The sequence below is a fragment of the Micromonospora desertarenae genome, assembly GCF_056150265.1.
In genome coordinates, this window is the sequence record NZ_JAXCFQ010000002.1 from 172508 (window position 1) to 228416 (window position 55909).

57 protein-coding genes (1 of these 57 only partly in view) are annotated in these 55909 nt (G+C 74.2%); 39 read left to right on the top strand and 18 right to left on the bottom strand.

The genetic code is table 11. The annotated features are described in order from the left end of the window. Positions 1 to 39: 39 nt before the first annotated feature. The 6 genes from SM577_RS03745 to nadC all read left to right on the top strand — a co-directional run bounded on the left by SM577_RS03745 (position 40) and on the right by nadC (position 6041). Entirely contained in the window at positions 40 to 1005 is a 966-nt protein-coding gene (locus SM577_RS03745) for a Rossmann-like and DUF2520 domain-containing protein (RefSeq protein ID WP_302920643.1), read from the top strand. 31 nt (positions 1006 to 1036) lie between these two features. Beyond that, on the top strand, positions 1037 to 1885 hold the full coding sequence (panC, locus tag SM577_RS03750) for a pantoate--beta-alanine ligase (protein WP_302920644.1): 849 nt from the start codon (positions 1037 to 1039) through the stop codon (positions 1883 to 1885). 31 nt (positions 1886 to 1916) lie between these two features. Beyond that, complete coding sequence (panD, locus tag SM577_RS03755; RefSeq protein ID WP_302921013.1) at positions 1917 to 2339, top strand: aspartate 1-decarboxylase; 423 nt, start codon at positions 1917 to 1919, stop codon at positions 2337 to 2339. Between the two features lie 143 nt (positions 2340 to 2482). Continuing rightward, positions 2483 to 3379, top strand: a complete 897-nt coding sequence (locus SM577_RS03760; protein ID WP_474586296.1) for a septum formation family protein — start codon at positions 2483 to 2485, stop codon at positions 3377 to 3379. 74 nt (positions 3380 to 3453) lie between these two features. Further along, a complete protein-coding gene (locus tag SM577_RS03765; RefSeq protein ID WP_474580833.1) occupies positions 3454 to 5148 on the top strand; it encodes an L-aspartate oxidase in 1695 nt (564 codons plus the stop codon). Beyond that, positions 5145 to 6041: a carboxylating nicotinate-nucleotide diphosphorylase gene (gene nadC / locus SM577_RS03770; RefSeq protein ID WP_302920647.1), complete on the top strand. Its 897-nt coding sequence runs from the start codon at positions 5145 to 5147 to the stop codon at positions 6039 to 6041. The genes SM577_RS03765 and nadC overlap by 4 nt, the downstream gene beginning before the upstream one ends. A gap of 85 nt (positions 6042 to 6126) precedes the next feature. Here the strand turns inward: nadC and SM577_RS03775 are convergent, their stop codons facing one another. Continuing rightward, entirely contained in the window at positions 6127 to 7218 is a 1092-nt protein-coding gene (locus SM577_RS03775; RefSeq protein ID WP_302920648.1) for an acyl-CoA synthetase family protein, read from the bottom strand. 118 nt (positions 7219 to 7336) lie between these two features. On the opposite strand from SM577_RS03775, the gene SM577_RS03780 reads away from it, so the two are divergent. Continuing rightward, positions 7337 to 8095, top strand: a complete 759-nt coding sequence (locus tag SM577_RS03780; protein WP_302920649.1) for a type III pantothenate kinase — start codon at positions 7337 to 7339, stop codon at positions 8093 to 8095. 7 nt (positions 8096 to 8102) lie between these two features. On the opposite strand, the gene SM577_RS03785 is transcribed toward SM577_RS03780, so the two are convergent. Continuing rightward, complete coding sequence (locus SM577_RS03785; protein WP_474586297.1) at positions 8103 to 8843, bottom strand: class I SAM-dependent methyltransferase; 741 nt, start codon at positions 8841 to 8843, stop codon at positions 8103 to 8105. Positions 8844 to 8991: 148 nt separating this feature from the next. Here SM577_RS03785 and lysS point away from each other — a divergent pair, with 148 nt between their 5' ends. From lysS to SM577_RS03800, 3 genes are all read left to right on the top strand, one after another. Continuing rightward, on the top strand, positions 8992 to 10446 hold the full coding sequence (gene lysS / locus SM577_RS03790; RefSeq protein ID WP_474586447.1) for a lysine--tRNA ligase: 1455 nt from the start codon (positions 8992 to 8994) through the stop codon (positions 10444 to 10446). A gap of 112 nt (positions 10447 to 10558) precedes the next feature. Further along, positions 10559 to 10903 (top strand): histone-like nucleoid-structuring protein Lsr2, encoded by a 345-nt coding sequence (locus SM577_RS03795; protein WP_197700191.1) that lies wholly within the window; start codon positions 10559 to 10561, stop codon positions 10901 to 10903. A 524-nt stretch (positions 10904 to 11427) separates the two neighbouring features. After that, the gene (locus tag SM577_RS03800; RefSeq protein ID WP_088996392.1) at positions 11428 to 13959 is read left to right on the top strand and encodes an ATP-dependent Clp protease ATP-binding subunit; all 2532 of its coding nucleotides are present in this window, start codon (positions 11428 to 11430) and stop codon (positions 13957 to 13959) included. Between the two features lie 460 nt (positions 13960 to 14419). On the opposite strand, the gene SM577_RS03805 is transcribed toward SM577_RS03800, so the two are convergent. Then, positions 14420 to 15316: an HhH-GPD family protein gene (locus SM577_RS03805; protein ID WP_302920651.1), complete on the bottom strand. Its 897-nt coding sequence runs from the start codon at positions 15314 to 15316 to the stop codon at positions 14420 to 14422. A gap of 96 nt (positions 15317 to 15412) precedes the next feature. Between SM577_RS03805 and SM577_RS03810 the strand changes: the two genes are divergently transcribed. The 3 genes from SM577_RS03810 (at position 15413) to SM577_RS03820 (ending at position 17376) form a co-directional block, all read left to right on the top strand. Next, positions 15413 to 15925: a glycine cleavage system transcriptional repressor gene (locus SM577_RS03810; protein ID WP_302920652.1), complete on the top strand. Its 513-nt coding sequence runs from the start codon at positions 15413 to 15415 to the stop codon at positions 15923 to 15925. Next, positions 15922 to 16506, top strand: coding sequence for a peptide deformylase (locus SM577_RS03815; RefSeq protein ID WP_474586298.1), 585 nt, complete (start codon positions 15922 to 15924; stop codon positions 16504 to 16506). The genes SM577_RS03810 and SM577_RS03815 overlap by 4 nt, the downstream gene beginning before the upstream one ends. Positions 16507 to 16668: 162 nt before the next feature. After that, on the top strand, positions 16669 to 17376 hold the full coding sequence (locus SM577_RS03820) for a hypothetical protein (protein WP_302920654.1): 708 nt from the start codon (positions 16669 to 16671) through the stop codon (positions 17374 to 17376). A gap of 46 nt (positions 17377 to 17422) precedes the next feature. On the opposite strand, the gene disA is transcribed toward SM577_RS03820, so the two are convergent. From disA to SM577_RS03840, 4 genes are all read right to left on the bottom strand, one after another. After that, positions 17423 to 18604, bottom strand: a complete 1182-nt coding sequence (gene disA / locus SM577_RS03825; protein ID WP_088997993.1) for a DNA integrity scanning diadenylate cyclase DisA — start codon at positions 18602 to 18604, stop codon at positions 17423 to 17425. Between the two features lie 142 nt (positions 18605 to 18746). Next, a complete protein-coding gene (gene radA, locus SM577_RS03830; protein WP_474586299.1) occupies positions 18747 to 20198 on the bottom strand; it encodes a DNA repair protein RadA in 1452 nt (483 codons plus the stop codon). Positions 20199 to 20287: 89 nt separating this feature from the next. Further along, a complete protein-coding gene (locus SM577_RS03835; protein WP_474586300.1) occupies positions 20288 to 21034 on the bottom strand; it encodes a hypothetical protein in 747 nt (248 codons plus the stop codon). 138 nt (positions 21035 to 21172) lie between these two features. After that, complete coding sequence (locus SM577_RS03840; protein WP_474586301.1) at positions 21173 to 22012, bottom strand: UbiA family prenyltransferase; 840 nt, start codon at positions 22010 to 22012, stop codon at positions 21173 to 21175. Between the two features lie 46 nt (positions 22013 to 22058). On the opposite strand from SM577_RS03840, the gene SM577_RS03845 reads away from it, so the two are divergent. From SM577_RS03845 to SM577_RS03860, 4 genes are all read left to right on the top strand, one after another. Further along, on the top strand, positions 22059 to 22808 hold the full coding sequence (locus tag SM577_RS03845) for a methyltransferase domain-containing protein (RefSeq protein WP_302920658.1): 750 nt from the start codon (positions 22059 to 22061) through the stop codon (positions 22806 to 22808). 45 nt (positions 22809 to 22853) lie between these two features. Beyond that, a complete protein-coding gene (locus tag SM577_RS03850; RefSeq protein ID WP_302920659.1) occupies positions 22854 to 24020 on the top strand; it encodes an acyl-CoA dehydrogenase family protein in 1167 nt (388 codons plus the stop codon). Between the two features lie 85 nt (positions 24021 to 24105). Further along, entirely contained in the window at positions 24106 to 25158 is a 1053-nt protein-coding gene (locus SM577_RS03855) for a type III polyketide synthase (protein ID WP_302920660.1), read from the top strand. Between the two features lie 38 nt (positions 25159 to 25196). Next, positions 25197 to 25820: a hypothetical protein gene (locus SM577_RS03860; protein ID WP_302920661.1), complete on the top strand. Its 624-nt coding sequence runs from the start codon at positions 25197 to 25199 to the stop codon at positions 25818 to 25820. 66 nt (positions 25821 to 25886) lie between these two features. On the opposite strand, the gene SM577_RS03865 is transcribed toward SM577_RS03860, so the two are convergent. Next, positions 25887 to 26555, bottom strand: a complete 669-nt coding sequence (locus SM577_RS03865; protein ID WP_474580839.1) for a hypothetical protein — start codon at positions 26553 to 26555, stop codon at positions 25887 to 25889. A gap of 326 nt (positions 26556 to 26881) precedes the next feature. On the opposite strand from SM577_RS03865, the gene SM577_RS03870 reads away from it, so the two are divergent. From SM577_RS03870 to SM577_RS03885, 4 genes are read left to right on the top strand one after another with little or no spacing between them, the layout of a single operon-like run. Further along, positions 26882 to 27367 (top strand): CarD family transcriptional regulator, encoded by a 486-nt coding sequence (locus SM577_RS03870; RefSeq protein WP_007073334.1) that lies wholly within the window; start codon positions 26882 to 26884, stop codon positions 27365 to 27367. Between the two features lie 56 nt (positions 27368 to 27423). Continuing rightward, positions 27424 to 28119: a 2-C-methyl-D-erythritol 4-phosphate cytidylyltransferase gene (ispD, locus tag SM577_RS03875; RefSeq protein ID WP_302920665.1), complete on the top strand. Its 696-nt coding sequence runs from the start codon at positions 27424 to 27426 to the stop codon at positions 28117 to 28119. 16 nt (positions 28120 to 28135) lie between these two features. Further along, entirely contained in the window at positions 28136 to 28618 is a 483-nt protein-coding gene (ispF, locus tag SM577_RS03880; protein ID WP_474580840.1) for a 2-C-methyl-D-erythritol 2,4-cyclodiphosphate synthase, read from the top strand. A 10-nt stretch (positions 28619 to 28628) separates the two neighbouring features. Further along, complete coding sequence (locus SM577_RS03885) at positions 28629 to 29654, top strand: tetratricopeptide repeat protein (RefSeq protein WP_474586302.1); 1026 nt, start codon at positions 28629 to 28631, stop codon at positions 29652 to 29654. Positions 29655 to 29661: 7 nt separating this feature from the next. Here the strand turns inward: SM577_RS03885 and SM577_RS03890 are convergent, their stop codons facing one another. Beyond that, positions 29662 to 30306, bottom strand: coding sequence for a TetR/AcrR family transcriptional regulator (locus SM577_RS03890; RefSeq protein ID WP_474586303.1), 645 nt, complete (start codon positions 30304 to 30306; stop codon positions 29662 to 29664). A gap of 118 nt (positions 30307 to 30424) precedes the next feature. Here SM577_RS03890 and SM577_RS03895 point away from each other — a divergent pair, with 118 nt between their 5' ends. The 3 genes from SM577_RS03895 (at position 30425) to SM577_RS03905 (ending at position 31657) form a co-directional block, all read left to right on the top strand. Further along, the gene (locus tag SM577_RS03895) at positions 30425 to 30583 is read left to right on the top strand and encodes a sigma-70 factor domain-containing protein (protein WP_474586304.1); all 159 of its coding nucleotides are present in this window, start codon (positions 30425 to 30427) and stop codon (positions 30581 to 30583) included. Between the two features lie 51 nt (positions 30584 to 30634). Continuing rightward, positions 30635 to 31339 (top strand): sigma-70 family RNA polymerase sigma factor, encoded by a 705-nt coding sequence (locus SM577_RS03900; protein WP_474586305.1) that lies wholly within the window; start codon positions 30635 to 30637, stop codon positions 31337 to 31339. Between the two features lie 90 nt (positions 31340 to 31429). Further along, a complete protein-coding gene (locus SM577_RS03905; RefSeq protein WP_302920670.1) occupies positions 31430 to 31657 on the top strand; it encodes a hypothetical protein in 228 nt (75 codons plus the stop codon). Positions 31658 to 31781: 124 nt separating this feature from the next. On the opposite strand, the gene SM577_RS03910 is transcribed toward SM577_RS03905, so the two are convergent. Beyond that, positions 31782 to 32948, bottom strand: coding sequence for a homogentisate 1,2-dioxygenase domain-containing protein (locus SM577_RS03910; protein ID WP_474586306.1), 1167 nt, complete (start codon positions 32946 to 32948; stop codon positions 31782 to 31784). A gap of 95 nt (positions 32949 to 33043) precedes the next feature. Between SM577_RS03910 and SM577_RS03915 the strand changes: the two genes are divergently transcribed. The 8 genes from SM577_RS03915 to SM577_RS03950 all read left to right on the top strand — a co-directional run bounded on the left by SM577_RS03915 (position 33044) and on the right by SM577_RS03950 (position 39850). Beyond that, entirely contained in the window at positions 33044 to 33946 is a 903-nt protein-coding gene (locus SM577_RS03915) for a hypothetical protein (RefSeq protein ID WP_474586307.1), read from the top strand. Next, positions 33943 to 35142: a fumarylacetoacetase gene (gene fahA, locus SM577_RS03920; RefSeq protein ID WP_474586308.1), complete on the top strand. Its 1200-nt coding sequence runs from the start codon at positions 33943 to 33945 to the stop codon at positions 35140 to 35142. Before SM577_RS03915 ends, fahA begins: the two co-directional genes overlap by 4 nt. 178 nt (positions 35143 to 35320) lie before the next feature. Then, the gene (locus SM577_RS03925) at positions 35321 to 35530 is read left to right on the top strand and encodes a DUF397 domain-containing protein (RefSeq protein WP_109903188.1); all 210 of its coding nucleotides are present in this window, start codon (positions 35321 to 35323) and stop codon (positions 35528 to 35530) included. A 218-nt stretch (positions 35531 to 35748) separates the two neighbouring features. After that, the gene (locus SM577_RS03930) at positions 35749 to 36234 is read left to right on the top strand and encodes an SRPBCC family protein (RefSeq protein WP_474586309.1); all 486 of its coding nucleotides are present in this window, start codon (positions 35749 to 35751) and stop codon (positions 36232 to 36234) included. A gap of 97 nt (positions 36235 to 36331) precedes the next feature. Beyond that, a complete protein-coding gene (locus SM577_RS03935) occupies positions 36332 to 37585 on the top strand; it encodes an outer membrane protein assembly factor BamB family protein (protein ID WP_474586310.1) in 1254 nt (417 codons plus the stop codon). A gap of 58 nt (positions 37586 to 37643) precedes the next feature. Continuing rightward, positions 37644 to 38180 (top strand): hypothetical protein, encoded by a 537-nt coding sequence (locus tag SM577_RS03940; RefSeq protein ID WP_302920676.1) that lies wholly within the window; start codon positions 37644 to 37646, stop codon positions 38178 to 38180. Positions 38181 to 38238: 58 nt separating this feature from the next. Further along, positions 38239 to 38781: a hypothetical protein gene (locus tag SM577_RS03945; RefSeq protein WP_302920677.1), complete on the top strand. Its 543-nt coding sequence runs from the start codon at positions 38239 to 38241 to the stop codon at positions 38779 to 38781. 25 nt (positions 38782 to 38806) lie between these two features. After that, entirely contained in the window at positions 38807 to 39850 is a 1044-nt protein-coding gene (locus SM577_RS03950) for a hypothetical protein (protein WP_474586311.1), read from the top strand. A gap of 50 nt (positions 39851 to 39900) precedes the next feature. Here SM577_RS03950 and hisC read toward each other — a convergent pair whose 3' ends face one another. Genes hisC through hppD form a run of 4 tightly spaced genes read right to left on the bottom strand, consistent with a single transcriptional unit; the run spans position 39901 to position 43898 of the window. Then, a complete protein-coding gene (gene hisC / locus SM577_RS03955) occupies positions 39901 to 41004 on the bottom strand; it encodes a histidinol-phosphate transaminase (RefSeq protein WP_302920679.1) in 1104 nt (367 codons plus the stop codon). Then, the gene (locus SM577_RS03960) at positions 41001 to 41918 is read right to left on the bottom strand and encodes an RDD family protein (protein ID WP_302920680.1); all 918 of its coding nucleotides are present in this window, start codon (positions 41916 to 41918) and stop codon (positions 41001 to 41003) included. The genes hisC and SM577_RS03960 overlap by 4 nt, the downstream gene beginning before the upstream one ends. A gap of 55 nt (positions 41919 to 41973) precedes the next feature. After that, complete coding sequence (locus SM577_RS03965; protein WP_474586312.1) at positions 41974 to 42681, bottom strand: RDD family protein; 708 nt, start codon at positions 42679 to 42681, stop codon at positions 41974 to 41976. A gap of 11 nt (positions 42682 to 42692) precedes the next feature. Further along, positions 42693 to 43898, bottom strand: a complete 1206-nt coding sequence (gene hppD / locus SM577_RS03970; RefSeq protein WP_474586313.1) for a 4-hydroxyphenylpyruvate dioxygenase — start codon at positions 43896 to 43898, stop codon at positions 42693 to 42695. Positions 43899 to 44041: 143 nt separating this feature from the next. Between hppD and SM577_RS03975 the strand changes: the two genes are divergently transcribed. From SM577_RS03975 to SM577_RS03985, 3 genes are all read left to right on the top strand, one after another. Further along, a complete protein-coding gene (locus SM577_RS03975) occupies positions 44042 to 44530 on the top strand; it encodes an Lrp/AsnC family transcriptional regulator (RefSeq protein WP_302920683.1) in 489 nt (162 codons plus the stop codon). Positions 44531 to 44608: 78 nt separating this feature from the next. After that, positions 44609 to 46048 carry an outer membrane protein assembly factor BamB family protein gene (locus SM577_RS03980; RefSeq protein WP_302920684.1) on the top strand — a complete coding sequence of 480 codons (1440 nt, stop codon included), beginning with the start codon at positions 44609 to 44611 and terminating at the stop codon, positions 46046 to 46048. A gap of 67 nt (positions 46049 to 46115) precedes the next feature. Beyond that, a complete protein-coding gene (locus SM577_RS03985; RefSeq protein ID WP_474586314.1) occupies positions 46116 to 47783 on the top strand; it encodes a fumarate hydratase in 1668 nt (555 codons plus the stop codon). 51 nt (positions 47784 to 47834) lie between these two features. On the opposite strand, the gene SM577_RS03990 is transcribed toward SM577_RS03985, so the two are convergent. Then, a complete protein-coding gene (locus tag SM577_RS03990) occupies positions 47835 to 49289 on the bottom strand; it encodes a hypothetical protein (RefSeq protein ID WP_474586315.1) in 1455 nt (484 codons plus the stop codon). A gap of 361 nt (positions 49290 to 49650) precedes the next feature. Here SM577_RS03990 and SM577_RS03995 point away from each other — a divergent pair, with 361 nt between their 5' ends. Then, positions 49651 to 51060, top strand: a complete 1410-nt coding sequence (locus SM577_RS03995; RefSeq protein WP_474586316.1) for a class II fumarate hydratase — start codon at positions 49651 to 49653, stop codon at positions 51058 to 51060. Between the two features lie 40 nt (positions 51061 to 51100). On the opposite strand, the gene SM577_RS04000 is transcribed toward SM577_RS03995, so the two are convergent. Next, the gene (locus tag SM577_RS04000; protein WP_302920688.1) at positions 51101 to 51649 is read right to left on the bottom strand and encodes a CGNR zinc finger domain-containing protein; all 549 of its coding nucleotides are present in this window, start codon (positions 51647 to 51649) and stop codon (positions 51101 to 51103) included. A gap of 85 nt (positions 51650 to 51734) precedes the next feature. On the opposite strand from SM577_RS04000, the gene SM577_RS04005 reads away from it, so the two are divergent. After that, entirely contained in the window at positions 51735 to 52709 is a 975-nt protein-coding gene (locus tag SM577_RS04005; protein ID WP_474586317.1) for an EamA family transporter, read from the top strand. 70 nt (positions 52710 to 52779) lie between these two features. Then, positions 52780 to 53499: an HAD family hydrolase gene (locus SM577_RS04010; RefSeq protein WP_474586318.1), complete on the top strand. Its 720-nt coding sequence runs from the start codon at positions 52780 to 52782 to the stop codon at positions 53497 to 53499. 157 nt (positions 53500 to 53656) lie between these two features. Here SM577_RS04010 and SM577_RS04015 read toward each other — a convergent pair whose 3' ends face one another. Then, positions 53657 to 54175, bottom strand: a complete 519-nt coding sequence (locus SM577_RS04015; protein WP_474586319.1) for a hypothetical protein — start codon at positions 54173 to 54175, stop codon at positions 53657 to 53659. Positions 54176 to 54380: 205 nt separating this feature from the next. Beyond that, a complete protein-coding gene (locus tag SM577_RS04020; protein ID WP_474580859.1) occupies positions 54381 to 55148 on the bottom strand; it encodes an IclR family transcriptional regulator in 768 nt (255 codons plus the stop codon). A gap of 64 nt (positions 55149 to 55212) precedes the next feature. On the opposite strand from SM577_RS04020, the gene cysS reads away from it, so the two are divergent. Beyond that, positions 55213 to 55909: the beginning of a cysteine--tRNA ligase gene (cysS, locus tag SM577_RS04025; RefSeq protein WP_474580860.1), read on the top strand. Its footprint extends 719 nt past the window's final position; the window shows 697 of its 1416 coding nt (coding positions 1-697); the start codon lies at positions 55213 to 55215; its stop codon lies beyond the right edge, outside the window.

Consider the following 55909-nt stretch of genomic DNA (forward strand, 5'->3'; position numbering starts at 1 on the left):
CGGCGACCGGTACCCCTTCTCGAGGACTGGATCGTTGCCATGAGCGCACCGCTGCGCCCGCGTCCGGGCGCCCCGCGCAGGGCCGCCGCACAGTCGGCCGGCGCCCCGGCCGCCACCCCCCGCTTCCTCACCGTCGGCGTCATCGGCGCCGGTCGGGTCGGCGCCGTGCTCGGCGCGGCGCTGGCCGCCGCCGGTCACCGGGTGGTCGCCGCGGCCGGTGTCTCCGGCGCCAGCCGCGCCCGGCTGGCCCTGCTGCTCCCCGGCGTGCCCCGCCGCTCCGCCACCTCGGTGGCCCGGGCGGCCACCGACCTGCTGCTGCTCGCCGTCCCGGACGACGCGCTGGCCGGGGTGGTCGCCGGCCTGGCCGAGAGCGGCGCGCTCCGCCCCGGCCAGGTGGTCGCGCACACCTCCGGCGCGCACGGGCTGGCCGTGCTGGCCCCGGCCGCGGCCGTCGGTGCCCGGCCGCTGGCCCTGCACCCCGCGATGACCTTCACCGGTACGCCGGACGACCTCGGCCGGCTGGCCGGCATCTCGTACGGGGTGACCGCGCCGGCCGAACTGCGCCCGCTGGCCGCCCGGCTGGTCGCCGACCTCGGCGGGGTGCCCGAGTGGGTGGGCGAGGCGGACCGGCCGCTCTACCACGCGGCGCTGGCGCACGGCGCCAACCACCTGGTGACCCTGGTCAACGAGGCGGCCGACCGGCTGCGCGACGCCGGGGTGGCCCAGCCGGAGAAGGTGCTCGCCCCGCTGCTGCGGGCCGCCCTGGAGAACGCGCTGCGGCTCGGCGACGACGCGCTGACCGGCCCGGTGTCCCGGGGCGACGCCGGCACCGTGGAGCGGCACCTGGCCCGGCTGGCGGCCACCGCGCCGGAGTCGGTCGCACCGTACCTGGCGCTGGCCCGGCGCACCGCGGACCGGGCCATCGCGGCCGGCCGGTTGCGCCCGGTCGACGCGGAGTCGCTGCTCGGCGTGCTGGCCGGCACGGCGCGGGAGGTGGCCGCGTGAGCGAGCAGGTGACGACCGGCGGAGGTGCCGCGTGACGGAACTGGTGCACACCCGCGCCGAGTTGGCCGCGGCGCGCGGCGGGCTCAAGGGCACCGTGGGCGTGGTGATGACCATGGGCGCCCTGCACTCGGGGCACGAGGAGCTGCTGCGGGCCGCCCGGGAGCGGGCCGACCACGTGCTGGTCACCATCTTCGTGAACCCGTTGCAGTTCGGGCCGAACGAGGACTTCGACCGCTACCCGCGCACCCTCGACGCCGATCTGGAGATCTGTCGGCGGGCCGGCGCCGACCTGGTCTTCGCCCCCTCGGTGGCGGAGATGTACCCGGACGGCCAGCCCCGGGTCCGGGTCAACCCGGGCCAGCTCGGCGAGGACCTGGAGGGGCACAGCCGGCCCGGCTTCTTCCACGGGGTGCTCACCGTGGTGCTGAAGCTGTTCCAGCTGACCCGGCCCGACCTGGCGTTCTTCGGCGAGAAGGACTACCAGCAGCTGACCCTGGTGCGGCGGATGGCCCGGGACCTCGACGTGCCGGTCGAGGTGGTCGGCGTGCCGACCGTCCGGGAGCCGGACGGGCTGGCGCTGTCCAGCCGCAACCGCTACCTCTCGCCGAGTGAGCGGCAGGCCGCGCTGAGCCTCTCGGCGGCGCTGCGGGCCGGTGCGGAGGCCGCCGACCGCGGACTGGACGCGGGCGCCGTGCTGGCCGCCGCGCACGCCGGGTTCGGCGCCGGTACGCCCGGCGCGCGGCTGGACTACCTGGTGCTCACCGACCCGGACCTGGAGCCGGGACCGGTCGCCGGCCCGGCCCGGCTGCTCATCGCGGCCTGGGTCGGCGACACCCGGCTCATCGACAACACGGCGATCCGGCTCGCCCCGCGATCCTGAACCCCACCACGTACGCGTGAAAGGCACCCCGATGCTGCGGACCATGCTCAAGTCGAAGATCCACCGGGCCACGGTGACCCAGGCCGACCTGCACTACGTCGGCTCGGTGACGGTGGACCAGGATCTGCTGGACGCCGCGGACCTGCTCCCCGGCGAGCAGGTGGCGATCGTGGACATCACCAACGGCGCCCGGCTGGAGACGTACGTCATCCCCGGCGAGCGGGGCAGCGGGGTGATCGGCATCAACGGCGCCGCCGCGCACCTGGTCCACCCCGGTGACCTGGTCATCCTGATCTCGTACGGGCAGATGGACGACGCGGAGGCCCGCGCGTACCAGCCGCGGGTGGTGCACGTGGACGCCGACAACCGGGTGATCGAGCTGGGCGCCGACCCGGCCGGGGTGGCCCCGGGCATGGTCGGCGACCCGGTGCCCAGCCCGTTCGCCGCCGTCTGAGCCGTTCCGGCCCGGCGGTCCGGCCGCCGCCGTCCCGCCGCCGGGCGGTTTCCGGCCCCGCCTCCGGTCTGTCACCGGAAGGTCATTTCTGGTTACCCTGAGCACATCGTCGGAAGACGGTCGGTGGTTGGGGGAGGCCGCGGATGCGCCGTGCGATGACCACCCGGCTCGCGGCGGTCGTCACGGCCGCCCTGCTGTCCGGCTGCGCCGGCGCCGGTGGGCTCGACGGCGACCTGGTCGACGACTGGGCCGCCCTGCCCGCGCCGGGGCCGTTCACCCCGGCCGCCGGGCTCTGCCACGAGGCGGACTTCACCGACGTGGTGCCGTTGTCGGCGTACCAGCCGGTGGACTGCGCCGCCCCGCACCGGGTGGAGACCGTGCACGTCGGCGCGTTCCCGGCCGCCCGGACGACCCCGCCGGCCAGCGGCTCGACCGAGCTGCGCGGCGCGTTCGCCGAGTGCGACGGGAAGGCCAGCGAGTACGTCGGCGACGAGTGGCGGGCCGGTCGGCTGCGGCTGGCGGTGGCGATCCCGTCCGGGCCCGGCTGGGCGGCCGGCTCCCGCTGGTTCCGCTGCGACCTGACCGAACTGACCACTGTCGAGGCGGCGGCCCGCGTGGTGACCCGCACCGGCAGCCTGCGCGACGCGCTGCGCGGGGTCTCCCCGCTGCGGCTGGGCTGCCAGCAGACCCGCGGCGGCCGGGGCGGCGCCGTGCAGACGTTGCTCCCGGTGGAGTGCGCCACCCGGCACGACGCCGAGTTCGTCGGGGTGTGGCGGGCGCCGGACGTGCCGTACCCGAGCCGGGACGCCGACTGGGTGCCGCTCTACACCGGCTGCCGCTCCGTCCTCGCCCGGTACGTCGGCGTGCCGGACGACGCGGACCTGCGCTTCCGCAGCGGGGTGGTGGTCCGCCCGCCGGGCCCCGGGCGCTGGCGGGTGGGCGACCGGGGGGTCCGCTGCCACCTCTGGCTCAGCGACCGTACGGTGACCGGCTCCCTCAAGGGCGCCGGTCCGGCCGGCCTGCCGGTGCGCATCCGGTAGCGGGACGGGGTAGCTCAAACCACTCGTCCCGCCCCCGCCGCCCGGCGCGAGGGGCGTTCGGGTTGACTGGGGGCATGGACCTTCCGACGCTCGACCTGCCGGCCCTGCCGTCGTTGCTGGTCGCGCCCGCCCCCGGCTGGGTGGAGACCACCGACGTGATCGTGGTCGGCTCCGGGGTGGCCGGGCTCACCGCCGCGCTGCACCTGCGCGAGGCCGGGCTGCACGTCACCGTGGTCACGAAGGTCAACATCGACGACGGGTCGACCCGCTGGGCGCAGGGCGGCATCGCCGCGGTGCTCGACCCGCACGACACCCCCGCCGCGCACGCCTCCGACACCGAGGTCGCCGGCGTCGGCCTCTGCGACCCGGCAGCGGTGCGGGTACTGGTCGAGGAGGGGCCGACCCGGCTGCGCGAGCTGATGCGGATCGGCGCCGAGTTCGACCGCAACCCGGACGGCTCGCTGATGCTGACCCGCGAGGGCGGGCACCGGGCCAACCGGATCGTGCACGCCGGCGGCGACGCGACCGGGGCCGAGGTGCAGCGGGCGCTGCACGCGGCGGTGCGCCGCGACCCGTGGATCCGGCTTGTCGAGCACGCCCTGGTGCTGGACCTGCTCCGGGCGCCCGGCGACGGCCCGGGCGGGCTCGGCGCGGCCTGCGGGATCACCCTGCACGTGCTCGGCGAGGGCAGCGAGGACGGCGTGGGCGCCATCCTGGCCCGGGCGGTGGTGCTGGCCACCGGCGGGATGGGGCAGGTCTTCGCGGCCACCACCAACCCCGCGGTGTCCACCGGCGACGGGGTGGCGCTGGCCATGCGGGCCGGCGCGGCGGTGACCGACGTGGAGTTCGTCCAGTTCCACCCGACCGCGCTGATCGTGCCGGAGCACGCCCGGGTGCCCGGCGCCGGGCACGCCCAGCAGCCGCTGGTCTCCGAGGCGCTGCGCGGCGAGGGCGCCCACCTGGTCGACGCGGACGGCAAGCGGTTCATGGTCGGCCAGCACGAGCTGGCCGAGCTGGCCCCCCGGGACGTGGTGGCCAAGGGTATCCACCGGGTGCTGCTGGCCACCGGCGCCGACCACGTCTTCCTGGACGCCCGGCACCTCGGTGGCGACTGGCTGGCCCGGCGGTTCCCCACCATCGTGGCGTCCTGCCTTGCCATCGGGGTAGACCCCGGGGTCGACCTGATCCCGGTCGCCCCGGCCGCCCACTACGCCTCCGGCGGCGTCCGCACCGACCTGCACGGCCGCACCTCGATCCCCGGCCTGTACGCCTGCGGCGAGGTGGCCTGCACCGGGGTGCACGGCGCGAACCGGCTGGCCAGCAACTCGCTGCTGGAGGGGCTGGTCTTCTCCCGGCGGATCGCCGAGCACATCGCCACCGGCCTGCCCGAGCAGGCGCAGCCGGCGCCGACCGGCGCCTGGGTCGGCGGTGCGGGGTGGGTGGTGCCGGCGGCGGCGACCCCGGTGCTGCAACGGGCGATGACCCGGGGCGCCGGCGTGCTCCGCTCGGCGGCGACGCTGGCGCAGACCGCGGCGGCCCTGGGCGAGGTCGGCTCCGGTCGGGGCACCCCACGCACCGCCGACTGGGAGGCGACGAACCTGGTCACCGTGGCGTCGACCCTGGTCGCCGCCGCGTACGCCCGCCGGGAGACCCGGGGCTGCCACTGGCGGGAGGACTTCCCGACGGCCGACGAGCGGTGGCTCGGCCACCTGGTCGGCGCGATCGGGGCGCAGGGCCGGTTGGCGCAGCAGTGGGAGGAGACGCGATGACGGAGTCGACCGAGCGGTCGTTGCGGGCGGCCGGCCTGGACCCGGCCCGGGTACGCCGGGTGGTCGAGGACGCCCTGGTCGAGGACCTGGGCCCGGACTACCTCGACGTCACCAGCGTCGCCACCATCCCGGCCGAGCAGACGGACACGGCCGACCTGGTGGCCCGCGCCGACGGCGTGGTGGCCGGGCTGGCCGTGGCGGCGGCGGTGTTCGAGCTGGTCGGCGAGGTGACCGGCGGCGCGCGTACGGTCGAGGTGTCGCTGGTCGCCCGGGACGGCGAGCGGGTGGCCCGCGGCGACGTGCTGGCCACGGTGACCGGGCCGACCCGGCTGCTGCTCACCGCCGAGCGCACCGCGCTCAACCTGCTCTGCCGGATGTCCGGGGTGGCCACCCACACCCGGGCCTGGGCGGACGCGCTGGCCGGCACGAAGGCGATGGTGCTCGACACCCGCAAGACCACCCCGGGCCTGCGCGCCCTGGAGAAGTACGCGGTCCGGGCCGGTGGCGGCACCAACAAGCGGATGGGGCTGCACGACGTCGCCATGATCAAGGACAACCACAAGCTGGCGGCCGGCGGCATCACCCCGGCGTACCGGCGGGTCCGGGACGCGTTCCCGGACGTGCCGGTGCAGGTGGAGGTGACCACGCTGGCCGAGGCGGTGGAGGCGGTCGAGGCCGGCGCGAACTTCCTGCTCTGCGACAACATGACGCCGGAGGCGCTGACCGAGGTGGTGGCCGCGGTCGGCGACCGGGCCGAGCTGGAGGCGACCGGCGGGCTGACCCTGGAGGTGGCCGCCCGGTACGCGGCGACCGGCGTCGACTTCCTCTCGGTCGGCGCGCTCACCCACTCCTCGCCGATCCTCGACATCGCCATGGACCTGCGCACCGAGTGACGGTGCGGCGCGCGGCCACGGCGGCGCCGGTCGGGAGTCGTGCGGGGTGGCCGGGGCGAGGGCTCGGGTGGTCGGGCCGGCCGGCTCAGGCCGCGGCCCGGGTGGTGAGGGCGGCCGGCCCCACCAGGTTGAAGATCACCTGACTCTCGGTGTCGTCCCGGTGGTCCAGGCCGTACTTGGCCCGGAAGAGCTGGAGCGCGCGGTGGTAGATTCCGGGCTCCAGCTCGTCGGCCTCGCCCAGGGCGAAGGTCTGGCCGGCGGCCTCCGGCCGCTGGAGCACCACGCTCAACCCGGTCAGCCCGTGCCGGGCCACGTTCCGGACCAGGTCGCTGCCGGCGATGTACCAGGTGCCGTCGACCCGCACGTAGCGCGCCTCGCAGGTCTCCAGGTCCCGCCCGTCCTGGCGCAGGCAGAGTTGCAGGCTCAGGCAGGAGTCGAGGTCGCGCACCGGGGCGGTCTCCCACAGCTCGGTGAACCGGTCGTCGACGAACTCGCCGAGCGGGGTGTTGACGAACGCCTCGATCTGCTGGGCGTCGAAGGTCTTGCCGCTGACCGGGAAGAACGAGATGTACGCCTTGTCGTCCCAGCGGTACATCTGCACCGACGGCGCGGTGCTGTAGAGGCGTACCCGCAGCCGGGACCGGGAGGCCGGCGGCAGCTGCTGCTGGAGCCGGCCGAAGTGGTAGAGATTGTTCATGATCGCGATGGCCGCGTCGGAGCGGCGCAGCTCCTCGGCCCGCAGCCGGACCGCCGGCGAGTCCGGGTCCAGCAGCAGCACCCGGACCGTCGCGCCGTTGGCCAGCGCGACCCGCAGGGCGGAGAGGAACCGGTTGGTGTACGGGCCCTCCAGCATGCTGGTGAACGTCTCCAGGATGGCGACGGCCTCCCGGCAGTTCGCCACCCGCTCGATCAGCGCGTCCCGGTCCAGCCGGGGGTGCTCGATGATGCTCACCGTCTGGAGCTCGCGGAAGAGCGGGTTGAGCACCACGTAGGTCAGCAGCGTCATGATCAGGGCGGCGCCGATGTTGAGGTAGAGGTCGCCGCGGAAGGTCTGCCCCGAACGCCAGGACTGCACGATCATCCAGAGCGCGCCACCGGTCAGCGCGGCCAGCACCAGCACGTGCCGACGGCGCCGGCGCAGGGTGTTGCGCCCGCGGGCCCACCACATCCCCGACATGTCCGCTCCCCGTCCGGCCCCGCCGTGGATAGACCTATGTTCATGTCACGATCCGTCCAGGATACGGTTCGTCGGCCGCTGCGCGCCCGCCCGTACCGGCGTTGTCTAGGCTTCGGGCGTGCTGCTCTGCATCGACATCGGAAACACCAACACCGTGCTGGCGACCTTCGACGGCGACAAGCTGGTGCACTCCTGGCGGATCAAGACCGATGCGCGCTCGACGGCGGACGAGCTGGGGCTGAAGTTCCGGGGCCTGCTCGCCGGGGACGCCGTCGAGATCACCGGGGTGGCCGCCTGCTCCACGGTGCCGGCCGCGCTGCGCTCGCTGCGCACCATGCTGTCCCGCTACTACGCGGACCTGCCGAGCGTGATCGTCGAGCCCGGGGTGCGTACCGGGGTGCAGCTCGCCATCGACAACCCGAAGGAGGTGGGCGCCGACCGGGTGGTCAACACCCTGGCCGCCTACACCCTCTACGGCGGGCCGTCGATCGTGGTGGACTTCGGCACCACCACCAACTTCGACGTGATCAGCGGCCGGGGCGAGTTCCTCGGCGGCGCCTTCGCGCCCGGCATCGAGATCTCCTTCGACGCGCTCGCCGCCCGCGCGGCCCAGCTGCGCAAGGTCGAGGCCACCCGGCCCCGGTCGGTGATCGGCAAGAACACCGTGGAGTGCCTCCAGTCCGGCCTCTACTTCGGCTTCGCCGGCCAGGTGGACCGGATCGTCGAGCGGATGACCGAGGAACTGGGCGAGGTGCGGGCCGTCATCGCCACCGGCGGGCTGGCCTCGCTGGTGATCAACGAGTGCCGGACCATCACCCACCACGAGCCGATGATCACGCTGATCGGCCTGCGGATGGTCTACGAGCGCAACGTCTGAGCGCGGTTCAGCGCCGTCGGGACCGGAACACCAGCGTCTGGTACGGCAGCCCGACGGTGTCCCGCCCGGCCAGGTCGGGGTGGGTGGCGAAGAGGTCGCGCAGCTCCCGGTCGACCTTCCGGCGTTCCTTCGCCGTCGCGGTGAGCCAGTACGAGCGGGTGTGCAGCAGCTCGATCACCTCGTCCGGGGTGAGCGTGCTCGTGTGGGCGAACCGGCCCAGCTCGATCGGGTCGAAGTCGGGGCCGAAGTCGGCGTACTTGTCGATCACGTTCCCCGCGCTGTCCCCGATGTGGGCGATCCGGCTCAGCTCGGCGACCCAGGAGACCTCCTCGTCCCGGACGTTCCAGATCGGCGCGAAGACGCCACCGGGCCGGACCACCCGGGCGATCTCGGCGTGCGCCCGCTCCCGGTCGAACCAGTGGTACGCCTGGCCGACGACCACCGCGTCGGCCGCCGCGTCCGGCAGCGGCACGGACTCCGCGCTGCCGGCCAGCGCGACAGTGCCCGGGGTCCCGGCGTCGAGCTGGGCCCGCATCCCGGGGTCGGGCTCGACCGGCACCGCCCGGTGGCCGAGGGCCAGCACCGCGCGGGTGAGGATGCCGGTGCCGGCGCCCAGGTCCACCACCCGGGCGGACGGGGCCAGACCGTCGAGCGCCCAGCGGACCGCCTCCTGCGGATAGCGGGGCCGGAACCGGTCGTAGTCGGCGGCCACCGCCCCGAACGAGAGCGCCTGAGTGGGGTCGGTCATGACGGGCAGGTTATCCGGTAACCGGCAACTGGGTGCTTGAGTACGCTCGGGGGTTGACCCCGCCGAACAACTCCCTCTGAGGAAGCGTGCCGTGACGACCGAGCAGAAGCCCGTGCCAGTGGATCCCGCCGACGACCTTCCCGAGCAGATGAAGGTCCGCCGGGAGAAGCGGGACCGGATGCTCGCCGACGGCGTCGAGCCGTACCCGGTCGGATTCCCGCGCACCCACACGCTGGCCGAGATCCGCCAGAAGTACGCCGACCTGCCGACCGACACCGCCACCGGCGACCGGGCCTCGGTCACCGGGCGGGTGATCTTCGTACGCAACACCGGCAAGCTCTGCTTCGCCACCCTGCGGGACGGCGACGGCACCGAGTTGCAGGCGATGCTCTCCCTCGACCGGGTCGGGCCGGAGCGGCTGGAGGACTGGAAGCGCCTGGTCGACCTCGGCGACCTCGTCGGGGTGACCGGCGAGGTGATCACCAGCCGCCGGGGTGAGCTGTCGGTGCTGGTCGAGCAGTGGGCGGTCACCGCCAAGGCGCTGCGCCCGCTGCCGGTGGCGCACAAGCCGCTCAGCGAGGAGGCCCGGGTCCGGCAGCGCTACGTCGACCTGATCGTCCGCCCGCAGGCGCGCCAGATGGTCCGCACCCGCGCGGCCACCGTACGCAGTCTGCGCGATTCCCTGCACGAGCAGGGTTTCATCGAGGTCGAGACGCCGATGCTGCAGTTGCTGCACGGTGGCGCGGCGGCCCGCCCATTCGTGACCCACAGCAATGCGCTCGCCACCGATCTGTATCTGCGAATCGCGCCGGAACTGTTTCTCAAGCGCGCCGTGGTCGGCGGCGTCGAGCGGGTCTTCGAGATCAACCGCAACTTCCGTAATGAGGGCGTCGACTCTTCGCACTCGCCGGAGTTCGCGATGCTGGAGGCCTACCAGGCGTACGGCGACTACAACACGATGGCCGAGCTGACCCGCAAACTCGTCCAGCGGGCGGCGATCGCGGTCGGTGGCTCGACGGTGGTCACCCACGCCGACGGCCGGGAGTTCGACCTCGGCGGTGAGTGGCGTTCGGTCACCCTCTTCGGGGTGCTTTCCGAGGCGCTCGGCGAAGAGGTGACAGTGCACACCGAACGGGCCCGCCTGGTGGAGTACGCCGACAAGGTCGGCCTCGCCGTCGACCCGAAGTGGGGGCCCGGCAAGCTGGCCGAGGAGCTCTTCGAGGAACTGGTGGTCCCCGGTCTGGAGGCGCCCACCTTCGTCCGGGACTACCCGGTGGAGACCAGCCCGCTCACCCGCGCGCACCGCAGCGAGCCGGGCCTGGCCGAGAAGTGGGACCTCTACGTGCTCGGTTTCGAGCTGGGCACCGCGTACTCGGAGCTGGTCGACCCGGTGGTGCAGCGGGAGCGGCTGCTGGCCCAGGCGCAGCTCGCCGCCCGCGGCGACGACGAGGCCATGCGGCTGGACGAGGACTTCCTCCGCGCGATGGAGTACGGAATGCCGCCGGCCGGGGGTATGGGAATGGGAATCGACCGGCTCTTGATGGCGCTCACCGGCCTGGGAATTCGGGAAACGATCCTGTTCCCGTTGGTGCGCCCGGAGTAGTCGCGACATCCCTCTACCGGATCGGTACCGCATCCTATTGACGCGGCGCGCGTCGCACGGGTTATTGTTCTCGCAGTTTGCAGGTACACCCTGCTCGAAAGGAATGTGGGACGTGGCCAAGCAGATCATTCACAAGCTGGTCGATGACCTGGACGGCGGGGACGCTGACGAGACCGTCAAGTTCGCCCTCGACGGCGTTCAGTACGAGATCGACCTGTCGAGTTCCAACGCCGAGAAATTGCGTGAGGTATTCGCGCCGTACGTCGGCGCGGGCACCAAGGTGGGTCGGGGCGGGGTGGTCGTCGGCGGCCGGGCGGCACGCGGCCGGGGCGGCGCCACCGCCGACCGGGAGCAGAACAAGGCGATCCGCGCCTGGGCCAAGAAGGCCGGCAAGGACATCTCCGACCGGGGCCGGATCCCCCAGGAGATCGTCGACGAGTACCACGCCACGCGCTGACGCGCCGCCACGGGCGACCCGACGCCGGGCCGGAGCACTCTCCGGGCCGGCGTCGCCGTTTCCGCCCCCGGGTCCGGTTTCGACCCCCGTGCGCGGGATCGGGCGCCGGGCGATCCGGGGGGACGGCGGGAAGAATCCCGGCGGGGCGGGCGTTGTCCACAGCCGGTGGAGGAGTTTTCCACAGCTTGTGGATGACCGTCGGACGGCCCCCTGCGCCGGCCGCGCCGACGTCGTTCCGACAGTGCGGGCGCTCTCGGGGCCCGCACGGGCCGTCCCAGGAGTGTCCCGCCGGCGGGCGGAATTTCGCTCTACGCGTAGCGCTCGGGGTACCGGAACACCCGCTGAGCGCGGACGGTTGTGCAAAACGACGCGTACACGGCTCCTGCCGGAGACACACGACCTCAGCTGAGTCGGTCCGCGGCGATAGAGTAATGAGGCAAGGACGCCCGTCCCGGGCGTTCGCGCACCGGCCCCGCCAAGATCTTTGACCATCAAGGCGCACGGCACGTGAGGAGCACGAGGGCATGTTCGAGCGGTTCACCGACCGAGCGCGACGGGTTGTCGTCCTGGCCCAGGAAGAGGCCCGGATGCTCAACCACAACTACATCGGTACGGAGCACATCCTGCTGGGCCTGATCCACGAGGGTGAGGGTGTCGCGGCAAAGGCCCTGGAGAGCCTCGGCATCTCCCTCGAGGGCGTCCGCCAGCAGGTCGAGGAGATCATCGGCCAGGGCCAGCAGGCGCCGAGCGGGCACATCCCGTTCACGCCGCGGGCCAAGAAGGTGCTGGAGCTGTCGCTGCGCGAGGCGCTGCAGCTCGGCCACAACTACATCGGCACGGAGCACATCCTGCTCGGTCTGATCCGCGAGGGTGAGGGCGTCGCCGCCCAGGTGCTGGTCAAGCTCGGTGCGGACCTCAACCGGGTCCGCCAGCAGGTGATCCAGCTGCTCTCCGGCTACCAGGGCAAGGAGCCGGCCGCGGCGGGCGCCGCGCCGGGCGAGGCCGCGCCGTCCACCAGCCTCGTGCTGGACCAGTTCGGCCGCAACCTGACCCAGGCCGCCCGCGAGGGCAAGCTCGACCCGGTCATCGGGCGCGAGAAGGAAATCGAGCGGGTCATGCAGGTGCTCTCCCGCCGTACCAAGAACAACCCGGTCCTGATCGGTGAGCCCGGCGTCGGCAAGACCGCCGTGGTGGAGGGGCTGTCCCAGAAGATCATCAAGGGCGAGGTGCCCGAGACGCTGAAGGACAAGCAGCTCTACACGCTCGACCTCGGTGCGCTGGTCGCCGGTTCCCGCTACCGCGGTGACTTCGAGGAGCGCCTCAAGAAGGTGCTCAAGGAGATCCGCACCCGGGGCGACATCATCCTGTTCATCGACGAGATCCACACCCTGGTGGGTGCGGGTGCCGCCGAGGGCGCGATCGACGCGGCGAGCATCCTCAAGCCGATGCTGGCCCGTGGCGAGCTGCAGACCATCGGCGCCACCACGCTGGACGAGTACCGCAAGCACCTGGAGAAGGACGCCGCTCTCGAGCGCCGGTTCCAGCCGATCCAGGTGGGTGAGCCGTCGCTGGCCCACACCATCGAGATCCTCAAGGGGCTGCGCGACCGCTACGAGGCGCACCACCGGGTGAGCATCACCGACGCGGCCCTGGTCGCGGCGGCGACGCTGGCCGACCGCTACATCTCCGACCGCTTCCTGCCGGACAAGGCGATCGACCTGATCGACGAGGCCGGCGCCCGGATGCGGATCCGCCGGATGACCGCGCCGCCAGACCTGCGCGACTTCGACGAGCGCATCGCCCAGGTGCGTCGCGACAAGGAGTCGGCGATCGACGCGCAGGACTTCGAGCGCGCCGCGCAGCTGCGCGACAAGGAGAAGCAGCTCCTCGGCCAGAAGGCCCAGCGGGAGAAGGAGTGGAAGGCCGGTGACCTGGACGTCGTCAGCGAGGTCGACGACGAGCAGATCGCCGAGGTGCTCGGCAACTGGACCGGCATCCCGGTCTACAAGCTGACCGAGGAGGAGACCTCGCGCCTGCTGCGCATGGAGGACGAGCTGCACAAGCGCGTCATCGGCCAGGAGGACGCGGTCAAGGCGGTCTCGAAGGCGATCCGGCGTACCCGCGCCGGCCTGAAGGACCCGAAGCGTCCCTCGGGCTCGTTCATCTTCGCCGGCCCGTCCGGCGTCGGTAAGACCGAGCTCTCCAAGGCGCTCGCCGAGTTCCTGTTCGGCAGCGAGGACGCCCTCATCCAGCTGGACATGTCCGAGTTCCACGACCGCTACACGGTCTCCCGGCTGGTGGGTGCTCCTCCCGGCTACGTCGGCTACGACGAGGGCGGGCAGCTGACCGAGAAGGTGCGGCGTCGGCCGTTCTCGGTGGTCCTCTTCGACGAGATCGAGAAGGCCCACCCGGACGTGTTCAACACGCTGCTCCAGATCCTGGAGGACGGTCGGCTCACCGACGGTCAGGGCCGGATCGTGGACTTCAAGAACACGGTCATCATCCTGACCACCAACCTGGGCACGCGCGACGTGGCCAAGGCGGTGTCGCTCGGCTTCCAGGCGTCGGAGGACTCCGAGTCCAACTACGACCGGATGAAGCAGAAGGTCAACGACGAGCTCAAGCAGCACTTCCGGCCCGAGTTCCTGAACCGGATCGACGACACCATCGTCTTCCACCAGCTGCGGGAGAACGAGATCCTCTCGATCGTGGACATCATGATCGCGCGGATCGAGACCCAGCTGCGGAACAAGGACATGGGTCTGGAGCTGACCGACAACGCCAAGAAGTACCTGGCGAAGAAGGGCTTCGACCCGGTGCTCGGTGCGCGTCCGCTGCGTCGCACGATCCAGCGCGACATCGAGGACAACCTCTCCGAGCGGATCCTCTTCAACGAGCTGACCCCGGGTCAGATCGTGGTGGTGGACTGCGAGGGCGACCCGAGCAACATCGACAAGTCCAAGCTCGTCTTCCGGGGCGCCGACAAGCCGGTCGACGTGCCGGACGCGGTCCCGGCCGACCTCGGCGGCACCGCCGCCGCGGGCGCGGACGAGTAAGGCCGAACAGCACGAGGGCGACGGCCCGGTGGCACCCGCCACCGGGCCGTCGCCCTTTCTGCGCCCCGCCCACCCTCGCCCCCGACCGCGCGCCTCGGGCCAGGGCGTACGCCCGTTGAAACACCTGCGCATCGTCAGCCGACCATGGGCGGCCCGGCCCGCCCGGCTCGGCTCCGCCCGACTCGCCGGGCTCGGCTCGGCCCGCCCGACTCGGCCCGGCCCGGCTCGGCCCGCCCGGCTCGCCGGGCTCGGCTCGGCCCGCTCGGCTCGCCGGGCTCGGCTCGGCCCGCTCGGCTCGCCGGGCTCGGCTCGGCCCGCTCGGCTCGCCGGGCTCGGCTCGGCCCGCTCGGCTCGCCGGGGGCCTGGCTCGGCTCGGCCCGCCCGGCTCGGCCCGCCCGGCTCGGCCCGCCCGGCCCGGCCCGGCGCGGCGCCGCGCAGCGGCGGGCTCGGCGGCGTGGTGTCAGGTGGCGGGCGTGGGCGTGTCGCCGGTCAGCCGGAAGGAGGAGTCGTCGGCCGGCTCGACCAGGCCGTCCTGGACCAGCGCGGCCAGGGCCCGGGACCGCTGTACGTCGTCCGCCCACACCTGGTCGAGTCGCTGGCGCGGCACCGGGCCGGTGGCCTCCCGCAGCACCCCGAGCAGCAGCCCGCGGACCTGCCGGTCGGTGCCGGCGTACCGCTGGGGACGCCGGGTCGGGCCGGCCGGCGCGGGCTGGCCGGAGGCGCGCCAGGCACAGACCGACTCGGCCGGGCACCCGGCACAGCGGGGCGCCCGGGCGGTGCAGACGACCGCGCCCAGCTCCATGAACGCCGCGCTGGCCAGCGCCGCGGCGGCCGGCTCGGCGGGCAGCAGTTCCTCGGTGGCGACCAGGTCGGCGGGCCGGGTCACCGGCCCGGCGTCCGGCTCACCGGCCACCGCCCGGGCGACCACCCGCCGCACGTTGGTGTCCACCACCGGGTGCCGCTGCCCGTACGCGAACGCGGCCACCGCCCGGGCCGTGTACGTGCCGATGCCCGGCAGGGCCAGCAGGTGGTCCAGCCGGTCCGGCACCCGGCCGCCGTGCCGCTGCACGATCGCCACCGCGCACTCGCGCAGCCGGACCGCGCGTCGGGGGTAGCCGAGCCGTCCCCACATCCGGATCGCCTCGGCCGGGGTGTCCGCCGCCAGCGCGGCGGGCTCCGGCCAGCGCGCCAGCCACGCCTGCCAGGCGGGGACCACCCGGACCACCGGGGTCTGCTGGAGCATGACCTCGCTGACCAGGATCGCCCACGGGCTCACGTCCGGTGCGCGCCATGGCAGATCACGGGCGTTCTCCTGGTACCACCGGCTGACCAGGGTGGTGAAGGTGGGTGCACTCATCGCGGAGCCGATGATGTCACGCGGCCCGGTCCCGCAGGTTGGGCGGCCCGGGCGGGCCGTCGCGGCGACGGCGGACGGATCGGGCAGAATGCCCGGATGAACGAGCTCGCGATCACCGTCATCGGCCGGGACCGGCCGGGCATCGTGGCCGACGTCGCCGAGGTGCTCGCCCGGCTCGGCGCGAACCTCACCGACAGCACGATGACCCGGCTGCGCGGGCACTTCGCGATGACGCTGATCTGCGTCGGCCCGGCCGCCGCCGAGGTGGAGGCCGCGCTGGCCCCGCTCGCCGCCGACGGCCAGCTGCTGGCGACCGTACGCGCGGTCACCCCGGACGGTGAGCTGGCCCCGGGCGGCGAGCCGTACGTGATGGCGGTGCACGGCGCCGACCGGCTCGGCATCGTGGCCGCGATGACCCGGGTGCTCGCCGACGCGGGCGGCAACGTCACCGACCTGAGCACCCGTCTCACCGGGACGCTCTACGTGGTGGTCGCCGAGGTGGACCTCCCGCCCGGCACCGCCGACGCGCTCGCCGGCCGGCTGGCCGAGACGGCAGCCGAGCTGGGCGTCGGGGTGAGCCTCCGGCCGGCCGACCCGGATCTGCTGTGACCGGCGACGCGAACGCACCGGACGTCGACGGGTACGCCGGCCTCGGCGACTGGACCCCGGACACGCTGGCCGTGCCGGGGGAGGTGCGTCCGGTGGTGGCCGCCCCGCACCCGGTGCTCAGCCGGCCCGGCGGCGAGGTGGACCCGACCTCGGCGGAGACCGTGCGGCTGGCCGCCGACCTGATCGCCACCATGCGGGTGTCGCCGGGCTGTGTCGGCCTGGCCGCCCCGCAGGTCGGGGTGGGGGCGCAGGTCTTCGCGGTGGACGTCACCGGCCACCCGAAGGCGGTCACCGTGCACGGCACCTTCGTGCTCTGCAACGCCCGGGTGGTCGAGGCGACCCGGTGGAAGCCGGGGCGCGAGGGCTGCATGTCGGTGCCCGACCTGACCGGCGACGTGAAGCGGGCCAGCCGGCTGGTGGTGGAGGGCGTGCTGCCCGGCACCGGTGCGCCGGTGCGGCTGGTCACCGACGGGTTCGAGGCGCGGGCCCTGCAACACGAGATCGACCACTGCGCCGGGCTGCTCTTCCTCGACCGGGTCGCCGGCGCGCACGCCGTCTACCAGCGCAAGGTCTATCTCTGACGGCGAGGGCCGGCGGCCGGCCGCAGGTGCGGTGCGAGGGTCGCGGGCGGTCGCCGCGCGGGACCGCGACCGTCGTGAGTGGAGGGTTGATCCGGTGAGCAGTCGACACCCCGGCGCGTCGCGGCGGGCTGGGAGGCGGTCGCCGCTACGGTGGGGGGCATCATGCGTCTGACGGTCGGCCCCCTGCCACCCGCCGTTTACTGGCGGCGTCGCGCCGTCGTACTCGGAGCGGGGCTTCTTTTCCTGATTGTCCTGCTCTACTCCTGCACCGGCTCGGATCCGGATCGGAAGACGACCGGCGGCGCGCAGCCGAGCGCCAGCGCCACGTCGTCCGCCGCCACGCCGGAACCCACCGGCTCGGTGCTCACCCCGCAGACCGGCGCACCGCCGTCGGGCGACGCGGGCTCCGCCGAACCGTCGGGGGAGCCGACCGTCACCAACGGTCCGGTCGCCGGTGCGCCGGTGGTCGACGACGGCACCTGCACCGACGTCGAGATCACCGTGACCCCGGTGGCGCGGCCCGCGTCGGTGGTCCGCGGTGCGGTGGTGGACCTGCAACTGAAGATCAAGAACCGGTCCGAGCGGACCTGCAGCCGCGACGTCGGCGCCGACGCGCAGGAGTTGTTCATCAAGTCCGGGGCCGAGAAGATCTGGTCGTCCGACACCTGCGGCACCGGCAAGGGCCGCGACGTGCAGTCGTTCACGCCCGGCTTCGAGCGGTCCTACCAGGTCGGCTGGAACGGCAAGTCGTCCAGCCGCTGCGCGAACGGGGTGGCCGCGGGCGAGGTCCCGCCGGCCGGGACGTACCAGGTCTTCGCCCGGGTCGGCAGCAAGCTCAGCGAGCCTGTCAAGCTCACCCTCACCGGCTGACCGCCCACGGGGCCGGCCGGGCCGGCGGTCAGCCCGTAGCGGCCGGTCAGACGTAGCGTTCCAGGATGGACGCCTCGGCGAGCCGGGACAGCCCCTCCCGTACGCCGCGGGCGCGGGCGTCGCCCACCCCCTCGACGGCCTGGAGGTCCTCCACGGTCGCGCCGAGCAGCCGCTGGAGGCTGCCGAAGTGCAGCACCAGCCGGTCCACCACGGCGACCGGCAGCCGGGGCACCTTGGCCAGCAGCCGGAAGCCGCGCGGGCTCACCGCGGCGTCCAGCGCGTCCGAGGCGGCCGGGTAGCCGATCGCCTTGGCCACCGAGACCAGGTCGATCAGCTCGGTGGCACCGAGCAGGTCCAGCTCGACCAGCGCCTCGTCGAGGGTGCGCGACTTGCGGCCGGCCGGGAGGTAGTCGCGGATGACCAGGGTGCGGTCGGCGTCCACGCCGGCCATCAGCTCGTCGAGCTGGAGGGCCAGCAGCCGGCCGTCGGTGCCCAGCTCCACCACGTAGCCGGCGATCTCGTCGGCGATCCGGCGGACCATCTCCAGCCGCTGCACCACCGCCACCGCGTCGCGTACGGTGACCAGATCCTCGATCTCCAGCGCGGAGAGGGTGCCGGAGACCTCGTCCAGCCGCAGCTTGTAGCGCTCCAGCGTGGCCAGCGCCTGGTTGGCCCGGGACAGGATCGCCGCCGAGTCGTCGAGCACGTGCCGCTGGCCGTTGACGTAGAGGCTGATGATCCGCATCGACTGGCTTACCGAGATCACCGGATAGCCGGTCTGCCGGGCGACCCGCTCGGCGGTGCGGTGCCGGGTGCCGGACTCCTCGGTGGGGATGGTCGGGTCGGGCATCAGGTGCACAGCGGCCCGGACGATCCGGGTGCCGTCGCTGGAGAGCACCACGGCCCCGTCCATCTTGCACAGCTCGCGGACCCGGGTGGCGGAGAACTCGACGTCCAGCGGGAACCCGCCGGTGCAGAGACCCTCGACGACCTTGTCGTAGCCGAGGACGATCAGCGCGCCCGTACGGCCGCGCAGGATCCGCTCCAGCCCGTCGCGCAGCGCGGTGCCGGGCGCCATGAGGGCCAGGTTGGCCCGGAGCGGATCGCCGGCGGAACTGCCGCCCCCGGTCACGTTGACGCTGATCGGACGGGCGGGCGAGCCCACGGCGCCGGTGCGGGCGTGGGGCGTCGCGCCGGCAGGCTTGGTGGTATCGCGGTCGATCGGCACGGGCACAGTCTACGGACTGCCCTGCGGTGGGTGCTGTCGTGGTTACTGTGATGTGTCGCGATGTCCGGTGCGGGTGGTGCGCACCGACCCTTGCGTGATGCCCGGTATCGCCCCGGCCGCCCGCCCGGCGGCCCGCTGTCGGTCACTCCGCGGAGACGCGGGCCGCCGCCTGGAGCGCGGCCCGGACGTCGGTGACCTCCGTCACGCGTAGCTGCTCCGAGGCGACGCCGGTGCTCTCCGGGCCGCAGCCGGGTGGCACCAGCGCGTAGCGGAAGCCCAGCCGGGCCGCCTCGGCCAGCCGGCGGGGCACCGCACCGACCCGCCGGACCTCGCCGGTCAGGCCGACCTCGCCGATCGCCACCAGGTGCGGGGCGATGGCCAGGTTGAGCCCGCCGGAGGCGACCGCGAGCGCGACGGCCAGGTCGGCGGCCGGCTCCACCACCCGGATGCCGCCCACCGTGGCGGCGAAGACCTCCCGGTCGTGCAGGGTCAGCCGCTCGGTACGCCGCTGGAGGACCGCCAGCACCATCGCCAGCCGGGCCGAATCCAGCCCGGAGACCGTCCGCCGGGGCGAGCCGGCGACCGTGGCGCCGATCAGCGCCTGCACCTCGGTGACCAGGGCCCGCCGCCCCTCCATCGCCACCGTGACGCAGGTGCCCGGCACCGGCTCGGAGTAGCGGGTCAGGAAGAGCCCGGACGGGTCGGCCAGGCTGCTGATGCCACCCTCGTGCATCTCGAAGCAGCCCACCTCGTCGGCGGCGCCGAACCGGTTCTTGACGCCGCGCACCATCCGCAGCGACGAGTGCTTGTCGCCCTCGAAGTGCAGCACCACGTCGACCAGGTGCTCCAGCACCCGGGGCCCGGCCACCTGGCCGTCCTTGGTGACGTGGCCGACCAGCACGGTGGCGATGCCGCGCTCCTTGGCGACCGCGACCAGGGCGGCGGTCACCGCCCGGACCTGGGTCACCCCGCCGGGCACGCCCTCGGTGCCGGTGGTCGAGATGGTCTGCACCGAGTCGAGCACCAGCAGGCCCGGCTTGACCGCGTCGAGGTGCCCGAGCACCGCGGCCAGGTCACTCTCGGCGGCCAGGTAGAGCTGGTCGTGCAGGGTGCCCATCCGCTCGGCCCGCAACCGCACCTGGCTGACCGACTCCTCACCGCTGACCACCAGCGAGGGGCTGCCCGCGCCGGCGGCCCACTGCTGGGCCACGTCGAGCAGCAGGGTGGACTTGCCGACCCCCGGCTCGCCGGCGAGCAGCACCACCGCGCCGGGGACCAGGCCACCGCCGAGCACCCGGTCGAGCTCGCCCACCCCGGTCGGCCGGGCCCGGGCGGGCGCGGCGCTGATGGTGGCGATCGGCCGGGCCGGCTCGGCCGGCATCCGGGAGCTGACCACCCGCCCGGAGACGGTCGGGCCGGTCACCGTGCACTCGACCACCGAGCCCCACTCGCCGCACTCCGGGCACCGCCCGACCCATTTCGGGGGCTGGTGGCCGCAGGCGTCGCACTCGTAGGCCGGGCGGGGCTCACGGGCGGCCGCGCGGCCGCGCCCGGCCGCCCCGGCGCGGGGTGAGGTCGATCGGGAGGTGGTCACACCGGGACGTTAGTCCCCGCGTACGACGAAAACACCGCCGGCGTGGCGGTCACCACGCCGGCGGTGTCACCGGATGCTCGTGCGGGCGGTCAGTGCCCGGCTTCCTGGCCCTCGTAGCCGCCCTCGCGCTCGATGATCGGCGACGGGCGGGCCGGCGGGGTGAGCGGCACCGCGACCGGCGCCGGGCCGGTGAGGCTGACGCCGTTGCCGAAGTCGAAGGTCACGAAGATGTTCTGCCCCGAGCGCACCGCCTCGTTCAGCCCCACGAGCTGGAGGATCTGGTTCGACTCGGCGTTGAGCTGCACGTAGCTCAGCGGCGGGATCTCGATCCGGGCCGGCTCGCCGGCCGGGGCGGACGGGGTCGCCGACGGCGACTCGGACTGGGACTCCGACGGGCTGGCCGTGCCGGACGGGCTGGCCGTGCCCGTCGGGGTGGCCGACCCGGTCTCCACGGGGGTGGCCGTCGGGGAGGCCGCCTCGGACGGGGTGGCGGACGGGCTGGCCGACGCGCCGTCGCCGGTGATCACCACCTCGCGGGCGTCCTGGCTGGTGACGGTGACCGTGACCGGGTTCCGCGAGTCGTTGTAGATCACGGCGTTGAGCAACGCGTTCGCGCCGGCCTGGTAGCCCTCCAGGCCGGGGAACTCGACCAGCAGGCCGCGCACCGCGAACTCCCCGTTACGGGCCGACAGGTTGACCCCCTGGACCGACGGCTCCTTGTTGGCGGTCTCGGAGACCTGGCCGGCGCCGCACCCGGACAGCAGCAGCCCGGTCGCCGCAGCCATCCCGGACAGCAGCAGGGCCGCCCGCCGGGAACCCCTGATCGAGCGCGTCACGTCGGTCCTCCTCGTCACGATCCCACCCGGGCCTACCCGGGCGCACGGTGGCCATGCCCGCGCAGACCGCGCTCCAGGGTAGTTGGGGCTGATCGAGGGCCGCACGCCGACCCGGGGATGCCACCTGGCGGGGGTACCTCACACCACCCGCCCGCTGCTCACCAGCAGCACCACGTCGATCAGGGCCACCAGCATCACCGCCCGGAAGGCGGCCACCGGGCGGCCGCCGGCCCGGGCGGTGGCCCGCCCGCCGTACCAGCTCAGCGGCGGCACCACGACGGCGGCCGCGACCGCGGCCAGGCCGACCCCCGACGGCGGGCCGGGCGGCCCGACCACCAGGGTGGCCGTCGCCGCGAGCAGTAGCCCGGCGGCGGCCACCCGGCTGCCGGCCGGCCCGAGCCGGTGCGGCAGCCCGCGCACCCCGGTCCGGGCATCGTCGGCGAAATCGGGCAGGACGTTGGCGAAGTGCGCGCCGGCGCCCAGACAGGCCGCGGCGGCGACCAGCCAGACCGGTGGCGCGGGCGCGCCGGGCAGCGCCAGCACCACGAAGGCGGGCAGCGACCCGAAGGAGACCGCGTACGGCAGCACCGAGACCGGGCTGGACTTCAGCGGCCAGTCATAGAGCAGGGCGGAGACCAGGCCGGCGGTGGCGCAGAGCGCCGCCAGCGGGTTGGTGGCCAGGGCGAGCGCCGGGGTGGCGAGCGCGGCCGCCGTCGCGGCCAGGGCCACCGTGCGCCGGCCGACCGCGCCCGCGGCGACCGGCTTGTCGGTACGCCCCACCGTGGCGTCCCGGTCGGCGTCGAGCGCGTCGTTGGCCCAGCCGACGGCGAGCTGGCTGGCCAGCACCGTGAGCACCACGGCGACCACTCCGGACGGCCGGTGGCCCACTCCCGCGGCGAGCAGACCGGCCACTGTGGTGACCGCCGCGGCCGGTTCCGGATGGCTCGCCCTGACCAGCCCTAACACCGTCGACGACATAACGGAAGTCTGGTCGTTACCGGTGAGTCGTGCCACGCTCGGAGCCATGCGAGACGCGGGCCGGACCCTGCCGCGCAACGATCCGCGCCAGTACGACGACCTGGCCGGCGAATGGTGGCGGCCGGACGGCGCGTTCGCCATGCTGCACTGGCTGGCCGAGGCCCGGGCGGCGCTGGTGCCGCCGGCGTCCCGGCCCGGCGCGCTCCTGGTCGACCTGGGCTGCGGCGCCGGGCTGCTCGCCCCGCACCTGGCCGGCAAGGGCTACCGGCACGTCGGCGTGGACCTCACCCGGTCGGCCCTGGACCAGGCCGCCGAGCACGGCGTGACGGTGGTCCAGGGGGACGCCACGGCGGTGCCGCTCGCCGACGGCTGCGCGGACGTGGTGGCCGCCGGCGAGCTGCTGGAGCACGTGCCCGACTGGCGGCGCGCGGTGGCCGAGGCCTGCCGGCTGCTCCGGCCGGGCGGCCTGCTGGTGCTGGACACCCTCAACGACACCGCGCTGAGCCGGTTGCTCGCCGTCCGGATCGCCGAGCGGCTGCCCACCGTGCCGCGCGGGATCCACGATCCGCGGTTGTTCGTGGACGCCCGGGCGCTGGTGGCGGAGTGCGCCCGGCACGGCGTAGGGCTGCGGCTGCGCGGCGTCCGGCCGGCGATCGGCGGCCTGCTGGGTTGGCTGCTGCGGCGGATGCGTGAGGGCGACCGTCCGGACGCGACGGACGCCGGTCCGTCGCCCCGGATCGTGCCGACCTGGTCGACGGCCGTGCTCTATCAGGGGCGTGGCACACGAAGCGGGTAGCCCGGGCCGCGCGGGGGTAAGGACTGGACCGAGGAGGGGGCGGGTATGACGCTGCACGCGCTGGAGGCGGCGGGGCGGTTGGCGCCGCGGTTCGCCGCTCGGGCGGGGGAGCACGACCGGGACGGCTCGTTCCCGGTCGCCGACTTCCACGACCTGCGGGAGGCCGGGCTGCTCGGCCTGATGGTCCCCCGCGAGCTGGGCGGGCTGGGGGCCACCTTCGCCGAGTACGCCGCGGTCGCCACCGAGCTGGCCCGGGGCAACGGTGCCACCGCCCTGGTGTTCAACATGCACGCCTCGGTCACCGGCGCGCTCGGCGCGGTCACCGAGGAGCTGGCCACGGCGCTCGGCGTGCCGGACGAGGCGCTGGCGGCCCGTGACCGGCTGCTCGCCGCCGCCGCCGAGGGTTCCTGGTACGCGGTGGCGATGAGCGAGCGGGGCGCCGGTGCCCGCCTCTCCCAGCTCGCCACGGTCTACGAGCCGGTCGACGGCGGCTACCGGATCAAGGGCAGCAAGACCTTCTGCTCCGGCGCGGGGCACGCCGACGGCTACCTGGTGGCCGCGCGCAGCGTCGCCGACCAGTCGGTGGTCTCCCAGTTCCTGGTGCCGGCCGGCGACGGCCTGACCGTCGAGCCGAGCTGGGACTCGCTCGGCATGCGCGCGACCGCCTCGCACGACCTGCACCTGGACGTCACCGTGCCGGCCGACCGGCTGCTCGGCGGGGTGGAGGGGCTGGCCCTGGTGGTCGCCCAGCTGATGCCGCACTGGCTGGTGGCCAGCTACGCCGCGGTCTACGTCGGGGTGGCCCGGGCGGCGGTCGACGCGGCCGCCGAGCACCTCAACGCGCGCAACCTGGCCGGCCTGCCCGCGGTCCGCGCCCGGCTCGGCCGGGCCGACGCGGCGGTGGCGGCGGCCCAACTGGTGGTCGAGGAGGCGGCCCGCCGGGTGGACGAGGCGCCGGGCGACGCGGAGACCAACCGCTGGGTGTGGCGGGCCAAGCTGCTGGCCGGCACGACCGCCGCCGACGTCGCGGCGTCCATGCTGGAGGCGGCCGGCACCTCGGCCACCCGGCGGGGCCACCCGCTGGAGCGGCTCTACCGGGACGCGCGCTGCGGGTCACTGCACCCGGCCACCTCCGACGTGTGCGCCGACTGGCTCGGTATCGCGGCGTTGGGCGGCGACCCGGACCGGGACGGCTCGGCGCCTCGTTGGTGAACACGAGGAGTTCACCGCGGCGGCGCGCACCCTGGACCGGGGGCGCCATGGTGGACGTGCAGGGGATCACGACGAGAGGTGGAGCATGGTGGCCGTACCAGTGATCGCGGGTCTCGGTACGGCGCACCCGCCGTCCGCCGCGCAGGACGAGCTGTGGGCCGGGTTCTTCTCCCGGCACTTCTCCGGCACCACCCGGGCGCTGGCGGAGCGGATCTTCGCCCACTCCGGGGTGACCCGCCGCCAGGCGGCGGTCAACCCGCTGCTGGAGGACGTCTCCGACTGGCCCACCGAGCGCCGGATGCGCCGCTACCAGGTGGAGGCGCTGCCGCTGGGCAAGGAGGCGGTGGGGCGGGCGCTCACCGCGGCCGGGCTCGCCGCCGGCGACGTCGGGCTCTTCATCGTCTGCTCGTGCACCGGCTACGCCACCCCGGGCCTGGACATCCTGCTCGCCCGCGACCTGGGCATGGCGCCGGAGACCCAGCGGATGTTCGTCGGCCACATGGGCTGCTACGCCGCGCTGCCCGGGCTGGGCGCGGCGAGCGACTTCGTCACCGCCCGCGGCCGGCCGGCGCTGCTGCTCTGCGCCGAGCTGACCAGCCTGCACATCCAACCCTCCAGCGCCCGGGTGGACACCCAGCAGATCGTCTCGCACGCGCTCTTCTCGGACGCCGCGGTCGCCGCCGTGGTCGTGCCCGGTGGCCGGGGGTACGCGGTGCGCGAGGTCACCTCGGTCACCGACACCTCCACCGCCGACCACATGACCTGGGACGTCACCGACACGGGTTTCCGGATGGGGCTCTCCCCGAAGGTGCCGCAGGTGCTCTCCACCCACGTCCGGGGCCTGGTCGACGACCTGCTGGGCCGGCACGGCGCGACGTTGTCCGGGGTGGACGGCTGGGCGGTGCACCCCGGTGGTCCGCGCATCCTCAACGTGGTGGAGCGGGAGCTGGCGCTGCCGCCGGCCGGGCTGGCCGCGTCCCGGGCCACCCTGGACGAGCACGGCAACTGCTCGTCCCCGACCGTCCTGCTGATCCTGGACCGGTTGCGCCGGGCGGCGGCACCCCCACAGCGGGTGCTGATGCTGGCGTTCGGGCCGGGTCTGACCCTCTACGCCGCCCTGCTCGAACGGCGGGACTGAGCGCGACGGACCAGGCGGGCGACGGTTACCCTCGCCGCATGGACGCCGACGCGGACGACCGCCCGCCGGCCGGGGTCGGTGACCGGTTGCGGACCGGCGTGCTGGCCGGCCTGGCGGTCGCCGCGCTGGTCGCCGGTGGCGCGTGGTGGCGGGCGAACGCGCCGGCCACCGGGCCGCTGTCCACCGTGCCGGCAGCGCCGGCCGCGTCGCCGGCGCCCCGTTCCGAGGTGGTGGTCGGCGACAGCGACCGGAGCGTGACCTTCCGCGTCGACCCGGTCACCGGCGCCGCCCTGCGGCTGGACCGGCAGCCCGAGCCCGGGGCCGTCGAGCCCTTCTGGCGGTACGACGACGACGGCTGGCTCGACCGCCCGGACGACCTCATCTGGCGGGAGCGGGCCACCGTCACCCCGCAGCGCCCGGTCACCCGGCAGACCGCCACCGAGTACGGCGCCCGCCACGTGCTCCAGTTCCGCTGCACCGGGCCGGGCGAGCTGCTGGTCTCGGTGCTCGGCGCGCGGGCCGGCGATCCGTTGACCAGCGGCTGCGACGGCTCGCTGGTCACCACCCAGGCGATCAGCCGGGGCGGGCCGCTGCGGGTCACCCTGTCGGCCGCCGGGGCCGAGCCGGTCCGGGTCGAGGCGCGACTGATCGCCGTGCCCTGACCGGGCCGAGGCGCGATCTGGCCGCGAGCCCCTGACCGGCGGGGCCGGTCGGTGTGGCGGATCGGGTCAGCGGGCGAGGCTGGCCAGGTCGGCCCGGTAGTCCTCGACCGAGCGGACCTCCGGCACCACCCGCACCAGCACGCCGGAGCGGTCCACCAGGAGCACCGTGGCGGCGCCGGGACGGGCCGGCAGGTGCAGGAACGCGCGCAACCCGCCGGCCGGGTCGGCGAGCGGGCGGACGCCCGGGCCGGGCGGCGGGGTGGCGGTCACCGCGCGGCCCCCGGTGACGGTGACCACGGTGACCCCGGCCGGCGCGGCGGCCGCGGCCTCGACCACCCGGTCCGCGCAGACGCAGCCGTCCACCAGGACGATCACCGCGGGCAGCAGGCCGCGCAGCGGCACCGGCGACTGCCCGGCGTCGACCAGGTCCAGCGCCGGCAGCGGCCGGCCGGCCAGCTCGGCGGGCGTCGGTCGGGGTACGACGGTCGGCTCGTCGGTGCGGGACGACCGGGGCCAGGTCACCGCGAACAGCCCGGCCACCGTGGTGAGCACCGCGACCAGCAGGACGAGCAGCGGGAAGGCGAGCGCGGGGCGGGCGCCGCCGGACCGGCGTAGCTCGCGGCGGATCCGGGCGGCCTCGTCGGCCAGCGCGGAGGCGTCGTCCGGGACGACCACCCGGCCCCACTCGGGGGGCAGGTCCGGCAGTCCGGGGCCGTCGGCGTCAGGCTTGCCCATCGGACCCCCTGGAACGGCTCGGGAGCGGACAGCGGCTCACCCTCCAGCGTCCCGCACGCCGCCTCCTGCCGCTACACCTGGGCGCACCGGCTCGTACCGGGATACCATGAGTCGAGCGCATAGCCCTTGATCTCGACGTTCGCGTCACTCGTACCGGGACGTCATCCACACGTCACGGAGCGTGTTCAAACCATCGGTTTGGCGGTCTGTCAAGCTGAAGAAATACCTCTCACAGGGCCCCTGAGCTGCGCCAACGGTCAGGACAGCGGTGAGACATCGGTGCCTGAGCGTGTTACCCTAGACACAGCGAAAGGGGTTTCGAACCTATGGTTTTCAGTGTCGGCGAGACCGTTGTTTACCCCCACCACGGGGCCGCACTCATCGAGGCAATCGAGACTCGGGTCATCAAGGGCGAGCCCAAGCAGTACCTCGTCCTGAGGGTCGCGCAGGGTGACCTGACGGTCCGGGTACCCGCTGAGAACGCCGAGATCGTGGGTGTGCGCGAGGTGGTCGGCGAAGAGGGCCTGGGCAAGGTCTTCGACGTTCTCCGGGCTCCGCACACCGAGGAGCCGACCAACTGGTCGCGGCGTTACAAGGCGAATCTGGAGAAGCTGGCCTCCGGCAACCCGCTGAAGGTCGCCGAGGTCGTCCGCGACCTGTGGCGCCGGGAGCGGGAGCGGGGTCTTTCCGCGGGTGAGAAGCGCATGCTCGCCAAGGCCCGCGACATTCTCGTCGGCGAGGTCGCGCTGGCCGAGAAGAGCACCAAGGACGAGGCGGAGACGCTGCTCGACAAGGTGCTCACCGAGGCCTAGTCCCCACAGCATCGTCGTACCCGATTCGTAGCGAAGAAACCACCGAGGACCGCGACGTGACCGCGCAGCTCAATCCGCGCGGTGACGTCGCGGTCCTCGTGCCTGCGGCCGGTGCCGGCGTACGGCTCGGGCCCGGCCGGCCCAAGGCGCTGCGTCCGCTCGCCGGGGAGCCGCTGCTGGTGCACGCGGTCCGCCGGCTCGCCGCCGCGCCGTCGGTGCACACCATCGTGGTGGCCGCCCCGGCCGCCGAGGTGGCCGCCGTCCGCGCGCTGCTCGACCCGATCGCCCCGGTGACCGTGGTGCCCGGCGGGGCGGAACGGCAGGCGTCGGTGGCCGCCGCGCTGGCCGCGGTGCCCGCCGGCCCCGAGATCGTCCTGGTGCACGACGCGGCACGCGCGCTCACCCCGCCCGAGCTGGTGGAATCCGTCGCGGCGGCGGTCCGGGCCGGCCACGACGCGGTGATCCCGGTGCTCCCGGTGGTCGACACGGTCAAGGAGGTCGGCGCCGACGAGGTAGTCCTCGGCACCGTCGACCGTTCCGCGCTGCGGGCGGTGCAGACTCCGCAGGGCTTCCGCCGGGCGGTGCTGACCGCCGCGCACGCCGCCGCCGGCGACCCGCTCACCGACGACGCCGGCCTGGTCGAGAAGCAGGGCGTGCCGGTGCGCTGCGTCCCCGGCTCCGAGTACGCGCTGAAGATCACCCGGCCGTTCGACCTGGCGCTGGCCGAGCACCTGCTGGCCACCGGCGGCTGACGCGTACCCTCTGTCCATGATCGTTCCCCGGGTGGCCATCGGCACCGACGTGCACGCCTTCGCGCCCGGCCGGCCGTGCTGGGTGGCCGGCCTGCTCTGGCCCGACCAGGACGGCCTGGCCGGCCACTCGGACGCCGACGTGGCCGCGCACGCGGCCTGCAACGCGCTGCTCTCCGCCGCCGGCCTCGGCGACCTGGGTTCGAACTTCGGGGTGGCCGAGCCGGAGTGGGCCGGCGCCTCCGGCGTCGCCCTGCTCACCGAGAGCGCCCGCCGGGTGCGCGCCGCCGGGTTCGCCATCGGCAACGTGTCGGTGCAGGTGGTCGGCAACCGGCCGAAGATCGGCCCGCGCCGGGCGGAGGCCGAGCAGGTGCTCTCGGCGGCGGTCGGCGCGCCGGTCAGCGTCTCCGCGGCCACCACCGACGGGCTCGGCTTCCCGGGCCGGGGCGAGGGGCTCACCGGGATCGCGGTGGCCCTGGTGTACCCGGCGCCGGACGCCTAGGCTCGCCGCGATGTCCAGCGACGCCACCTCCGACCGGTCCGCCGCCGACGGCTACCTCCAGCGCGCCCAGCTCCTCGCCGAACTCGGCCGCTACGACGAGGCCGCCGCGGAGGTCGCGTACGCGGTCGCCCTGGAACCGGAGAACCCCGAGGCGCTCACCATGCTCGCCCGGGTGCACCTGGCCGCCGGGCGGCCGGCCGAGGCGCTCACCGCCGCCGACGCCGCGGTGGCCGCCGCCCCGAACGCGGTCCCGCCGTTGGTCGCCCGCGGGATGGCCCTGGCCGACCTGGAGCGGTACGCCGAGTCGGCGCGTACCGCCGACCAGATCCTGGCGCTCGGCCCCGACGACGCGTACGGACAGCGGAACGCGGCGGCGATCCTGGCCGGCTCGCGCAACGGGCAGCTGGCGCTGAACGCGGCCTGGCGCGGGGTGGAGCTGGCCCCCGAGGAGCCGCAGGCGCACCTGGTGCTCGGCCTGGTCGCCGCCAACATGGAGCTGTTCGACCTGGCCGAGCGGGCCTACCGGGAGGCGCTGCGGCTGGATCCGCAGCTGGCCGAGGCGCGCCACGACATCGGCGTGCTCCGGTTGGAGCAGCGGCGCTGGAGCGACGCCCTGGAGCACCTGGCCGAGGCCGCCGCGATGAGCCCGGGCCGGGTGGACTCCGGCCGGACCATCTCCGCCGGGGTACGCCAGCTCGTGCTCTACGGCGCGGGCTGGACGATGATCGCCGCCGTGGTGATCGCCTGCATGGCGCCGGGCGGTGAGGGACTGTCCCGGGTGGCCGCGGCGTTCGCGGCACTCGGCGGCGCGCTGGTGGTGTGGCGGTTCGCCGCCAAGCTGCCCGGCCTGACCCGGACGATCCTGCCGAGCCTGCTGCGCTCCGACCGGATGCTCGCGCTCGCCGTGTACGCGGCCGCCGGGGCGCCCCTGCTGATCCTGCTCTACGCCCTGGTCGGCACCCCGTGGCCGCTGGTCCTGGCCATCGCCATCGCCGCCGCTGCCGAGTTGACCGTCTTCAGCCGCGCCCAGTACTGAGCACCCGTCAGTCGGCGGGCCGGACGGCGTAGTCGCCGAGGGCGGGCTCCAAGGTGGCGAAGGCGGTGCGGACGTGCCCGGTGACGATCCGGGCGATCTGGTCGTTGCCGTGACCCGCCAGCGTCAGCCGTAGCGTCTCCTCGAGCAGCAGCCGTAGGACGCCACCCAGTTGGACGGCCGCGACGCGCGGCCGCAGGTCGTCGGCGGGCGCGCCGGTCTCCTCGGCGAGCACGCGGGCCAGCGCCCGCTCCCGGTCGTCGTGGAACTCCCGCAGCCGGGCGACCAGCGCGGGACTGCCGGTGACCATGCGGGCGAACTGCGGACCGGTGAAGCCGATGACCGGGTCGTGCCCGGCCACCGCGGCGAGGTACTCCCGGCGCAGCGCGGCCAGTGCGGACTCGCCCGGGCGGCGTTCCCGGACGGTGGTGACCGGCCCTTCGACGAACGCGTCGCGCAGGTCGAGCGCGAGGTCCTCCTTGCGGGGGAAGTAGTTGGTCACCGTCATCTTGGCCACCTGCGCGGCGGCCGCGATCTCGGCGATCGTGACGTTGTCGAAGCCGCGCTCCAGGAACAGCCTGGTCGCCTGATGGGAGATGTTCTCCCTGGTCTGGCGCTTCTTCAGGGCCCGCAGGCCGGTCGTCTGTGCGGTCATGACGAGAGCTTACATGTATCCATCATAAATTTGTTGTTGACATCTTTCTAGGTCGGTCATAAGTTTAGGCCGCATCGAGGCGCTGGTGCGCCGCCCGGCCGTCGAAGGGAGTTCGCTCATGACCGTGACCGATTCGGTGGGTGCCTACCTCAAGGAGATCGGCCGGACCCCGCTGCTCACCGCCGAGCAGGAGGTGGAGCTGGGCGCGCGGATCGAGGCCGGAGCACTCGCTCAGCGCCGCCTGGACGCCGCCCCGGACGGGCTCGCCGCGGACTAGCGGGCCGCCTGGGAGCGCCTGGCCGCCGACGGCCGCCTCGCCCGGCACCACATGATCGAGGCCAACCTCCGCCTGGTCGTCTCGATCGCCCGGCGCTACGTCCGCGACGGCGGGCTGCCGCTGCCGGACCTGGTCCAGGAGGGGGTCATCGGGATGATGCGCGCGGTGGAGAAGTTCGACCACCGGCGTGGGCTGAAGTTCTCCACCTACGCCACCTGGTGGATCAAGCAGGCGCTCGGCCGCGCGCTGGCCGACCAGAGCCGGACGATCCGGGTGCCCGCGCACATGGCCGAGCTGATCAACCGGGTGCACCGCGTCCGTCGCGCCCTGCTCCGGGACCTGGGGGAGGAGCCGACCCCGGCGCGGATCGCGGCCGAGCTCGACCTGAAGCCGGAGAAGGTCGAGCAGGCGCTGCGGTACGACCGGGAGCCGATCTCCCTGCACACCCCGATCGGCGAGGACGGCGCACAACTCGGCGACTTCCTCACCGACGAGGCGCCGGATCCCGCCGCCCAGGTCGCCGCCGCCGCCCTTCGCTCCCACCTGGACACCGTGCTGTCGGCGCTGACCGAGCGGGAGGCGACGGTCGTCGCCCAGCGGTACGGCCTCGCCGACGCGGAACCGCGCACCCTGGACCAGATCGGCCGGGCACTCGGCCTGACCCGGGAACGCATCCGGCAGATCGAGGCCAAGGCGATGACCAAGCTCCGCCACCCCACCCGGACCCGGGTGCTGGCCGACCTCCTGGCCGCCTGACCTCCTGGCCGCCCGAGCAGAAGGGAGCAGGGCTTGACCCCTGACCCGACCATCCGATCCGCCCGCCCGAGCCGCACCCGAGGAGGCCCCATGACACCGCTGACCATCGAGGCGTACGCGGCAGCCCAGCTCGACGCCGCACCGGCGACCGTCCGGACCGGCCCCGACGCCGGCCGCACCGGCAAGCCGGGCTCGGAACAGCCGGACCGTCGCCCGGAGCACCGCCGCCGGCTGCCCGCTGCCCAGCCCCGGCCCTGGGCGGTACGGCAGCACGGCCAGCCCCGGCGCGGCGCCGTGGTCCACCGGGGCCGGCGCTGAGCGCCGGGCCGGACGGCGGGCCGGGCGCTGTCCGTCACCCGGCCCGCCGGTGAGCACAGCCGGCGTGGTCGCGGCCCGGTGGTCCGGCCGCGATCACGCCGGCGGGCGCCCGGTCGGGGGTGACTCAGCCGCGGCGCGCCCAGGTCCAGGCGTAGCCGTCGTCCTCGCAGGACTGGCCGGCGTCGCAGAGGTCGAGCGGGCGGAAGGTGTCGACCATGACCGCGAGCTCGTCGAAGTAGTCGACGCCGATCGAGCGCTCCGCGGCGCCCGGCTGCGGGCCGTGGGTGAAGCCGGACGGGTGCAGCGAGATCGAGCCCTGCTCGATGCCGGAGCCGCGCCGGGCCTCGTAGTTACCGCCGGTGTAGAAGAGCATCTCGTCGGAGTCGACGTTGTGGTGGTTGTACGGCACCGGGATCGCGTCCGGGTGGTAGTCGACCTTGCGGGGCACGAACGAGCAGATCACGAAGTTCGGGCCCTGGAAGGTCTGGTGCACCGGCGGCGGCTGGTGGATCCGGCCGGTGATCGGCTCGAAGTCGTGGATGGAGAACGCCCACGGGTACATGTGGCCGTCCCAGCCGACCACGTCGAACGGGTGGTGGGCGTAGACGTGGCGGGTCCACCCGCGACGGTGCCGGACCAGCACCTCCACCTCCTCGCCGTCGACCAGCAGCGGCGCGTCCGGCCCGCGGACGTCCCGCTCGCAGTAGGGCGAGTGCTCCAGGAACTGGCCGCGCACGGAGAGGTAGCGCTTGGGCGGGCCGATGTGGCCGGCCGCCTCGATGGCGAGCAGCCGGGTCGGCTCGTCGCCGGCCGGCACCAGCCGGTGCACTGTCGAGGTGGGGATGATGACGTAGTCGCCGGCCACCGCGTCGAGCACGCCGAACGTGGACTCCACCCGCAGGGCGCCGGACTCCAGGTAGAGGCAGTGGTCGCCGGTGGCGTCCCGGAACAGCGGGGACGGCCGGTCGGCCAGCACGTACGCGATCCGGACGTCGTCGTTGGCCAGCAGGTACTGCCGGCCGAGCACCGGGTCGGCGCCGGCGCCGTCGAGCTTGTGGGTGCGCAGGTGCCGGGGCTTGAGCGGCAGGTTGGGCGTGCGGGTGAACGCCGGCGGGGCGAACTCCTCGGCGGCCACGATCGCGGTGGGCGCGTGCCGGTGGTAGAGCAGGGACGAGTCGGAGGAGAAGCCCTCCTGGCCCATCAGCTCCTCGGCGTAGAGGCTGCCGTCGGGCTGCCGGAACTGGGTGTGGCGCTTGCGCGGCACCTCGCCGACGCTGCGGTAGTACGGCATCTCGCCTCCCGGATTCGTCCCGTTCACCACCGGTGAGCGTCCGATAATCGGACGCTGTTGTCCGTTCCTTGTAGCGTCCCGTACATTCTTGTCTCGTGTCAACGCAGGTGCCCGTGCTCCTCGACGGCCTGGTCGACGATGCCGCCGTCTTCCCGCCCGGCAGCGCGTCGCTGCCCGACGCCGTCGCCGCGCACCGGCGGCACCGCGCCTCCTGGTACGCCGACCTGGTCGGCCCGCTCCTGGTCCCGGCCACGAAGCTGCCGGCGCTGGCCGGCCTGCTCGGCCCGGACGAGCGGCTCGACGTCGGCGTGATCGGCGACCTGCCGATCGGCCAGCTCGACAAGGTGCGGGACGAGGTCGACCCGCGGTTGCGGGTCCGGCAGATCGAGGCGGCCGTCGCCAAGCGCGGCGAGGACCCGCTGCCCGGCCTGGCCGAGCTGGTCGCGCTGGCCCGCCGGGCCGCCGACGACGCCACGCCCGGCGGCGAGCCGGCGGGTCGACTCACCGACCACTTCGACGTCTACGCCGAGCTGCCGTTGACCTTCGGGCTGATGGGGGCGCTGGACGTGCTGGCCGCGGCCCGCGCCGACGGGGTGCCGATCGCCGCGAAGTTCCGCACCGGCGGGCTGGCCGCTGAGCTGTTCCCCACCCCGGCCGAGCTGGCCGCGGTGATCTGCGCCTGCCGCGACCGGCAGTTGCCGTTCAAGCTGACCGCCGGGCTGCACCAGGCGGTCCGGCACCTGGAACCGGAGACCGGCTTCACCCACCACGGATTCGCCAACGTGCTGGCCGCAACCCTGGCCGCCGCCGGCGGCGCCGGAACGGAGGCGGTCGCCGAGCTGCTCGTCGCCGCCGACCCGCGCCCGCTGGTGCAGTGGGCCGAGCCGCGGCTGGACACCACGCGGCCGCTGTGGATCGGCTTCGGCTCGTGCAGCATCCTGGAACCACTGACCGATCTGATCCGGCTGGGGCTGGTGAACGGGGGGATCGAGGCATGAGCTGGGTGACGGGCGCCGACGGGTCGCCGTACGGGGTGCACAACCTGCCGTACGGGGTGTTCCGCCACGGCGAGCGCGAGCCGCGGATCGGCGTACGGATCGGGGACTTCGTGCTCGACCTGGCCGGCGCGGAGGCCGTCGGTCTGGTGCTGGCCGCCGGGGCGCTCGGCCGGCCCACCCTCAACGATTTCATGGCGCTCGGCCGTCCGCAGTGGACGGCGGTCCGGCAGCGGGTGACCGAGCTGCTCACCGACGCCGCGCACCGGCCGGACGTGGCGCCGCTGCTGGTCCCGCTGGACGAGGTGCGGATGCGGTTGCCGTTCGAGGTGGCCGACTACGTCGACTTCTACTCCTCCGAGCACCACGCGGCCAACGTCGGGCAGATCTTCCGCCCCGGCCAGCCGCCGCTGCTGCCCAACTGGAAGCACCTGCCGATCGGCTACCACGGCCGGGCCGGCACCGTGGTGGTCTCCGGGACCCCGGTGGTGCGCCCCACCGGCCAGCGGGCCACCCCGCAGGGGCCGGTCGCCGGCCCGTCGGTGCGGCTGGACATCGAGGCCGAGGTCGGCTTCGTGGTGGGCGTGCCGAGCCCGCTGGGCAGCCGGGTGAGCGTCGACGACTTCGCCGACCACGTCTTCGGCGTGGTGCTGGTCAACGACTGGTCCGCCCGGGACATCCAGGCCTGGGAGTACCAGCCGCTCGGCCCGTTCCTGGGCAAGTCCTTCGCCACCTCCGTCGCCGCCTGGGTCACCCCGCTGGACGCGCTCGGCGACGCGTTCGTGCCGGCGCCGGACCAGGACCCGCCGGTCGCCGACTACCTGCGGGACGTGCCGCACCTCGGGCTCGACCTCCGGCTGGCCGTGCGCTGGAACTCCGAGCAGGTCAGCGAGCCCCCCTTCGCCACCATGTACTGGACGCCGGCCCAGCAGCTGGCCCACCTGACCGTCAACGGCGCGTCGCTGCGTACCGGCGACCTCTACGCCTCCGGCACCGTCTCCGGGCCGGAGCGGCACCAGGTCGGCTCGTTCCTGGAACTCACCTGGGGCGGCGCGGAGCCGGTGAAGTTCGCCGGCGGCGAGACCCGGACCTTCCTGGAGGACGGCGACACGGTGACGATCAGCGCCACCGCGCCCGGCCCGGACGGCACCACGGTGGCGCTCGGCGAGGTGACCGGGACCATCCTGCCGGCCCGCTGACCGACCCTTTCGATCTTCCCGGGCCCCGGTCGCACCGAGTGTGCGACCGGGGCCCGTCACTGTCGCGTTGATCGTCCCGGATTCCGTCGCCGTGCCGCGCCGGGCCGGGCCGGCGCCCCCCTTCCGGCCCCGGTCCGGCGCGGCACGGCGTGCCATCGACGCGAGGGAGATGACGACGATGAACGAGTTCGCGGGCGCGGTCTGGCGCACCAGCAGCCGCTCCAACGACCAGGGGCTCTGCGTGGAGGTGGCCGACAACCTGGTCGGCGTCCTCGGCGTGGTCGGGGTGCGCGACTCGAAGGACCAGGCCGGGCCCACACTCGCGGTGAGCCCGCCGGGATGGACCGCGTTCGTGGCGGCGATCCGGGCCGGTCAGTTCCGGCCCTGACCCCGCCGCCGGCGGATCGGGAGACCACGCCGGCCGGGCCGCCGGCGGGGTCACCGGTGACCGGGCCGCACCGGCCGGCCGCACCGGTGACCGACCACGGACGCGGGCCCGGACGTGGTCCGGGCCGCCAGCGCCGCCGGGTTCGGGTGGTGAAAGTTTCACGCCGGAACCCCCGTTCCGCGCTCACCGGGCGTACCGTCGAGGCCACGGGAGGTGGCATGTCGACGGTGTCGGTTACCGAGTTCATCGAGGCGCACGCCGTCGACGTCTGGCGCCTCCTGGCCGATCCGCGGTTGCACACCGCCCGCACCGGCGCCGCCGGCACGGTCGAGCTGCTCACCGACGGCGGCTTCGGGCCGGGCACCGCCTGGCGCGAGACGCGGCGCGAGCCCGACGGCAGCGGGCTGGTCGAGGAGTTCGTGGTGGTCGAGGCGGAACCGCCCCGGCGGCTGGTGCTCCACTCGCCCGGTGCCGGCGTCGACTACCGGATCACCTGGACGCTCCGCGAGGTCGAGCGGCGCGGGCGCGGTTGCACCGAGGTCACCGTCGCGCAGGAGTCGGCGCCGACCAGGCCGTACGGCCGGGTGGTCGCGCTGCTCCTCGGCGGGCTGGCCGCCCGGGCGGTGGAGGGGGCGCTGCGGCAGGATCTCGCCGATCTCGCCGCCGCCGCGACGGCCACCGCCGGCTCGGCCGAGGCCGCCTGACCCCTGCCCGGAGGCCGGCCGCCGGCCGCCACCGGCCGGCAACCTGACCAGGCCGCCACCAGCTCCGCTGGGTAGGGTGCCGGGCGGAGGTGCGGGCATGGGGTTGGCGAAGGGCCGGCGGCGGATCGTGATCGCTGTCGCGGCGCTGCTCGTGCTCGCCGCGGTCGCCGTGACGGTCTACCGGGTGCTCGCCCCCGCCGAGGTCAGTACGGTCGCCCGCGCTGACTACCCGCCGGCTCCCGCACCGGCGGTGGGGGTGGTCGGCCGGCTGCCCGTCGCGCCGCTGATCGTCGACGGCCGGCTCCGGGTGTACGCGGGCCACCGGCAGGTCTACGCCGACCGGCCGGCCGACGGCCGGCACCGGACCACCCCGTTCTGGTCGTACCGCCGCTGGCCGGCCGAGCTGGACGGGGTGGTGGCGAGCGGGACCACCGTGGTCAGCCGCTGGTCGGACGGGCGGCTGGTGGCGCTGGACGCGCGGACCGGCCGGGTGGCCTGGCGGGCCGACGGACCCGAGCCGGTGGGCGACCGGACGGTGCGGCGGACCGGGGCGGCCGTGGTCTGGGAACCGCGGGGACTGGTGCTGACCCGCACGGCCGAAGGCCGCGAGGTGGTGGTCAGCTCGGGTGACGGCACGGTACGTGGCATCGGCCTGGCCGACGGTCGGGAACTGTGGTCGGCCGAGGTCGACCCGACCTGCCGGGACACCGTGGGCGCCACCGCGGCGGGTCACCTGGTCACCGTGGACGCCTGTGCCGGGCCGGCCGCCGTCGAGTTCTCCGACGCCGGCACCGGCGCGGTGGCCAGCCGCTGGCGTCCGGCCGGGGCCGGCGCCGACCTGGTGGTGACGCCGCTGGGCTGCCGGACCGGTCGGTCCGGGTGCACCGCGCTGCGGACCGCCGGCCCGGGGGACGGCGCCGGTCGGGGCTGGCTGCTCGGTCCCGGCGAGCCGGTCGCCGCGCCCGCGCTCGACCCGGCGGACGCCGTACTGGTCGGCGGGCAGGCGGTCACCCTGGCCGACGGGGTGCTGACCGGCCGGTCGGCGCGCACCGGCGCCGAGCTGTGGCGCCGGCCCGAGCTCGGACCGGGCCGGCTGATCGCTGTGCAGTCCGGACGGGTGCACCTGCTGACCGAGGCGAACGACCTGGTGACGCTCGATCCGGCGACGGGCGCGCAGCTGTCCCGCTTCCCGCTCAACGCCGGCTCCGACGGCACCGGCTGGGCACCCGGCGCGGTGTACGCGGAGGGCCGCTGGGTGGCCGTCGAGCGGCTCCGGAAGCCGGTCGACCCGGAGGGGGACGACCAGCGCTACTTCCTCACCTCGGAGCCGGTGATCCTCGCCGCGACCTGACCCGCCACGCCGGTCGGACAGCTCGACAAAACGGACATAAGTTATTTATAGTCCCACTGTGCGACTCCTGGCAGCCCTGTTCGGCGCGTTCCTGATCCTGGTCACCCCCGCCCCGGCCGACGCCGCGCCGCCGGCGCCGCGAACGATCCAGCTCTCCCGGACCGTCGGGGTCGACATCACCGTGCCGGCCGCGGTCAGCCTGGGTGGCGGTGTCACCGGCGGTACGCTGACCCGTCAGCTCGGCCCGGTCGAGGTACGCGACTCGCGCGGGCCGGTGAACCCGAACGTCTGGGTCGCCACGGTCTCCGCCACGGTCTTCGTCACCGGCGCCGGGGGAGCCCAGCGGACCATCTCCAACGGGCGGATCTCGTACTGGTCCGGCCCGGCGGTCCGCAGCACCGGTGGCGGCACGCTGGTGCCGGGGCAGTCGACGGCCGCGCAGGCGGTGACCCTGGGCGTGCCGCGGGAGGCGTTCCGCAAGACGGCCGGGAACGGCAACAACACGGTGGCCTGGACGCCGACGGTCCGGATCGCCATCCCGACCGACGTCGTGGCCGGCTCATACCGCGGCACGATCACCCACTCTGTCGCCTGAAGGGTGATTTGCCCCTTATTCGACGGAAAGCGACATCTGGGGGAATAGCGTCAGCCGCATGAAGAAGCCACTTCTTGCCTTGACCGCCGCCGCGGCCGCCGTGGTGGCCCTGGCGACCCCGGCCGCCGCCGCACCGACCGGTGACACCATCGTCACCTTCACCGTCGCCACCGCCGACCTGAACATCAGCGTGCCCGCGTCGGTGAACCTCGGCTCCGTCTTCTCCGGCGGTGTCCTCACCGGGGAACTCGGCACGGTCACGGTCACCGACAGCCGGGCCGCGCTCAGCGCCACCTGGACCGTCACGGTGTCGGCCAGTTCCTTCACCACCGGCGGCGGCACCCCCGAGGAGACCATTTCGCCGGCCCTGGTGGAGTACTGGTCCGGCACCGCGACCAACGTCGTCGGGACCGGCACCCTGGCACCCGGCCAGCCCACCCAGGCCGACGCGGTCAGCCTGAGCCAGCCCCGCACCGCCTTCGCCAAGACCTCGGGCAGCGGCAACAACTCCGTGAGCTGGGCACCGGACCTGCGGATCAGCGTCCCGGACACCGCGGTGGGCGGCACCTACTCGGGGGTGATCACCCATTCGGTGGCATGACCGGTGCAGCGCCCTCGCCCTGGCCGTGACCGTCCTGGTGACGGCCGGGGCACCGGCGTGGGCCGTACCGTCCGGGGCGACCGCCGCGGGGCGCGCGCCGGCGCTCGCCGCCCCACCCGGGGCCGAGCCGACCCGGGGCGACGGGTCGCCGTCGGCGCCGCCCGGCCCGGCCGCGTCGGTCGGCATCCGGCTGCTGGACGCCCCGGTCAACCGGCGCGACGACACCCGGGCGCACCGATACATCGTGGACCACGTCAAGCCCGGCACCACCATCAAGCGCCGGGTCGTCGTGGAGAACTCCTCGGAGCTGCACCGGCGGGTCGCCCTCTACGCGGCCGCCGCCGAGGTGACCGGGGCGGGGTTCGCGTTCGCGCCGGACCGCACCGCGAACGAGCTCAGCAGTTGGATCGGCATCGCGCCGACGGAGGAGGCACTGGCCCCGGACGAGGAGGTCGAGGCGGTGGTCACCATCGCCGTGCCGCGCGACGCCGAGGCCGGCGAGCGGTACGCGGTGGTCTGGGCCGAGGTCCCCGGGGTCGACGGGCGGGACGTGCGCAACGTCGGCCGGGCCGGCATCCGGGTCTACCTCTCGGTCGGCCCCGGCGGCGAGCCGCCGTCCGGCTTCGAGATCGGCCCGCTCACCGGTGGCCGGGAGGCCGACGGCACCCCGTTCGTCACCGCGGAGGTGCGCAATACCGGGCGGCGGGCGCTCGACCTGGCCGGCGAGCTGTGGCTCTCCGAGGGGCCGGGTGGGCTGTCGGCCGGGCCGGTCAAGGCCGAGGCGAAGACACTCCCGCTGGGCGGCCGGACCACCGTCCGGGTCGCCCTGGACCGGCGGCTGCCCGACGGCCCCTGGTCGGCGAAGCTCGCCCTGGCCAGCGGCTGGACCAAGCGCACCGCGACCGGCACGGTGACCTTCGGCGCGACGCCCGCGGCGGCGAGCGCCGCGGACCGGTCCGACCCGGTGCTCACCGGCGGGCTGGTCACCTCCGCGCTGGTGCTGGCGCTCTTCGCGGTCTACGCGTACCGACGGCGGGCCCGGTTCCGGCAGCCGGTGGCGGCCGCCTGAGACGTCCGGTCCGGTCCGCGGGGGGATGGCGGACCGGACCGGCCCCAGGCTCAGGCCAGCGCCGACTCGGCGGCGGCCAGGAAGGCGTCGTTCTCGGCCGGGGTGCCGATGGTGACCCGGACCCCGTCGCCCGGGAACGGGCGGACGATGACCCCGCGCGCCTCGCACGCCTTGCCGAAGTCCACCGCCCGGTCGCCCAGCGGCAGCCAGACGAAGTTCGCCTGGCTGGTCGGCACGTCCGGGACCAGCTTGCGCAGCGCCTCGGTGACCCGCTCCCGCTCGGCGATCACCAGGGCGCAGCGCCGTTCCACCTCGGCGGCCTGGGCCAGCGCGGCGAGCGCCCCGGCCTGTGCGGCCATGCTGGTGGAGAAGGGGGTGACGACCTTGCGGACGGCCGCCGCCACCTCGGGCTGCGCCACCAGCCAGCCGATCCGCAGGCCGGCCAGCCCCCACGCCTTGGAGAGGGTGCGCAGCACCGCGACGTTCGGCCGGTCGAGGTAGCTCAGCCCGTCGGGCACCTCGGGGTCGGTGACGAACTCCCGGTACGCCTCGTCGATGACCACCAGCACGTCGTCCGGCACCGCGTCGAGGAACCGGTCCAGCTCCGCCCGGCGCACGGCGGTGCCGGTGGGGTTGTTCGGGTTGCAGACCAGGATCATCCGGGTCCGGTCGGTCACCGCCGCGGCCATCGCCGCGAGGTCGTGCCCGTGCCCGGCGTCGTTGGGCACCCGCACGCTGGTCGCACCGCTGGTCGCCGCGATGATCGGGTACGCCTCGAACGAACGCCACGCGTAGAGCAGCTCGTCGCCGGGCAGGCAGGTGGCCCGGACCAGGTGCTCGGCCAGCGCCACCGACCCGCAGCCGGTGGCGATCCGGTCGGCGGCCACGCCGTACCGCTCGGCCAGCGCCTCGCGGAGCGCGACGACGCCCATGTCCGGGTAGCGGTGCACCCCGGCGGCGGCCTCGGTCACCGCCTCCACCACGCCGGGCAGCGGCCCGTACGGCACCTCGTTGCTGGCCAGCTTGATCGCCTCGGGCAGCCCCAGCTCGCGGGCCAGGTCGGCCGGGCTGCGGCCGGGAACGTAGTTGGGCAGCGCGTCCAGGTCGGCGCGGGTCAGCCGCAGCGCCGGCTGCTGGCGTCCGGTCTCGGTCATGGGGTGTCTCCCGGGGGGTTGGTGCGGTCGTTCGGGGTGGGGCGGGCGGGGGTGCGGGGCAGCTGGACCACCACGGTCTGCGCCCGCTTGTCGTGCAGCGCCTGCCGCAGGGGGTGGTCGAAGAGCGGGGAGAGCGCGTCGAGGAGCTGGAGCAGCAGGCCGAGGCCGCAGCAGTACCAGAGCAGGGTGGGCAGGCCGAGGGTGTTCCACCGGCGCAGCGCCCGGCCGAAGCCGAGCGGCTCGTTGCCGGCCAGCGGCAGCACCTTGACGCCCATCACCCGCTTGCCGAAGGTCTGCCCGGTGGAGGCCATCGTCGGCACCTCGTACGCGAGCCAGAGCGCGGTGGCGATCAGCAGGATGACGATCTGCAACCCGCCGGCCTGCTCGCTCGGCTGCGGCAGCCCCTCGGTCGAGGTGTCGCCGGCCAGCGCCCGCCGCCACACCTCCCGCCAGTACGGGGTGACCTCCTCGATCAGCCGCCAGACGAACCAGCCGTTCACCACGGCGTTCAGCGCGAAGACGACGCCGAAGTCGATCAGCCGGGCGATCAGCCGGGAGCCGAAGCCGGCCAGCGGCAGCCCGTGCGGGCGCGGCTCCGGCGGCCGGCCGGGCCACTGCCCCGGCGGCCAGGCCGGTGGCATGCCGGGATGGGGGTAGGTCTGTCCCGGATAGAGCGGTCCGGGGGGCGGCGCGCCGGGAGGCCCGCCCGGTGTGGCGACCGGCGGGCCGGACACGGTGACCGGGGTCGCCGGGACCGGCGGCGGAGCGGGGGCCGGGGGCGGTTCGGCCGGCGGTGGCCCCTCGGGCACGGCGGCGTCGACGGGGATCGGCGCGCCGATCCACCCCTCGCCGTCCCAGTACCGCCGGGTCTCCGGGTCGGCGGGGTCGACGTACCAGCCGGGTGCCACGCTCACTGTGCCGCCTCGGTTCGCGACTGCGGGGCTCGCAGGCCCGGCTCACTCCTCGCGCTCACGGAGCAACCTTAACGACGACCGTGCGGGCGAAGCGGTCGTGCAGGCACTGCTGCCACGGCTTGTCCCACAGCTGCCACAGCCCGTCGAGGTAGCCGAGGCCGGGGACCAGGCCGCCGACGTGCTGCACCAGGAACCGCCGCACGGCGGCCCGGCGGTCCAGCGACCGCGCCGGGTCCAGCGGCACGACCCGCAGCTTCATGACCTTCTTGCCGTAGGTCTGGCCGCTGCGGAACATCATCTCGACGTAGTAGACGTAGGCGACGACGAACGAGATCGCGACGATCGCGAGTTCCATCCAGAGGAACGGCACGACGAAGTCGCGCCACAGGTCCGGCTGCGCGACCGTGCCGTCCGGGGCGATCCGGACGAGGTCGGGCAGGACGACCGCGAAGAAGATGATCAGTGCCGGCACCGCGAGCACGATCCCGACGCCGTAGAAGACCGCGGCGTCGATCAGCGCGGCCAGCAGCCGGTCGGTGAAGCTGGCCAGCGGCTGCCCGGCGGGGGTGAGCGTCGGCGCCGGGCGGGGCGGCCCGAGGTGACCCGGCGGCGGGACCCACCCGGGCGGCGGGTGGCCGGCCGGGGTGAACTGCGGCGGCACCGCGTACCCCTGGGTGGCGGGACCGGAAGGCGGCGCGAAGCCGCCGGCGGTGGGCGAGGGCCCACCCGCCGGCGGCGTCGGGTACGTCGGAGGCTGCGTCACGCTCGACAGTGTTACAGGTTGCCGCGCTTCTCCTGCTCCCGCTCGATGGCCTCGAAGAGCGCCTTGAAGTTGCCCTTGCCGAAGCCGAGCGAGCCGTGCCGCTCGATCAGCTCGAAGAAGACGGTCGGGCGGTCCTGCACCGGCTTGGTGAAGATCTGGAGCAGGTAGCCGTCCTCGTCCCGGTCCACCAGGATCTTGCGGGCCTTCAGCTCCTCGATCGGCACCCGCACCTGGCCGATCCGGGCGCGCAGCTCCGGGTCGTCGTAGTAGGAGTCCGGGGTGTCCAGGAACTCCACGCCGGCGGCGCGCATCGCGTCGACGCTGGCCAGGATGTCGTTGGTGGCGACGGCGATGTGCTGGGCGCCCGGGCCCTGGTAGAACTCCAGGTACTCGTCGATCTGCGACTTCTTGCGGGCGATCGCCGGCTCGTTGAGCGGGAACTTCACCTTGCGGGTGCCGCTGGCGACCACCTTGCTCATCAGCGCCGAGTAGTCGGTGGCGATGTCGTCGCCGATGAACTCCGCCATGTTCGAGAAGCCCATGACGCGCTTGTAGAACTCCACCCACTCGTCCATCCGGCCGAGTTCGACGTTGCCGACGATGTGGTCGACGGCCTGGAAGAAGCGCTTCGGCTGGACGCCGGCGTCGATCATCGGCTGCCGGTCCACGATCGGCCCGCGGGCCACGAAGCCGGGCAGGAACGGGCCGGTGTAGCGGGACCGGTCGACCAGGGTGTGCCGGGTGTCGCCGTAGGTGGCGATGGCGGCCATCCGGACCGTGCCGTGCTCGTCGCTGACGTCGTGCGGCTCGACCAGGCCGGTGGCGCCCTGCGCGGTGGCGTGCGCGTACGCGGCGTCGACGTCCGGCACCTCCAGCGCGATGTCGCTGACCCCGTCGCTGTGCTTCGCGACGTGCTCGGCGCCCTCGGCGTCCGGGCGGACCGCGCCGGTCAGCACGAACCGGGCCGACCCGCTGGTCAGCACGTACTGGGCGTGGTCGCGGTAGCCCTGCTCCGGGCCCCGGTAGGCGACGCAGGTCATGCCGAACGCGGTGGAGTAGTAGTGCGCCGCCTGCTTGGCGTTGCCCACCAGGAAGTGCACGTGGTCGAGTCCCTTGACCGGGAACGGGTCACGGCTGATGTCGTGGTCGACCGCGCCGACGAGCGCGTCGACGTCGACCTCCTCGGTCGGGGCGGGTCGGTCGATCGCCTGGGTCATGGTGGCCTCCCTTGCGTACCGGCCGGCCTCATGGGCCGTCGCCGTGCGGATGTTCCTCCGCCGAGCATCGCGGTGACCGGCGTCACTGGGCAACTGTCAGCGTGAACGCTGGTCAGGTTGCGCATTCAGTAGGGTGTTGACCCATGAATGGTGGTCAGGGTGTACAGCTGGACGACCTCGACGCCCGATTGATCGAGTTGTTCGCCGAGGAGCCCCGGATCGGGGTGCTGGAGTGCTCCCGGCGGCTCGGCGTGGCCCGGGGCACCGTCCAGGCCCGGCTGGACAAGCTGGTCGAGCGCGGGGTGATCGCCGGGTTCGGGCCGGACATCTCACCGGCGGCCATCGGGTTCGCGGTGACCAGCTTCGTCACCCTGGAGATCAGCCAGCGGCACGGGCACGACCCGGTCGCCGCGCACCTGACAGCGATCCCCGAGGTGCTGGAGGCGCACACCATCACCGGCTCCAGCGACCTGCTCTGCCGGATCGTGGCCCGCTCGAACACCGACCTGCAACGGGTGATCGACCAGATCGTCTCCTACGAGGGCATCACCCGCGCCTCGACGATCATCGCCCTGGCCGAGCAGATCCCGTACCGCACCCTGCCGCTGGTCCGTTCCGCCGCCGGCCGCTGACCGGCCCGGTCCGAGAAAGCGCGGCGACACGCGGCGCGGGGACACGGGAGTCCGGTGATCGTGACTACCGTGTCCGGTGTGGCGAAGGGGAGCGGCCTCGGCGTACGTGGCGGGTTGCTGCTCGCGCTGATCGTGGTCGTCGTCCTCGCCGCGACCGGGGTGTGGAACCCGTTCCCGACCATGTGGGACTGGGTCGACCGGAGCGAGCCGATCGCCGAGCCCGACGTGGTCTGGCAGCAGCGCATCGGCGGCACCCCGCGCAGCGTCACCATCGCCGGCGACACCGTCGTGGTCGAGCAGCGTACCCGGGTGGAGGCCCGCGCGCTGGGCACCGGCACCCAGCTGTGGGAGCGCAAGGCGGACTGGTCGGCGGTGGCCGGCGGCGACCGGGACGCCGTCGTCGTCGTGGGCAAGCTGCTGGTCAAGGGGTACGAGGTGCTCGACCCGACCACCGGGGCGACCCGCCGCCGCGACGACGACGCGGTGGCCGTGTGGACGTACCGCAACCTCCTGCTGGACGCGCACTGCGTCGACGCCACCGACTGCACGCTGAGCGCCTGGGACCCGCGCGGCAGCACCCCGCTCTGGACGGCGTTCATGCCGGGGGTGCGCAGCGGGCTGCTCGGCGACAACCCCGGCCTGCTCGGCACCCGCCGGCTCGACGCCATGCGGATCGACGAGGAGGTGGCCGGGCCGGAACCGGTGCCGCCGCTGCTCGGCTTTCCGGTGGACGGCCGGGTGCACGTGGTGGACACCGCCACCGGCCGGGTGCTGCAGAACGTCGAACCGGGCCGGGACGAGCGGCTCTCCGTGGTCGGCGGCCGGATGCTGCGGATCACCGCCCGGTCCCAGGACGGCAGCTGCTACTTCGCCATCTCCGCCCGGGACCCGGCGACCGGTCAGGAGACCTGGCAGCGCTCCGGGATCAACCTGCGTACCGCCGACAGCGCGGGCTGCGCCCAGCGGGAGGATCCGCAGGGGGCGCGGAGCGTGTTGATCGGGGTGGCCCCGGACGGCCGGGAGGCGGTCCTCGACGGCTACGACGGGCGGCTGCTCTGGGTCGGCGCCGAGGGCGAGAAGCTGCTCGCCGTCGACGACCGCTACGCGCTGGCCCGGACGGCCGACAAGGGCGCCGTGGTGGCCCGCGAGCTGGCCGGCGGCCAGGTGCGGTGGCGGCGACCCTCCGGCGCCAAGGCCGGTGCCGCGCTCACCCCGTACGCGGCGCTGATCGCCGACGAGAAGCCGTCCCGACTGGTCGCGCTCGACCCCCGGACCGGGCGGGAACTGGCCGTGCTGCGGACCGCCGCGAACGCGCTGGCGGTCGGCCCCAGCGGCATGATCATCGGGGAGGGGCGAGAGATCGCCTACGTGCGCTTCTCCGGCGCGGCCGGGGCGCCCCCGCCCAGCGGGGGCGTCCCCGCCCCGGGCGGCACCGGCCAGGTGGTCCCGGAGCCGGCCGACAGCTGCGGCCCGAAGCGGGAACTCTGCCCGGACCCCGACCGCGGCAAGGACGGGTGAGAGCGGCGTCCCAGGACGCACCCGGCGGGTGGGACCGATCGACCGCTCTGCCCTAGGCTTGCCGGTCATGAGCAGTGCCGCCGCATTCTCGTACGCCCCCCTGCTGCCGACCGGTCCGGACCAGACGGAGTACCGCCTGGTCACCGACGAGGGCGTCGACGTCGTCAACGGCCCCGGGGGTCGCCGGTTCCTCACCGTGGAGCCGGCCGCGCTCACCGCGCTGACCGCCGAGGCGATGCACGACATCGCGCACTTCCTGCGTCCCGCGCACCTGGCCCAGCTGCGTTCGATCATCGACGACCCGGCGGCCTCGCCGAACGACCGGTTCGTCGCGCTGGACCTGCTGCGCAACGCCAACATCGCGGCCGGCGGCGTGCTGCCGATGTGCCAGGACACCGGCACCGCGATCGTGATGGGCAAGCGCGGCCGGCACGTGCTCACCGACGGCAGCGACGCCGAGGCGATCTCCCGGGGCGTGTGGCAGGCGTACACCCGGCTGAACCTGCGCTACTCGCAGCTCGCCCCGCTGACCATGTGGGAGGAGCGCAACACCGGCAGCAACCTGCCGGCGCAGGTGGAGCTCTACGCCGAGGATCCGGACGGCCACCCGGACGCGTACAAGTTCCTCTTCATGGCCAAGGGCGGCGGTTCGGCCAACAAGTCGTACCTCTACCAGGAGACCAAGGCGCTGTTGAACCCCACGCGGATGATGCAGTTCCTGGAGGAGAAGCTGCGGCTGATCGGCACCTCCGCCTGCCCGCCCTACCACCTGGCGATCGTCATCGGCGGCACCAGCGCCGAGTACGCCCTGAAGACCGCCAAGTACGCCAGCGCCAAGTACCTCGACGCGCTGCCCACCTCCGGCTCGATGACCGCGCACGGCTTCCGCGACCTGGAGCTGGAGGCCGAGGTGCTGGAGCTGACCCGCAACTTCGGCATCGGCGCGCAGTTCGGCGGCCGCTACTTCTGCCACGACGTCCGGGTGGTGCGGCTGCCCCGGCACGGCGCCTCCTGCCCGGTGGCCATCGCCGTCTCCTGCTCCGCCGACCGGCAGGCGGTCGCGAAGATCACCCCGTCCGGGGTGTGGCTGGAGCGGCTGGAGACCGACCCGGCCCGCTACCTGCCGGACGTCACCGAGGCGCAGCTGGACAGCTCCGAGGTGGTCCGGGTGGACCTCAACCGGCCGATGGACGAGATCCGCGCCGAGCTGTCCAAGTACCCGGTGAAGACCCGGCTCTCGCTGACCGGCCCGCTGGTGGTGGCCCGGGACATCGCGCACGCCAAGATCGCCGAGCGGCTCGACGCCGGTGAGCCGATGCCGCAGTACCTGCGCGACCACGCGGTCTACTACGCCGGCCCGGCCAAGACCCCGGAGGGCTACGCCTCCGGCTCGTTCGGCCCGACCACGGCCGGGCGGATGGACGCGTACGTGGAGAAGTTCCAGGCCGCCGGCGGCTCGCTGGTGATGCTGGCCAAGGGCAACCGGTCCGCCCAGGTGACCCGCTCCTGCCAGCAGCACGGCGGCTTCTACCTCGGCTCGATCGGCGGCCCGGCCGCCCGGCTGGCCCAGGACTGCATCAAGCACGTCGAGGTGCTCGAATACCCCGAGCTCGGCATGGAGGCGGTCTGGAAGATTGAGGTGGAGGACTTCCCGGCCTTCATCGTGGTCGACGACAAGGGCAACGATTTCTTCGCCGAGGTCACCAAGCCGGTGCTCACGGTCGGCCGCCGCTGACCCCTGGATGCCGAAGGGGCGCCGGGCGGTCAGCCCGGCGCCCCTTCGTCGTCATGCCGCTTCCGGCACCCAGAAGGCCGTCCAGGCCTCGCCCGATGGCAGCCCGTCCGCGGTCCTGCTGCGGACGTACAGGAAGTACACGTCGGAGACCTCCGGCGTGATGGTGACCCGCGCGGTGCCGTCGGCGTCGGCGCGGACCGTGGTCTCAACGCCCTCGTTGAGCCGGTACGTGTACTCGACCACGTTCTCCATGTTCGGAGCGAAGGTGAACAGACGCGGCGTACCGGCCGGCGCCTCCGGGTTCTCGTCCGTGATCGTCGGCGCGGTGTAACGGACCCAGAACTCGTAGACGGTGTCCTCGGAGAAGTTCCCGGCCCGGTCGATGCTCTGCACGACGAGCCTGTTCGGCCCGTCCCGCTCGGGCGCATAGCTCACCGTCGCCGACCGGCCCGATGCGTCCACCGGGACGAAGTGCCGGGCCGAACCGTATTCGCCGTAGTAGAAGCCCGTCAGGTCGTCGGCGTCGGCCGTGAAGGTGAAGGTGCCCGGGATGCCGGGGCCGCCGGTGCCCGGCCCGCCGCTGTGCTCCGGGTAGTCGGCGGAGAAGGCGGTCGGGGCGGGCGGGGCCACTGTGTCGACGGTGAACCGGCACTCCGGCGACCAGTCCGAGCTGTCGTGCTGGTCGGACGCCCGCACCGAGAAGGCGTAGGTGGTCCCGTGGGTGAGCGTGCCCCGCGGGAGTTGGTACACGTACTGGTGCGGGGCGACCACACCGTCGAGGGTCGCCTCCGTCCGCTCCGCCGGCCGGTCGACCGGCCACCAGGCGAAGGTCGCCGCCACCTGGTCGTGGCCCCCGGTCTCGTTGACGTCCGGGTCCGAGACCCTGGCCCGGAGCGTCGGCCCGGTGTTGCGGATCGTCAGCGGGTTGTCGCACGCCGCGCCGTCGACGGTGAGCTGGTCGGGAACGTTCGGCGGCGTGTTGTGGTCCAGGGAGATGCCGACGTTCTTGATCCGGCGGCCGTAGTGCTTGTTCGTCTCGTGGTCACCGGCGATCCGGGCCATCAGCGTGAGCTGGTCCTGCCCGTCCGCCACCGCCTGGCGTACCGCTTCCGTGATCATCACCCCGATGAAGCTGCTCCCGCAGGGCAGGTTGGGGTAGGCGATGTCCGCCACCTTCTCGCGTACCGAGGGGGCCGCGTTCCAGGTCGGGGCGCTTGCCGGCGGGTCGGTCCGCCACAACTCGATCTCGCGCGGCTTCTCGCAGTCGTTGACCTCGGTCTCTCCGGTGATCGCGCGGGCCGACACGATCCGCTGTCCCCGGTACGGCGTCAGGTCGAAGGTGAAGTAGGCCCGGGCGGTGTGCCGGGCACCGTCGACCTCCCAGGTGCCCACCGGCACGGTGTCGTTGGAAGGGGAGAGGGACAGGGCCGGCTGCCGGGCATCTGTCCAGGCGACGCTGGTCGGGGTGACGTAGTCGAGTATGGCCGCCGCCGGTTGCCCGGTCACGGCCACCAGGCCGCTCGTGGCCAGTAGGAGCGCGCCGGCTGTCGTGGCCGCCCGGCGCGCCGAGCCCCTGCGTGGTATCAACATGAACCTCCGAGTGACATGCGGAAAGGCGTGATGATCTTAAGTCCATCGAGCAATGGCTGATCGAGCCGCAGCTTGCTGGCCTACGATCCGCCGGGCGGCGGACAGGATTCCGTTTGCTGCCGGGTGACCGCCGGGCGCCAGCCTGGTCGTCCCGGCCTGCCCGGCGCTGTTCCGCCGGATGGCGGTGCGGGAGCGGCGCGAGTCAGAGCGGCTGCTGGCCCAGGTGCGCCGATCCGCTCGGCGCGATCATCTGCACGGGGCCGCGCGGCGCGGCAGGATGGTACGCGTGACGACTCCAGAGGCGACGGGATACCGGATCGAACGCGACTCGATGGGCGAGGTGGAGGTGCCCGCCGAGGCGCTGTGGCGGGCGCAGACGCAGCGCGCGGTGCAGAACTTCCCGATCTCGGGCCGGGGCATCGAGCCGGCCCAGATCCGGGCGCTGGCCCAGATCAAGGGCGCGGCGGCCGAGGTCAACGGCGAGCTGGGGGTGGTCGACGCGAACGTGGCGTCGGCGATCGCCGCGGCGGCCGCGCACGTGGCCGACGGCGGCTACGACGACCAGTTCCCGGTCGACGTCTTCCAGACCGGGTCGGGCACCTCGTCCAACATGAACACCAACGAGGTGATCGCCACCCTGGCCAGCCGGGAGCTGGGTCGCGACGTGCACCCGAACGACGACGTGAACGCCTCGCAGTCCAGCAACGACGTCTTCCCGTCCTCGATCCACCTGGCCGCGACCGAGGCCGTGGCGCGCGATCTGCTGCCCGCGCTGGCGCACCTGGCCGAGGCGCTGGAGGCCAAGGCGGAGGAGTTCGAGACGGTGGTCAAGGCGGGGCGTACCCACCTGATGGACGCCACGCCGGTGACCCTGGGGCAGGAGTTCGGCGGGTACGCCGCCCAGGTCCGCTACGGCATCGAGCGGCTGGAGGCGGCGCTGCCCCGGCTGGCCGAACTGCCGCTCGGCGGCACCGCGGTGGGCACCGGCATCAACACCCCGCTCGGCTTCGCCGCGGCCGTGATCGCCAAGCTGCGCGAGTCGACCGGGCTGCCGCTCACCGAGGCACGGAACCACTTCGAGGCGCAGGGCGCCCGGGACGCCCTGGTGGAGACCTCCGGTCAGCTGCGTACCGTCGCGGTGGGGCTCTACAAGATGGCCAACGACATCCGCTGGATGGGCTCCGGCCCCCGGGCCGGCCTGCGCGAGCTGCGCATCCCCGACCTCCAGCCGGGCTCGTCGATCATGCCCGGCAAGGTCAACCCGGTGGTCTGCGAGGCGGTCCGGCAGGTCTGCGCGCAGGTGATCGGCAACGACGCGACGGTCGGGTTCGCCGGCTCGCAGGGCGACTTCGAGCTGAACGTGATGCTGCCGGTGATGGCCCGCAACATCCTGGAGTCGATCCGGCTGCTGGCCGCGTCGAGCCGCCTGCTCGCCGACCGCTGCGTGGTCGGCCTGGTCGCGGACGCCGAGGTCTGCCTGGCGTACGCGGAGGGCTCGCCCTCGATCGTCACCCCGCTGAACCGCTACGTGGGCTACGACGAGGCCGCCTCGATCGCCAAGGAGGCGCTGGCCAAGCAGGTCTCCATCCGCGAGGTGGTGATCGCCCGCGGGCACGTGGACTCCGGCAAGCTCAGCGAGACCCAGCTGGAGGAGGCGCTCGACCTGCTCCGGATGACCCACCCCTGAGCCGCGCCCGGGTTCCCGGCTCGCAGCTGTGTCGAGCGGGTCAGCGCTGGGCGGCGGCGGCCTTGCGGGCCCGGTAGGCGCTGACCGCGGCGCGGTTGCCGCAGCTGGTGTCGCAGAACCGGCGGGACCGATTCTTCGACAGGTCGACCAGCACGTCGTCGCAGCCGGGACGCTCGCAGGTCCGCAGCCGGCTCAGCTCGCCGCTGCGGACCAGGTCGGCGATCGCCATCGCCGCCTCGACCGCCATCCGGGTCGCCAGCGGCGCGTCCCGGGGCACGGCGTGGATGTGGTACGGCTCGTCGTCGTGCGTGATGAGCTGCGGCAGCGCGCTGTGCTCCCGGAGCAGCCCGTTGACGATCCGGACGATCTCGTCGGTGTCGGCGTGCCAGATCCGGCGTAGCCGGGGGCGCAGCTCGCGTACCGACTCCAGCTCGGCCTCGGTGTGCTCGTGCCGCCCGCTGTAGGAGTGGGCCACGAAGAAGGCGTCCAGCGCGGCGACGTCGGGCAGGCCCTCCCCGTCGGCGCCGTCGGTGTTGACGAGTGCCGCGGCGGCGATCAGCGAACATTCGGTGTCATGGGCGAAAAGCAACTTGACTCCTGTCGGGGTGCCGGCCTAGCGTCATCGGCATAACCATAGTTTGCCCATGACGGCCCGCTCGTGCCAAGGAGAGCCCATGCGTCAACCACCCGCCGCCGGGGTCGGCCTCGGCCTGGCCCTGCTCTCCGCGGTCACCTTCGCCACCTCGGGCACCTTCGCCCGCTCGCTGATCGAGGCCGGTTGGTCGGCGCCCTCCGCCGTGATCGCCCGGGTGGGCATCGCCGCGCTGGTGGTGGCCGTGCCGGCGGTGATCTCGCTGCGCGGCAAGTGGCACGTGCTGCGCCGCAACCTCGGTGTGCTCGGCGTCTTCGGGCTGCTCGGGGTGGCGCTCGCCCAGGTCTGCTTCTTCAACGCGGTCCGCTACCTGCCGGTCGGCGTCGCGCTGCTGCTGGAGTACCTCGGCATCATCCTGGTCGTCGGCTGGACCTGGCTGGTCCACGGGCAGCGCCCCCGCCGGTTGACCGTGGCCGGTTCGGTGGCCGCCCTGGCCGGCCTGGTCCTCGTCCTCGACCTCACCGGCGCCGGCCGGCTCGACCCGGTGGGTGTGCTCTGGGGTCTCGGCGCGGCGATCGGTCTGGCCGGTTACTTCGTCCTGGCCGGCCGGGTCGACGCCGACCTGCCCTCGGTGGTCATGGCCAGCGGCGGGATGGCCGTCGGCGCCGCCGCCCTGCTCGCCCTCGGGCTCACCGGCGCGCTGCCGCTGCACGCCACCTTCGGCGACGTCACCTTCGCCGGGCAGGTCACCAGCTGGTTGGTGCCGATCGCCGGCCTCTCCCTGGTGGCCGCCGTGGTCGCGTACCTGACCGGGATCGCCGGCGCACGGATCCTCGGCCCGCGCCTGTCGTCCTTCGTCGGGCTGACCGAGGTGATGTTCGCGGTGCTCATCGCGTGGTTGGTGCTGGGCGAGCTGCCGACCGTGGTGCAGCTCTTCGGCGGGGCGCTGATCGTCGCCGGGGTCGCCCTGGTCCGCCTCGACGAGCTGCGCGGAACGGAACCGGTCCCGGCGGCGGACTCCGACCCGGCCCGGCCCGTCCTCGCCGCCGAGCGCTGACCTGCGAAGGCTGGTCGTGGTGCCGCCGGGCGGGATGGCCGTCGCGCTCGGCGGCTGCCACAGTGGTCGGGTGCTGACCGCCGTGGTGTTCGACGCGGACGAGACCCTGCTGGACCTGCGCCCGGCGGTGACCGGCGGGCTGGTCGCCGTACTCGAGGAGATGCGGCGGCTGACCCCGGCGGCGGCCGGGGTGTCCCTCGCCGACCTGGAGTCGGACTGGGACGCGGTCTTCGGCGCGCACAGCGCGGAGCCGGTGCACGAGATCCGGCGCGCGGCGCTGGCCCGGTCGCTGGCCCGTGCCGGGCTCGGCGACCACCTGGACGAGCTCGCGGCGCTCTTCTTCGCCCGGCGGTTCGCGCTCACCCGGCCGTTCCCGGACGTGCGGCCGTCACTCGCCGCGCTGCGCGGACGCTGGACGCTCGGCTTCGCCACCAACGGCAACAGCCGCGCCGAACGCTGCGGGCTCGCGGGGGAGTTCTCCTTCGAGCTGTACGCGCACGAGAACGGCCTGCCGAAGAAGCCCGCGCCGGAGTTCTACGCGGCGGTGGTCGAGACGGCCGGAGTGCCGGCCGCGCAGGTGGTGTACGTGGGCGACTCGCTGGCGCACGACGTGGTCGGGCCGCAGCGGGCCGGCCTGCGGGCGATCTGGCTCAACCGGCTCGGCCTGCCCCGACCGCCCGACGTCCGCCCGGACGCCGAACTGACCACCCTGGCCGACCTGCCGCACACTCTGGTGCGGCTCGGACAGGATGATCGACTCCGGATCGGCGATCTGGGGGCTTCCCGCTGACGGAGATACCGCCACATCGGCGATGCGGAGTCGATAACCCGCCCGGCCCTGCCCGCGCGGCCTGCGGCCGGTGGTCAGCGGCGCCAGCCGCATGCGGCCAGGGCGGACCGGACCTCCCGCAGCAACCCCGGAAAGTCGCGGTGCAGCCGGCGACTCGTCACGTGCAGCACCAGCCAACCGGCACCGACGAGGCCGTCTCCCAGGCTGCCGCCGCTGGATCGGACCGCCGCAGCACGCCGGCGCTCACCGGCGGGCGGTCAGCGATCGGCTCGAACCCCTGCCGGGTGCCGACCTGCCCGGTGCCTCCGGCGAGGTCGGCGGTGGGCGGGAGCGGTCCGACTGAGTGCACCCGGATGCCACGCTGCGAGTCGACCCGGATGGTCCGCGGCACGAGCACGTGCACCTCGTCGGTGAAGGATGCCGCGTGTTCGATGCCGTGCAGGTACGCGGCGGACGGGCCGGCGATGGTGGCCCCGGCCGGCAGGCGCAGCAGGGCGGCCTGGCAGGCCAGACCGTGGTCGCGGTCGAGCCGGGCGTCGGCGTACACGTCGTGCAGCAGCCGGATCCAGGAGGCGCCGCGGAGCCGGTGTCGGGTCAGCAGGCCGCGCCGGATGGCGTCGGACCCGCGGAAGACCTGCCAGGCGAGGGCATCCGGCCGGTGGGGGCGAGGGGGCATGTCCCGAGCCTGGCGGGCACGACCCACCCGACGCCGTCCCTGTGGACAACGGGCGGGTGCCGGCCGAGGCACCCCTGTGGACAACCGCGTCGGGCGGTCCCGACCGTGGTATGGGAGATCGACTCCGGTTCGCCGACGTGGCGGTGTCCGAGCCGGCGGGACGACCCGATGCCGGGGTTATGGAGCCGAGTCCGGGCCGGCCGGGTCAGGCGAGGGCTGTGGCGATGGCCTCGGCGGCGGCGAGGACCTGGGCGCCGACCGCCTCCGCGTCCAGCGGGGCCAGCGCCACCACGCCGACGCTCGCCTCCAGGCCGGGCACCCCGAGCACCGGTGCGGCCACCCCGTACGCCCCGGACTGGAGTTCGCCGGCGCTGCTCACCGGGCCGGCGGCGCCCGACCGGCCGGCGAGGATGGCCCGCCCGGCCGCCCCGCGCTCCAGCGGATGCCGGGCCCCGGTCCGGTACGCGACGTGGAACGACGTCCAACTCGGCTCGACCACCGCGATGGCGACCCCCTCGCCGCCCTCGACGACGGTCAGGTGGGCGGTGGCGCCGGCCTGCTCGGCGAGCCGGCGCAGCGCGGGCAGCGCTCCCTCGGCGAGCAGCGGCTGGGCCCGCCGGGCCAGGTGCAGCACCCCGGCGCCGAGGCGCAGCCGGCCCTCGCCGTCGCGGCGCAGCATGCCGTGCCCGGTCAGCGCGCCGACCAGCCGGTAGACCGCGGCCCGGCCGATGCCCAGCCGGTTCGCCGCCTCGGTGACGGTCAGGCCGCCCGGCGCGTCGGCGACCAGGTGCAGCAGCCGCAGCCCCCGGTCCAGGGTCTGCGCGGTCTCCCCGCCGCCGGTCGCCCGGTCGGCGGGCACCCCGGCGGGACGGTCGCCCGGCTGACCGGAGCCGGACGGCGAGCCCGCACCCGCCCGGCCGTCCGGCCGGGTGGTCAGGTCGCCGGGCTCGCCGGGTCGCGCCGCCGTGTCCACAGCACGCAGCGTACGGCCCGGCTCCCGCCAACCCGGGGACCGCCCGGACGGCTACCCTTGTACGGTGACGCTACGCCTGTATGACACCGCCACCCGATCGGTGCGGGACTTCGTCCCGCGGGAAGCCGGCAAGGTGGGGGTCTACCTGTGTGGTCTCACCCTCCAGGCGCCGCCGCACATCGGCCACCTCCGCTCCGGGGTCAGCTACGACGTGCTGCGCCGCTGGCTGCTGGCCTCCGGCTACGAGGTCACCTTCATCCGCAACCTGACCGACATCGACGACAAGATCCTGGTCAAGGCGGTGGAGCAGGGGCGGCCGTTCTGGTCGATCGCGTACGTCAACGAGCTGATCCTGGCCGCGGCGTACCGGGAGCTGAACGTGCTGCCGCCGACGTACGAGCCGCGCGCCACCGGGCACATCCCGGAGATGCACGAGCTGATCGCCAAGCTGATCGCCGACGGGCACGCCTACCCGGCGCTCGACGGCTCCGGCGACGTCTACTTCGACGTCAGCTCGTGGCCGAGCTACGGGTCGCTGTCCGGGCAGTCGCCGGACGCCATGCAGTCCGCCGGCGACGCCCCCGACCGGGGCAAGCGCGACCCGCGGGACTTCGCGCTCTGGAAGGGCGTCAAGCCCGACGAGCCGGCCGACGCCTACTGGCCGTCGCCGTGGGGGCGGGGTCGGCCGGGCTGGCACATCGAGTGCTCGGCGATGTGCTGGCGCTACCTCGGGGCGGAGTTCGACATCCACGGCGGCGGGC

Excerpts from the sequence above, each read along its gene's own strand:
- SM577_RS03945 (WP_302920677.1), top strand. The coding sequence starts at position 38,239 with ATGAAGAAGCCACTTCTTGCCTTGACCGCCGCCGCGGCCGCCGTGGTG.
- SM577_RS03910 (WP_474586306.1), bottom strand. The coding sequence starts at position 32,948 with ATGCCGTACTACCGCAGCGTCGGCGAGGTGCCGCGCAAGCGCCACACC.
- panD (WP_302921013.1), top strand. The coding sequence starts at position 1,917 with ATGCTGCGGACCATGCTCAAGTCGAAGATCCACCGGGCCACGGTGACC.
- SM577_RS03840 (WP_474586301.1), bottom strand. The coding sequence starts at position 22,012 with ATGTCGTCGACGGTGTTAGGGCTGGTCAGGGCGAGCCATCCGGAACCG.
- SM577_RS04015 (WP_474586319.1), bottom strand. The coding sequence starts at position 54,175 with ATGCCCCCTCGCCCCCACCGGCCGGATGCCCTCGCCTGGCAGGTCTTC.
- SM577_RS03760 (WP_474586296.1), top strand. The coding sequence starts at position 2,483 with ATGCGCCGTGCGATGACCACCCGGCTCGCGGCGGTCGTCACGGCCGCC.
- lysS (WP_474586447.1), top strand. The coding sequence starts at position 8,992 with ATGAAGGTCCGCCGGGAGAAGCGGGACCGGATGCTCGCCGACGGCGTC.
- SM577_RS03935 (WP_474586310.1), top strand. The coding sequence starts at position 36,332 with ATGGGGTTGGCGAAGGGCCGGCGGCGGATCGTGATCGCTGTCGCGGCG.
- SM577_RS03985 (WP_474586314.1), top strand. The coding sequence starts at position 46,116 with ATGAGCAGTGCCGCCGCATTCTCGTACGCCCCCCTGCTGCCGACCGGT.
- SM577_RS03800 (WP_088996392.1), top strand. The coding sequence starts at position 11,428 with ATGTTCGAGCGGTTCACCGACCGAGCGCGACGGGTTGTCGTCCTGGCC.
- SM577_RS03785 (WP_474586297.1), bottom strand. The coding sequence starts at position 8,843 with ATGACCGACCCCACTCAGGCGCTCTCGTTCGGGGCGGTGGCCGCCGAC.
- SM577_RS03905 (WP_302920670.1), top strand. The coding sequence starts at position 31,430 with ATGACACCGCTGACCATCGAGGCGTACGCGGCAGCCCAGCTCGACGCC.
- SM577_RS03865 (WP_474580839.1), bottom strand. The coding sequence starts at position 26,555 with ATGGGCAAGCCTGACGCCGACGGCCCCGGACTGCCGGACCTGCCCCCC.
- SM577_RS03860 (WP_302920661.1), top strand. The coding sequence starts at position 25,197 with ATGGACGCCGACGCGGACGACCGCCCGCCGGCCGGGGTCGGTGACCGG.
- SM577_RS03870 (WP_007073334.1), top strand. The coding sequence starts at position 26,882 with ATGGTTTTCAGTGTCGGCGAGACCGTTGTTTACCCCCACCACGGGGCC.
- SM577_RS03885 (WP_474586302.1), top strand. The coding sequence starts at position 28,629 with ATGTCCAGCGACGCCACCTCCGACCGGTCCGCCGCCGACGGCTACCTC.
- SM577_RS03930 (WP_474586309.1), top strand. The coding sequence starts at position 35,749 with ATGTCGACGGTGTCGGTTACCGAGTTCATCGAGGCGCACGCCGTCGAC.
- SM577_RS03820 (WP_302920654.1), top strand. The coding sequence starts at position 16,669 with ATGCGTCTGACGGTCGGCCCCCTGCCACCCGCCGTTTACTGGCGGCGT.
- ispF (WP_474580840.1), top strand. The coding sequence starts at position 28,136 with ATGATCGTTCCCCGGGTGGCCATCGGCACCGACGTGCACGCCTTCGCG.
- SM577_RS03805 (WP_302920651.1), bottom strand. The coding sequence starts at position 15,316 with ATGAGTGCACCCACCTTCACCACCCTGGTCAGCCGGTGGTACCAGGAG.
- SM577_RS03900 (WP_474586305.1), top strand. The coding sequence starts at position 30,635 with ATGATCGAGGCCAACCTCCGCCTGGTCGTCTCGATCGCCCGGCGCTAC.
- SM577_RS03995 (WP_474586316.1), top strand. The coding sequence starts at position 49,651 with ATGGTACGCGTGACGACTCCAGAGGCGACGGGATACCGGATCGAACGC.
- nadC (WP_302920647.1), top strand. The coding sequence starts at position 5,145 with ATGACGGAGTCGACCGAGCGGTCGTTGCGGGCGGCCGGCCTGGACCCG.
- SM577_RS03975 (WP_302920683.1), top strand. The coding sequence starts at position 44,042 with ATGAATGGTGGTCAGGGTGTACAGCTGGACGACCTCGACGCCCGATTG.
- fahA (WP_474586308.1), top strand. The coding sequence starts at position 33,943 with ATGAGCTGGGTGACGGGCGCCGACGGGTCGCCGTACGGGGTGCACAAC.
- SM577_RS03775 (WP_302920648.1), bottom strand. The coding sequence starts at position 7,218 with ATGTCGGGGATGTGGTGGGCCCGCGGGCGCAACACCCTGCGCCGGCGC.
- SM577_RS03810 (WP_302920652.1), top strand. The coding sequence starts at position 15,413 with ATGAACGAGCTCGCGATCACCGTCATCGGCCGGGACCGGCCGGGCATC.
- SM577_RS03845 (WP_302920658.1), top strand. The coding sequence starts at position 22,059 with ATGCGAGACGCGGGCCGGACCCTGCCGCGCAACGATCCGCGCCAGTAC.
- SM577_RS03855 (WP_302920660.1), top strand. The coding sequence starts at position 24,106 with ATGGTGGCCGTACCAGTGATCGCGGGTCTCGGTACGGCGCACCCGCCG.
- SM577_RS03895 (WP_474586304.1), top strand. The coding sequence starts at position 30,425 with ATGACCGTGACCGATTCGGTGGGTGCCTACCTCAAGGAGATCGGCCGG.
- hppD (WP_474586313.1), bottom strand. The coding sequence starts at position 43,898 with ATGACCCAGGCGATCGACCGACCCGCCCCGACCGAGGAGGTCGACGTC.
- SM577_RS03890 (WP_474586303.1), bottom strand. The coding sequence starts at position 30,306 with ATGACCGCACAGACGACCGGCCTGCGGGCCCTGAAGAAGCGCCAGACC.
- SM577_RS03745 (WP_302920643.1), top strand. The coding sequence starts at position 40 with ATGAGCGCACCGCTGCGCCCGCGTCCGGGCGCCCCGCGCAGGGCCGCC.
- SM577_RS03765 (WP_474580833.1), top strand. The coding sequence starts at position 3,454 with ATGGACCTTCCGACGCTCGACCTGCCGGCCCTGCCGTCGTTGCTGGTC.
- SM577_RS03850 (WP_302920659.1), top strand. The coding sequence starts at position 22,854 with ATGACGCTGCACGCGCTGGAGGCGGCGGGGCGGTTGGCGCCGCGGTTC.
- SM577_RS03925 (WP_109903188.1), top strand. The coding sequence starts at position 35,321 with ATGAACGAGTTCGCGGGCGCGGTCTGGCGCACCAGCAGCCGCTCCAAC.
- SM577_RS04005 (WP_474586317.1), top strand. The coding sequence starts at position 51,735 with ATGCGTCAACCACCCGCCGCCGGGGTCGGCCTCGGCCTGGCCCTGCTC.
- hisC (WP_302920679.1), bottom strand. The coding sequence starts at position 41,004 with ATGACCGAGACCGGACGCCAGCAGCCGGCGCTGCGGCTGACCCGCGCC.